Origin of the sequence: Desulfamplus magnetovallimortis, from assembly GCF_900170035.1 — a bacterium.
Taxonomy (GTDB): Bacteria; Desulfobacterota; Desulfobacteria; order Desulfobacterales; family Desulfobacteraceae; genus Desulfamplus; species Desulfamplus magnetovallimortis.
Genome location: NZ_LT828561.1, coordinates 26,286 through 83,956 on the forward strand (window position 1 = coordinate 26,286; position 57,671 = coordinate 83,956).

The following is a 57,671-nucleotide window of genomic DNA, read 5'->3' on the forward strand; positions in this document are numbered from 1 at the left end:
CTGTACGAACCATTGTGACTATAACGGAGGTTTTGAGAAGCTTTACCCAAGCAAAAAAATAAACTTGTCCCCGTTTCGGCATGTTTTATTTATCGGTTTACACCTCCATCGAAGGTGACATTATGAATTTTGAAATGGTATTTAAGCAGGTGATCCAACCTTTTGAAGAACAAGGAATCCAATATGGCCTCATTGGAGGGTTTGCACTTGGTGTCATGGGCATTCTTCGTTCGACCATCGATATTGACTTCTTGATCCTGGTCGATGATCTTGAAAAAGCCGAAAAGGTTCTCTCTTCTGCCATGTATTCATGTATTTATAAGACTGAAAATATTTCACAATATTCCTCCAGTATTAAAGCGTTGGGTAATATCGATATCATTCATGCATTCAGGCACCTTTCCAAAGAGATGCTTACCCGTGTACAAAAATTTACGGTCTTTGATCAATATTCGGTAAAAGTACTTTCGCCTGAAGATATTATCGGCCTCAAAGTCCAGGCGATTGCCAATGAGCCGTCACGCCATGCTGTCGATTTTCAGGATATGCGCTTGATTTTGAAGTATAAAAATATGAACCGACAAGATATCGACTGGGAACTTCTTAAAGACTATTTTGACCTTTTCAATAAACAGGACCTTCTGATCCAGCTAAGGGATGAATTTTTATGAAACTTTCAGAGCAGGCAAAGCGGGAACTTGCAGCGTTCTCCGGTTCGGTTGATTTCAGCAACATCCAAAAGATCGAAATAGCCCAAAATCCCGGAACACAAGAGGCTACCAACCAGTTTACAGATTTTGTCCAGGGGCTACACCGAATGGGTAATCACCCCACCAGGAAGCATAAGCTCATGGCGGGTTCTTTATTTCTATTATAGTGCAGATGAATCGGAATTGCCCGAAAGAACCCATGCCGAGCTGGATCTGATCCGGCAAAAAGAGGTGGAAGATCTGTTTGCCATGGAAAAACCGGAAATAGCTTTTTCACGCCTGGAAAAGGAATAAAAGATGGTCAACAAATCCCACGATCACAATTTTAAAAATTTGTTGCTGGATTTTCCTGTAGAATCCCTGGAATTCTTTTTCCCTGAGGCCCTGCAGGAATGGGGCAGCGTGCAGAAGATTGTTTTTGGTCGCCAGGAACCTAAAAAACATGAGAGCGTTTTGGAGCAGTAGTAATTATTTCAGATTGTTATCTGTATTTAACTGCCATGGGGGTTGCCAAAAGAAAAAGAAGTCATAGATTTAGAATTTGACATTTAAAAACATAAGAATAACTATGGCTTATATAAATACCGAGTCTCACAATAATCAATTTACTGTCAAGACTCCATACTTTAAATTACAGTTGGCGGATTCCAATGAGAATCGAAAAATCCTGATGGTCATTTTTCGAAGCCTTCAAGATCTTGAAACAGGAAAGCATTTATTTACATTTCAAATGATTGCTGACACATTTGGTTATGGGGACCGCCGTAATGTGAACAATTATTGGCGAGAATTTGAACAATGTGAAAAAAATATTCCGGATTACATTCAACGAAAACGCAAGGTTGACCAAGAGGTCGTTCAAGCAGTTCAAGCCGAATTAAAGGAAAATATCCAGGCGCCTTTGCCTGAGCTATGTGAAAAAACAAATGAACGACTTGGTCGATCGGATTTAACATCAGCCAACATCCAGGCTGCTCTTGAACAAATCCCTTGTACTGTCATTCGAAAGGTTATCCGGTCCAGGTGGGAAGCCGGCACATTTTATCCCAAAGAGGAAGTGATTTTGGAAGAGGCAATGTCGGCGTTGCAAAGTAACTCTCCACAAAAGAAAAAATGCATGCTGAAGATTATGTCGGATCTTCAAATAGAAGGCCGTCTTCCAGATGAAGAAAAAGAGACATCCATCGACGAAAGGAAAGCAGCAGAACAACTTTTGGATATCAATGCCTCACCGAATGACATTTCTGAACCCGTACGTTTCAAAGTAGCTGCCATGGGTTTGTACTTCTGGAATGTGCCGTTGTCTCGTATCGGTCTCTGGCTGGGCAAAGGGAAAAGTACCATATGGAGTTGGGTGACCCTATTTGGTGAAAAATAAAAAACCCATTACAATGAGAAATTGCAAGGGGTTATGAAACTTTATGGTACTTTCCGAAATAACTAAATGGTGGAGGCGGCGGGAATTGAACCCGCGTCCGAAAACAGTCAGCAGTGGCTTCTACATGCTTATCCTGAATTTTAAATTTTACTGATGATCTCTTTCAGGATAGATATGCAACAGTATAGCCTGAGAATTTTAACTTTACACATGACAGGCACCTGTGTAAAGCAGTCCCGCATAGTCGACGCCCTTTACCGGAATCTGCAGGAAAAATCCCGGCAGGACGGAAGCTGCTTTTAAGCAGCTACAGCGTAATCGTAATCGTCTGCGATTATCTTTAGGTTTCCGCTGATTTTACGAGTCAACAGAAAACTCGGCATGCTACCAAAACCTCGTAATCTCCGTCGAAGCCTTTTCGCCCCCAAATTGTAAAAGATCAAAACAAAAGTAAATGACAAAGCTTAAATAAGACAACTTTAAAATTTTAATGAGATTACATCAAGCCGTGATCATTTATTTCCACTAATTATATATATTGAGTTATATAAAGTCAACCTGAAGAAAAAATTTTGTAGAATTCTATTTTGGTGAATATACAAGTTCCGGCTCAAGATCATATGTCCATGGCGCTCCTGAGTTTATCCAGCCGTTAACAGTTCTTTTCCCGTTTTCATCCTTGTCGCCTTCAAATCCATCAATAATATTATATACGTTTGTAAATCCGGCAGATGCAATCTTGTTTATACAGGCAGCGCTTCTGGCACCTGATCGGCACATTACAAGAATTGTGTCATCTTTTTTAAATCTTTTTTCAATATCGGTAATGAAATTTTGATTGGGTGGCATTATGAGTTTTTTGGATTCATTAAGGCCAGGTTCAAGAAACATAAGAGGAATGTTCACAGCCATTGGAGCATGCCCTACAAAAACATATTCACAAAATGTTCTTACATCAAGAATCTTTGTGTTTTCAGGTGCATTCTGAAACATTTCATATGCCTCTTTTGCAGTAATGTACTTTCCAAGAACAGTCTGTTTTTTGGCAGGAATTGCTGTTTCTGAAGATAAAGCGGTTGTTGTGGCAAGCAGGCATAAAGCCAAGGATAGTAATGTTACCCTTAATAGATGTTTTTTCATGGTTCCTCCTTTTTTGTTTTTTGATTATGGATTGTACCTTGGATAAAAAAACTTAATTTCCGGATATCAGAATATACTCATAAATGTCAATTATATTATTTTACAAAAGAATTAAAAGTTTTTTTTAAGATAAGGAAGGTTCTCTCTGATTCATAACTCTCTTGACATTGGTTTAACAAACTTCTATTCAGAGTATTTACGTGTATTGCCATAGGGAATTCATAGCGAACAAGTTACCCACATCCAAAGAGAATTATTTTAAAAACAAACCAGCACAGGTAATATTGACAAAACAATCGGCAAGGAACCATATCAAGTGTCAGAAAAAATATTAAATCCTTCTCTTCAAATTAAAAAATTTCAGACAGGAAATGTTCTTCTCTTATCATTTTCCCATTTTATCCATGACATCTATACAAGTTTTCTTGCCCCTCTTCTGCCACTCATTATTGAAAATTTTTCAATTACACTTGGCCAGGCAGGATTGCTCTCCACAGTGATGCAGATACCATCTCTTTTTAATCCTGTTATAGGTATGCTTGTTGACAGAAAAGGTCTTGTAAAGTGGCTCATAATTTTATCTCCAACTTTAACAGCTATTCCCATGAGCCTTATAGGGCTTGCATCTTCCTATTGGATGTTGCTTTTTATGTTTTTTGCAGCAGGTATAAGTGTGGCAATGTATCATGTACCTGCACCGGTTCTGATTGCCCGTGTGGCAGGAGACAAAAAAGGACGTGGAATGAGTTTTTATATGACCGGAGGAGAGGCAGCAAGAACCCTTGGGCCTATTATTGCAGTTGGGGTGGTCTCTATGGGAGGATTGCAGGGTTTCTATCCCATGCTTCTTTGCGCTGTGTTTACCTCGGTTATACTATATACCCAGCTTGCAGATGTTGATATGCCTGCACCATCTCCTGTTAAGCTTTCCATTGGCTCAACCATGAAGGAGATAAGAGAAGTTATGGTTCCTCTTGCAGGAATTTTGACTGCAAGGTCATTCATGCATTCTGCAATGGCTGTTTTTCTTCCTGTATTTATTGAAAAGGAGACCGGAAACCTCTGGCTTGCAGGCAGCGGCCTTGCTCTCTATGAAGCACTTGGAGTTGCAGGGGTTTTAAGCGCAGGAAGCTTAAGCGATCTTATGGGAAGGAAAAAAATACTCACAGCAGCAGTGGTAGCAGCTCCTGTGGCACTTTTTATCTTTGCGACAACAGATGGATGGGTAAGGATTGCCATGATGCTTATCACAGGCTTTACCCTGCTTTCAACAACCCCTGTAATGCTTGCTGTAATACAGGAACATGCTGTGGAGAGTCCTTCGGCTGCAAATGGTCTTTTTATGATGGTCTCTTTTATTACCCGTGCTGTTGCAATGGTCATTGTGGGTGTGGTGGGAGATTATGCAGGTCTTGAGAATATGTACATTATATCATCTCTTCTCGGATTGATAGCAATTCCGTTTGTATTTAAACTTAAATGCAGCAACTAACTTGAGAGTCTTATACAGCAACTATCTCAAAAGTCTTAAAGATAGCAACAAACTCAAGAGTTGTTATTTAGTCAGGCGTTGTTTTACCGTGCAAGTATCACATAGTCTTTTGATACTATTATTCGTAATATGAGTGCATTTTAGGATCAAACGCCTCACGAATACCCTCTCCTGTGAAGGTTACTGCCATAAGTGTCACAACAAGGGCAGACACAACAGAGGCTGAAATCCACCATGCGCTCATGTTTGTCCAACCCTGTTGAAGGAGTTCGCCCCAGCTTGGTGTAGGTGCCGGCAGACCAAAGCCAAGGTAGTCAAGGGATGTCAGGGAAACAATGCCGCCTGATATGGCAAAGGGTGCATATGTAATAATAACTGAAATGGTATTAGGTATTATGTGTCTGAAGATTATTCTAAAACTGGATGCTCCAATTGATCTTGCAGCAAGTACATACTCCCTCTCTTTTTCCCTGTAGGTCATGGTTCTCATGACCCATGTCATGTTGATCCAGCCAAAAAAGGCCATAATAACAAGAAGAATCATGAAGCTTGGCACCACAATTGACGATACAATGATAACGACATACAGAAATGGAATGTTGCTCCATATTTCAAGTATTCTTTGGAAAAAGAGATCAAAACGTCCGCCAAAATAACCCATTGCACATCCAAGGGTGATTCCGATGGAGTAATTGAGCAAAAGAAGGATTGATGAAAATATCATGGCGGTTCTGAACCCATATACAAGTCTTGCCAGGATATCACGGCCAACGTTGTCTGTTCCCAGAAAGTGCCTGTCAGAAAATGAGGGGGGAAATGGCGGATATCTGTTCTCTTTCAGGTCATTTTCATAGGGGTTGAATGGCACAGGGGGCATCAGCACAAAGTTAAAGGTTCTTTTTTCTGTCCTGTCGAAACTTTTTTCTCTTGTCTGTGCATTTGTCCTGATTTTCTGTTTGAGTTCCCTGTAATTGGTCTCATAATCATAGCCCAATCCAAACTGGCTGCCGGGAATCATCTCGCCATAGGTTGGAAAATATATTTTTCCATTGTAATATACCAAAAGTGCCCGGCTGTTGATTAGAAGTTCTGCAAAAAGAGATATTGCAATCATTGCTGCAAGAAGTATAAAAGAGAAAAAGCCTCTTTTGATTGAGATAAAGCGTTTTAATTTTTTTCTGGTTACAGGATCTGTTTTCATTTATAAACCTTTATGGCCGAATTCAACGGCCAGCCATAGACCATGAAAATCTGGCATACTTCATATTCCCACAAAAGTACTTTACACTTTTTTGGGGGAAACACCCTGAAAACAAAGTTTTGTTTCAGAAAGTGTAAAGTGATTATGAAGCATGCCGAAAATCTTAACGTTTTTGAAAAACAAAGCATAATGGCAACAACTTACGCCGGATATTCAAAAAAAAGGTACAACCATAAGCAATCTCGTATCACTCTTCATGTCAGCTTTAACAAAGCTGTTGCATTTAAATCAAGCAATTTTATATTCTTTTGCTTCAAAACGGTTATAAAAATATGGAACTTGTAAAAAAACATATTGGCAATAGTTGTGATACTGTGAGCAGCAATAATGAGCTACCAGTACAGGCCGCACTTTACACAGCGTTTCTCTGCACTCTGTTTGGTGCCAATGCAGTAGCAATAAAGATAACTTTGTCCGGAATGGGTATTTTTACCAATGCCGGTATCAGGTTTGCCATTGCTGCAACAACTCTTTTTATATGGGCAAGATTAACCGGCCAGCCACTTTTACTTAATCGTGATCAGGCAGTAAAAATGTTTATTCTCTCAATGATATTTACAGTGCAGTTGTCATGCTTCTACAATGGATTGAGCAGGACAACAGCATCCCATGGAACCTTGATCGCAAATCTTCTGCCTTTTGTGGTGCTGATTCTTGCTCATTTTTTTATTCCAGGAGATCGAATAACACTTAAAAAAATCAGTGGGATTTTATTTGGGTTCACAGGAGTTGCCTTCCTTTTTATTGATGGTCAAGCCATTGCAGGGGATCTTCTTACAGGTGATATCATTATTTGCTGTGCAGTATTTTTGTGGGGATGCAATGCTGTTTATGTTAAAAGAGTTCTTGCAGGAATAAGTGCTGTTCAGATAACCTTGTATCCCATGATGTTTGGAGCCCCCCTTTTTCTGATTGCAGGTTTTTTATGGGACGGGGAGATGATAAGATTCATGAACCCATCCATAGTCAAGGCTCTTATCTACCAGAGTTTTATAACTGCCGCCTATGGATTTGTGGCATGGAACGGACTTCTGCACAGGTTCGGTGCCACAGCTTTGCACTCATTTATTTTTATAATGCCGGTGTCAGGGGTGATTTTCAGTGTAATGCTTCTTGGAGAGCCATTGACCATGAACATTATTATTTCCATTATTCTGATAATTGCCGGAACTTTTGTTGTTAACAGACCTGCTTCGTCTTAATCCGTGAGAAGAAGTGAAAAGAGATCAGTACGTTCATGAGACTTTAAAAAAATTGAGGTTGCCACATGAAAAGAAGAGAAATATCATTTTTCCTCAGAAATATTCCTGGGGAGTTTGGAAAAATTGCGGATCTGCTTAAAGATAGAAATATAAATATAGAATCAATATCCATACAGGATGCTTCTGCATATGTGCAGACTCTTTTTAATGCAAGGGGTAAATCCCTGAAACGTATTGCATCCAATGGAAGCTATGTTTCCATGCAAAAAGACTCCTATGAATTTGCACTTGTAAGGCTTCTTGTTGACAAGACAGATGCTGCAATTGACGTTATGAAAGAGTGCAACTATATTTTTGAAATTACACCTGTTGTTGCCATGTATCTGCCCAACAAGCCCGGAATTCTTGCGGATTTGACATCTGAGCTTGGCAGAAACTCTATTAACATCAATTATATTTATGGTTCAACTTCGGATAAAGGAAAAAATTGTCTTTTTGTAATCAGTCCGGAAGATATTGAGTTGGCAGAGGCAATTTTCGGGAATAGCTGAACAATTCAGAAATATTTGAGAAATTCCGCAATAGCTGAGCAATTCGTAAGCGGCTGAATGATTTGGAAAAACAAAGAGTGATGTGCAAATACTCTATCAATTCCGAAATAGCTGAACAATAAACAATTTCCGCAACAAGGGTGTATCCATGCGATTGAGAATGATAATACTTGTTCTGGCTCTTCTTGCGGTGCTTTCTGCCTCTTCGGGTGGTTTTCTTTACTACTATTCATTAAAACATGCAGCTTTTCAACAGGCCCAGAGCCATTCAGATACCCGGCTTGAACTATTGAGCCGGCAATTGAACTCCTATCTCTCGGAGCATGTCAAGCCGGTAAAGGTACTCTCATGTATGGAGGAGATGAATGCACTGCTTCTATCTGCTGAGAAACTGGACGTTAATCCGGCGGATCGCTCATACATTGAAAAGTCAAGCCATTTGCCCTCCGGAGATGTTAGTATTGGAAATTCCGGCACTGATTCTGCTGTTGATTTATCCCTTGAAAAGCCCATTGATCTTCCTGCCGGCGATGTTAACATTGGAAAGATAAACTATATTCTTGATAACTTTGCCCACTCCCTTACCCTTGAAGTGTGCTATATCATGAACAGGGATGGAGTCACCATTGCGTCAAGCAATCGAAACGATCATGACTCCTTTGTGGGAAAGGACTTTTCATTCAGACCATATTTTATGAATGCAATTTCAGGAATACCTTCCACCTATCTTGCCCTTGGAACCACCACACGTCAAAGAGGAGTTTATTACAGTCATCCTGTCTATTGTTATGCCGAAGACAACAATTTTTCAGGTGAAAGTGCCCGTAATAATATAAGTGCCCGTAATAAAATAAGTGCCCTGAATAAAATTTCCGTTGATTCCGGCAAAGTCCATTCGCCTGGAAATTTTGTCAGAAATATTTATTCATCAGAACTTGTTCGGGATTATGTTTCATCTGAATCTGCCAAAGTCGGGCAGGTTTGCGGTGTTGCCGTTATCAAGGCATCGGTTGAACGAATAGAGTCCCGGCTTTTTGTTGGATCTGAAGGTATTTTGCTTGTTACGGATCCCAATGGTGTCATATTTATTGCCAACAGACGGGAGATGCGATTCATGCTTCTATGGAAGCTTGATCGGGAACAGATAGAAAAAATAAATGAAACAAGACAGTTCGGAGACGGGCCGTGGCTCTGGACAGGCTTTTCATTTACAGGCGACAACAGTGTGACAGACAGAAACGGTAAAGAGTATATTTACTCTGATATGGCCCTTGAAGGATATGAAGGGTGGTGTATGGTTCACTTAAGAAGCCTTGATGAGATAAGCCGTCATCTTGCAGACCCCTTTATCAGGATAGTAGGGCCTGTTATTCTTGTAATTGCAGGCTTCATAGCTGTGTCGGTGTTTATTCTATACAGAAAGGCCCTTCAGGAGATTCTGCGCCGTAAAAAAGCTGAAAACGAATTGCGCCTCAGTGAAGCCCGATATCGTCATATTTATCATAAAACTCCTGTTATGCTTCACTCCATTGACAGGGATGGATGTATTATCAGAGTGAGTGACTACTGGCTGGAGAAAATGGGATATTCAAGGGATGAGGTCATAGGTAGAAAACTTACGGATTTTTATTCTGTTGCATCTAAAAAATATGCTGAGGAAGTTGTTTTTCCGGTTTTTTTCCAGACAGGTTTTTGCGAAGATGTTCCTTATACATATATTGCTAAAAATGGAAGACACATTGAGATTATGCTCTCCTGTTACGGAGTTCGGGATGATTCAGGACGTGTCATACGCTCGCTTGCCGTGAGTGTGGATGTTACGGAAAAAAATCAGGCACAGCACGATCTTGAAAAAGCACGTGAGAAACTCTCCTGTTATTCCATGGATCTTGAGCAGCAGGTGGAAAAAAGAACTGATGAGCTAAGAAAAGTGCAGGATCAGCTTCGTAAGCTTTCCGGCAGTATAATGGCTGCCCACGAGAATGAGCGTCGGGCAGTTGCAAGAGAACTTCATGATCATCTGGGGCAGATTCTAACAGCCCTTAAAATGGATGCTTCATGGATAAGCAGGCATCTTGAATCCCGGGATCAAGATGCTGCTGAGAGGGCTTCAAGAATATGTGGCCTTATTGATGATACAATAGCAGATGTAAGGGAGATGGCATTCAGGCTAAGACCTGGTGTTCTGGATGATCTTGGGCTTGTTGATGCCCTTGAATTTCTTGCAAGGGAGTTTGAGAAACGATCTGATGTCTCATGCCGCTTCAGGCAGGTTGGAGAGATGGTTCCCGACCTTGACGATACACTTGCCACAGCTCTCTATCGCATTGCCCAGGAAGCTCTCACAAACGCCTTGAAACACTCCTGTGCAACGGACATTCTGGTGACAATATCTTTTAAAGAGGTTTTTGATCATTCTCAAAATTTTTCGGAAATATCGGAAGGTAAGGGTATCGTTGATCTTTATGTGGAAGATAACGGCTCCGGCTTTATCCTTCATGAAAGCAGGGAGTATCATGGATTGGGTTTGACCGGAATGAAGGAACGTGCCAATCTTGTTGGCGGAAAACTTGATATTATCTCTACTCCGGGCCAGGGAACCAGGATTGTTTGTCGTGTAATGCTTAAAAATGAGACAAAAAAAAGGAGAGAGCATTAAAATGATTAAAGTGCTGCTTGCAGATGACCATAAAATAGTCAGGGAGGGACTCAGAAGGATTATTGAAGAGAGCGGTGAGATGACAGTTGTTGCAGAGGCTTCGGATGGTAATGAAACAATTCAGAAAACACTGAAATTTAAGCCGGATGTTGCTGTGGTTGATATTGCAATGCCTCCGGGAATGGATGGGCTTGAAGTTGTCTCAAGGCTTAAGTCCCATCTGCCTGACCTGCCGGTGCTAATTTTGACAATGCACGATGAGGATCAGTATGTTGTAAGAGCCATTGAAGCCGGTGCCATGGGATATGTCACAAAGCAGTCAGCGCCGGAACAGCTCGTGGATGCTGTCAGAAAACTATGGTCAGGAGGACGATATCTTACGGAAAAGGCAAGTGAAGCTCTGGCCTTGAGGGTGGTAAGGGGTGACAGCAACAAATCTGCTGCCGAGTCTCTATCCATGAGGGAACTTCAAGTTCTGCGCAAACTTGCACTGGGACAGACCAATCATGAGATTGCTGAAAGCTATAATATAAGTGTAAAAACTGTTGATACCTACCGTTCAAGAATTCTTAAAAAGCTGAACCTTAGAAATAATGCTGAACTTTCACGTTTTGCCATACAGAACAAGATTATTGATCTTTAGGCTTTGTTTTTCAAAAACGTGAGTTCTTATTTCTGATTTTCGTGTTATTCTGGCAAGAGAATCAGAAAGGCTCTTGGGTATGACTCCTAAATAACGTACATGGCGGATATCCGCCAAAATCGAAGGAATGAAAGTATTTATTGACAATCCCTGATTCTTTTGATCCATTCTTCAGGAACTATATCATAAAACATCTTTTCTGTTTCCTTTGCAGATTCCCTGAAGACCCTCTTCTCTTCCTGTGATAAATCAACAATTTCAAAAGAGCTATTTAATTCAGCATAATCCCTCAACATCAATTTGTATCTTTTTTCAAGGTCAATTGCCTTCTCCCTGACTTCTGCTGTAACATCTTTCAGGATTGCTGTCATCTGCTTGCGCATTGTCCAGGGAAGACTTTTCCAGAAATTCTGGTTAATAATAACAAGGTATCCCATGTAGCCATGATTGGAAAATGTGAGGTAACGTTGCACCTTGTTATAGTTGAAATTGTATATATTGCAGGCACTATCTTCCTGACCATCCATAATTCCCCTTTCAAGCATTTCATATACCTTTGAATATTCTGTCTGGTAGCCATATGCACCAAAAGCATTGATTTGTGCCTGAAGTATCTCAGAGTCCCCTATTATTAATTTAAGATCTTTAAAATCAAGGGGTGTTTGCAGCGCATTTGTATTGCAGGTGAACTGCTTGAACGAATTGTCCCAGAATCCAAGAAGGGTTATCCCCATTGCCCTTTGTTCAAAAAGTTCTTTTATCTTTCTGCCTATACCTGCGTCAATTGCTTTGTGAACAGAATTGATATCATTGAAAAGAAAAGGGATATCAAAAAGCTGCAAGCCTGGCACAAATCCCTTGAATTTATCACTTGAAGGGGCCGCCATTTCAAGAGCCCCCATTGCAACGGCCTCGATTGCCTGATTGTCATTGTAGAGTACTCCGTCTGAAAATACCTCTATTTCTATTTTCCCTTCCATTGCCCTGTTGATTCTTTTTGCAAACTCAAGTGCTCCCCAGCCCCTGGGGGTATTTGCTCCATCAACATGTGAAAACCTTATCTGTACAGGGGAAGGTTCTGATAAGACTCTGGAATATGGTGCAAAGCATAAAAAAAGGAGAGCAATTAAAAAGAGAGGCAATTTGGGCAATTTTCTCCCTCCAAAGATATTTGCTCCTTTATGCTCTATCTTTCTCCCTGAAAAGATATTTGCCCCTGTATGCTCTATCTTTCTCCCTCCATGGATGTTTGCCCCTGTATTCTCTATCTTTGTTCCTCCACGGATGTTTGCTCCTATATGCTTTATCAACCAGTATCTTGTTTTTGTTGTATGCTCAAATCCCATTTGTCTTCCCATATTTTATAGCCCGTCAAAAAAGAGTAAAGAAGTAGTTGAATAATATCAAGGATGCCTGATTTTACATTCGGTCTTGCATGGAGACAATGGGAAGAATTCTGATTGTTATGTAGTCTTTTTTCTTACAAGGAATTTTTTCTATGTGGTTTTATGAAAAAATCTAAAATTAATACAGGTAGTTATGGAAAATAAAAAATATCTGATATCCTTTTTGTAAGAAATATTCCTACAGAAGAATCAGAAATACATGGATTGTTTTTTTATCCTGATATTGGTAGTCCTCTATCAAGGTTATCTGACAGAAATTAGATGCTTTTGATTTATGTGGAAAGATAGCAGTTTTTTATTTACAACCATTTATTCAGGAGGTTTTATGAAAAAAGGGCGTTTTGGTATTAAATTGACGGTTGCGCTGTTCACTATTCTCTGCATGGTGTTCTCATCCCAGGCATTTGCAAAAACAAGAGTTATTTTTGGAGGTGGTCCTGCCGGCGGAACATTCCAGGTTGTTGCAAATGCAGTGCAGGTTTACAAACCTATAAAAGGAGCTGCTGATTTCAAGGTGCAGGCACAGTCATCAGCCGGTTCTGTTGAAAATTTAAGAAAAACAAATGCCGGTCGTCAACACATGAGTGTTGTCTATTCAGGTCATGTATGGCTGGGCTTAAATGGTAAAATGAAAAATGACCCTACTGTTTATGATAAAGTTATGGCAGTTGCCTATCTTTATGGTGCCCCTGCACAGCTTGTGACCCATGCCGGTTCCGGAATCAAGAGCGTCAAAGATCTTGAAGGCAAGAAGGTCGGTGTTGGAAATGCGGGATCTGGTGCTTTTGCCAATTGCGAGCTTTTTTTCACACACATGGGTGTATGGGATAAAATTGAGAGAAATGCAATGGGATATAATGATGCAGCCCAGGCATTTGGAAACAATCAGCTTGATGCCTTCTGGCTCTTTACTGCCTTTCCAAGCGGTGCTGTTATAATGGCGGCACAGACAAACGATATTGAAATGGTTAATCTTGGTGCAGATGCTGAAGCCACTGGTTTCTATCAGAAATTTCCATATTTTGCAAAATTGAAAATCCCTGCCGGAACATACAAGGGCGTTGATGCAGATACTCCCTCATTTCAGGATTCAGCCCTGTGGGTTGCAAATGCAGATCTTTCTGATGATGTAGTTTATCAGATTCTTTCCATTATCTATACTGATGAAGGTATTAAACATATGCATGACCAGAAAAAGACCTTCAAGGAGATGGCCATTGCAACCGGTATTAATGGTATTGTAACTCCAATGCATCCTGGTGCTGAAAAATTCTGGAAAGAGAAAGGTGTTCTAAAATAACAAAAATTTGAATAACGTGAATAAAGGGGACAGATTTAAAATATTGAATCTGTCTCCAAAGATCGAAAGCATTCAAATTAAGGGATTGGTTCTGAGTTTGGTCATTTGTCTGAATCAGGATATCCAGGATAACCAGGATGTTCAGGATAATTACTTAATCCTGCCTGTTAATTTCGGGTATCCTGATTCAGACATCCCTACCAACATTTAACATTTTGTAGAAATTAGAACCCAATCCAAAATTAAATATCCATTCCTAACATAGACAAGCAATAATCCAAGAGCTTTTCTGATTCTCTTGTCATAATAATACGAAAATCAGAAATAAGAATCTAAATGATGTTTCAACAATTCTAAACAAGGCAGGCAGACAGTGTACGAAAAATTAAACCGGTTTGAAAAAATAGTCTTTGATATTTGCTCGGTTGCGCTGGTGCTGTTTTATTCATACGCAGCAATTATTCAGCCGGCATCCACCCAGTATCACAGGGGCATCTATGTGATTCTGACTTATATACTTGTATTTCTTATGTATCAATCAAAAACCAAAATCATGAGAGTGGTAGATTACATATTGATTCTACTTTCAATATTCTCTGTTGGTTATTGGATTATCAATTTTGAAGCTATCAACTACCGCACCGGTGCAGAGACTCCTTTTGATATGACTGTTGCTGTGATAGGTGTTCTTATCGGTATCGAACTTGCCAGGCGGGTGGTTGGAAACGTTTTTGTAATTATTGGCGTAATTATGCTGACCTACGGAGTTTATGGATACCTTGCCCCGGATATAGTCTCCCATGCAGGAGCACCTTTTAAAGAGCTTTGTACAAGTATCTTTTATATGAGTGATGGTGTTTTTGGTATTATGGCCAATGTTCTTGCCACTTATGTTATTCTGTTTGTGCTTTTTGGTGCATTTCTTGAAAAATGCGGTGCCCAGAAATTTTTCATTGACTGGCCACTTGCAGCAGTTGGACATAAAATTGGCGGACCTGCAAAGGTTTCTGTTATTGCAAGCGGGCTTTTTGGCTCAATTTCAGGAAGTGCCATTGCAAATACAGTTTCCACAGGTGCTTTCACCATTCCCATGATGAAGAAAGCAGGCTTTAAACCCCATGTTGCAGGTGGTATTGAGCCGGCAGCTTCAATTGGCGGTATGTTCATGCCTCCTATTATGGGTGCCGGCGGATTTATCATGGCCGAGCTTACAGGGCTTCCATACTCAAGAATTATGCTTGTTGCCATTTTCCCAGCTCTCATGTACTTTTTCAGTGTTTTTGTCATGGTTCACTATGAGGCAAAAAGGTATAACATTGTTGGCGAAAAATCAAAACACAGCGCAATGGAGATACTTAAAAAAGAGTGGTTTTACATTCTTCCCCTGGCTGTTATAACCGTGTTCATGCTCACAGGGTTTTCTCCTGGCTATTCAGCCATTGTGGGGCTTATCAGTTGTATCATTATAAGCTGGTTCAGAAAAGATACACGTATTGGTTTAAAGGAGTTTGTTGAAGCATCCCGTGAAGGTACCCAGAACAGTCTAAAGATTGGTGCAACAGTCGGGGTTATTGGTATCATAATTGGAGTTTTGACCTTTTCTGGTCTTGTGTTGACCTTTGCCGACATAATGATTGAGCTTGCAGGCGGTTCTCTTTTACTTACCATTTTTATGGTTGCTCTTGCCTCCCTTGTACTTGGAATGGGTGTACCTGTTACAGCAGCATATCTTATTACCGCTGTTGTGGCTGTTCCTGCCCTTACGCATCTTGGTGTTAACGAGCTTGCAGCACACATGATCGTTTACTGGCTGTCACAGGATTCCAACATTACGCCACCTGTCTGTATTGCAGCATTTGCAGGAGCTACCATTGCCAAGGCCAACATGTGGAAAACAGCTTTTACATCATTTAAATTTGCAAAATTCCTCTACCTTGGTCCTCTTCTTTTTGCCTATGTTCCAGGTTTCTCACTTGATGGCTCCACCATGGATATTGTCAAGGCATTTATTTACATAATGATTGGTACATATGCCTATGCATGGTTTTTAAGTTTTATCTGGGTTGATTCAATTAAGAACGTTTTCAGAAGCAAGGCTGTCAGTTGATGAATTTTTAGATGTGGCAGATAGCTCTGCCACATTCGTTATTTTATACTATTCTTTGGGGATAAACTTGGCGCAACAATAAAAAAATGAGGTTTTTTAATGATCTTACCTGAAGTGAATGTAAAAAATATTCTCTATCCCACTGATTTGTCAGACAATGCAAGGTATGCCTTTGCCTATGCTGTGAGTCTTGCCAATCTTTATGGTGCAAAAATTACAATTCTCCATGTGATGCCCGAGGATCAGAGCATATTTGAGTCCCATGTTGCAGGTTACATCAAATCTGAAAAATGGGAAGAGATCAAGGCTGCCCACTATAACCAGGCACGGGAGTCATTAATTGGCAAACAGCGGGATCATGTTATGATCCGTGAGGTTCTCGACCAGTTTTCTGAAGAGAGCAAGGGGCAGATGGGTAGAACCATTGGTGTTCCTGCTGATGAAATTCTAATTGAGCGTGGAAACCCTGTGGAGCAGATCCTGAAACAGTGCAGGGAGAAAGCGTGTGATATGATTGTAATGGGAAGCCGTGGACACAGCACCCTTGCAGATGTTGTCATGGGTACCATAACCAAACGTGTTTTGAGACGCTCTGAAAAACCGGTACTGGTTGTCCGTCTGCCGGATGAGGATTGATAACGCAAGATTGATAGCTGTTAGTCTGCCATCTATGACTGTTTATCTGTTATATTACGATTTGGAACAACAACATGAATTTGAAGCCTTGACAAAATAACGATTATTTACTAATACCGGATTTAATATAAAAGGGTCTCGACAGTTTGACGAGACCCTTTTTTTTGGCATAAGGGCAAAACTGTTACTGATGGCATTGACGGGAAATCATCAAAAAAATATGGATAAAATAGAGATATACGGGGGTACCCCCTTAAAAGGAACTGTACATATCAGCGGTGCAAAAAATGCAGCTCTTCCTCTGCTGGCATCTTCAATTCTTGTAAATGATAGTGTAATGTTTACAAATATTCCTGATCTTGTGGATATAAAAAGTATCTGCATGCTTCTTCAGGATCTTGGAGCAAAAGTAAAACGTTTTAAAAACAGTGCTACTGATTCCAATGCGGAAAATTCCGGAGTAGAAGTTGACGCATCAAGCTTGAACAAAATTGAGGCAGAATATGATCTTGTAAGAAAAATGAGAGCTTCAATTCTTGTACTTGGTCCCCTTGTTGCCCGTTTTGGCCATGCAAGGGTCTCTCTTCCAGGTGGATGTGCCATAGGAGCAAGACCTGTTGACATGCATCTTAAGGGACTTGAGGCGCTTGGAGCAGCTATCTCCATTGAACATGGTTACATTGAGGCAAAAGCAGGAAAGCTTAAGGGAAACGAGATATATTTTGATCTTCCAACAGTGACAGGAACCGAAAATCTTATGATGGCGGCAACACTTGCAGAGGGAACAACAACCCTTAGAAATTGCGCAAGGGAGCCTGAAATTGTTGCCCTTGCCGATGCTTTAAAAGCAATGGGTGCAGATATTACTGGTGCTGGAACTGCCGTTATCCGTATAAACGGTGTTAATGAGCTTCACCAGGCTGAGATAAAGGTGATTCCCGATCGTATTGAAGCTGGAACATTTATGGTTGCAGCAGCAGCCACAAAAGGAGATGTTGTGGTTCAAAACTGCGACCCTGAGCATATGGGGGGGATCATCAATAAACTTCGGCAGAGTGGTGTTGTTGTAGAAAACTTTGAAAATGCAGTAAGAGTGAAATGCCCAGGAACAATGAGGGGCACTGATATAAAAACCCTTCCATATCCGGGATTTCCAACAGATATGCAGGCTCAGTTTATGGTACTTATGGCCATAGCTGAAGGAAACAGCGTTATACATGAGACAATCTTTGAAAACCGCTTCATGCATGTCAACGAGCTGCAGAGAATGGGAGCTGATATATCCATCTCCGGTGGTAACTATGCAATGGTCAGGGGAGGACGGATTCTATCGGGGGCACCTGTTATGGCATCTGATCTTCGTGCCAGTGCGTCTCTTGTTATTGCAGGTCTTGTAGCAGAAGGGATGACAACCATAAACCGTGTCTATCACATTGACAGGGGGTATGAAGCCATTGAGAAAAAATTTTCGGAACTTGGGGCACAGATCCGGAGATGCTGAAAAGCCTGGGACTTCACGGCCAAATTCTCCAAAAAAAACTGGAACTTCACGGTCAAGCTATTCAATCCCTCCTTTGATTCCATTTTTTATAATCCTTTGTGCCGGAATAATTACATCTGAACACCTTCCAGGGTTTCAGATGCCGGCACTGTGTCTTGCAATCTTTTTTGTGATTAGCCTCTCTTTTATTTACTTCATTCCTGATAATCTCCCCCGAATCATTTCTTTTACTTTTTCAAAAAAAGTCTCTCTACTTGCCATTTTTTTTCTTGTTGGATACTACCTTGCCCACACTGTTTTCCATCCTTTTTTGCCTGAAAATCATGTTGTCAACTTTGCAGACAAAGGAGATTATGAAATTACAGGCACCATTGCATCAGAGCCGGAAGAGTTATGGAAAAGGGTCAAGTTCAGTATGGATATCCATTCAGTATCAAAAGAAATGGTCAATCATGATTTGATTAAAAAAAATGAGTTGCCTGAAAAAAACGGTAAATTACCCGAAGGAAAAAGCAAATTACCCGAAACAAAAGGTGAGTTACCTGAAAGAAAAGGCAAATTACCCGAAAGAAAAGGCAAATTACCCGAAAGAAAAGGCAAATTACCCGAAAGAAAAGGCAAATTACCCGAAAGAAAAGGCAAATTACCTGAAAGAAAAGGTAAATTACCTGAAAGAAATGATAAAGTACCTGAAAGAAGTGAAGCCATGGGGAAAGTACAGGTAAATATTTATACTCCCCTTGAAACCTACAGAAAAGGAGACTTGCTGAAGTTCAGAACAGATATTCGCTCATTGAGAAATTTCAATAATCCTGGTGGGTTCGACTATGTCAGATACATGAGAATGAAGGATATATGGGGGCGTATAAATATAAACGGCAAGAAAGTTGAAGTTATCAAAAGGGGGCTCGGCTCCGGTAACAGCTTCAGAAAAGATTTTATCAGGTTTATAGAGGAGCGTATTAAGGATAAAAATGCAGCAGCAATTCTGGTGGCATTGACAACCGGTTACAAGGATTTGATTCCGGATAGCCTGCGCCACGATTTTTCAGTTACAGGGGCAAGCCATATTCTCGCAATTTCAGGATTACATTTATCAATGATAGCAACTATCTTTTATTTTTGTTTTAATTTTTTATTATCCATGCTTACACCGTTGCTTATAAGAGGTTGGAGTCGTAAGCTTGCAGCGCTTCTGACACTCGTTCCGCTCTTTTGGTATGCTGTTATGTCAGGTTGGTCACCGGCAACAAGGCGTGCAATGATAATGATAATGATGTTCATGGCAGCATGGGTTACAGAGAGGGAAAGCGATGGTTTCAACTCCCTTTCAGCCGCAGGAATACTCATACTTCTGCTTGAGCCGGAAGCCATTTTCTCAATATCATTTCAGCTCTCTTTTTCGGCTGTTCTGTTCATTCTTGCAGGTATTTATCTTGTCAGGTTAAATCACAATTATCTTATTAGAGAACATAATTGCCTTAATGTCGAAAAAGGCTCTAATCTTACTGTTATCTACCAATACATCAAAAAAATTCCTTTCATGAAACAGGTAATAAATCTGATCTGGATATCTTTTTTTGCAACCCTGGGAACCCAGATACTAGTGATGCATTATTTTAATGTTTTTTCATTTTCAGGCATATTTACAAATCTCATTGTTATTCCTCTTATAGGGTTCATATCCCTTCCCCTTGGTTTGGTTTCACTCGGCACATATTCATTTTTTCCAGACCTTGCAAGTGCGCTTGTATCAGTTGCCGGTTATATCCTTTCCTCATGTATCTATTATATAAGGTTTCTTGGAGCGCTATCATTTACCTCCATTGAGACATTCACTCCAGATGGCCTGGAGATATTTTTTTACTATTTTTTTATGCTTTTGCTTTTTATGCGCATAGCAGAGAGTATCAAAAAAAGAGATAAAACAGAAATATCCGTATTTATGTTAAAAGGAAAATCTGTCAGGGTTATTATGCTTGTTCTAATCATCTTCTCTTCGTTTTTGTATGAGTTATGGTGGATAAAAAAAAGATTTTTCAATCATGAGATGGTTGTCACAATATTGAGTGTGGGGCAGGGCAGTTCCGCACTTCTTGAAATGCCTTACGGGAAAACCGTTCTGGTTGACGGTGGAGGATTTTCATATTTTTCAAGGTTTGACACAGGAGAGCATATTATTGCGCCCTTTTTACGGCAAAAAAAAATTCTTACCCTGGATGCTGTTGTCCTGACCCACCCTGAATCTGATCATATCAATGGGCTTGTATATATTATGGAGCATTTCAATGTAGGGGAGCTTGTCAAAAATCCCGATAAAAGAACGACCTCTGCATATAAAGATTTAATGACGGTTGTGGCTGAAAAAAAGATTCCTCTTTGTAATATAGTAGGCGCTGACAATATATTTGAGCCTATTCTGATAAAAAAGCTGGGTAAGGCTGAAATGCATTTTCTGCATCCTGTCAAAAACTTTCTTGAGGTATCTGGTGGAAATGACGACGTGAAGGTATCAGGTAAAAGGGGCAAAATTGAAAATATAAAAAAAGGTAAAACAAAAAACACAGTTGATTACAACAACCACTCCGTGGCATTCAGATTGATTTTTGGCAACAACACTATTTTTTTTCCAGGGGATATTATGTCATATGCAGAAGTAAATTTATCGCAACGTTATGGAAATAAATTAAAATCCGATATCCTTGTTTCGCCCCATCATGGAAGCTCTACTTCAAGCACTGATTTTTTCCTTGATAATGTTGCTCCTGAAAGTGTAATCATATCTTGTGGATGGGATAATCGTTTTGGTTTTCCCCATGAGCCTGTGATAAAAAGGTACATGAAAAGAAATATTGCCATATACAGGACTGACCTGAATGGTGCTGTCACTCTCTCTTCGGACGGGGTGCGATGGAAAATTTCACCGTCAGTAAAGTCCCTTGTTACATTACAAAATTAAATGGTATTACAGGTTCTACAGAGCCTTGAATCCCTAAAGGAGATACAGCTTGTTTTTTATCTATTTTCCCTGTGCTTTGATTGTCGCAATTGTTGTCTATTTTGATTCTATTAAATATAAAATGCCTGTTTGGTGGGCTCCTCTTGTGTTTTTTGCTCCTGCTGCCACTCCGATTTACCTTATCAAGACACGACGTAAAAAAAGCGTTATTCCAATAGCAGTTTGTCTTCTCATATCAGTTGTTGTGTTAGCAGGGGAGGGTTTTCTCTTTTCAAAGGCAAAGGATAAGGCTGAACTTGCAAGCCACTCTCCTGCTGCAAGAGAGATTATAAAATTTACAGACAGGATTAAGGATGTAGTAAATACTCTCAATTATTATACTATCAAACTTGAAGAGGTCAGCGGAGTTGGTGCAAGTACTGCCAATATCAACGAGACCCTTGACTTTGTAACGGATATGAAAGCCCTGCTGCGTGAGCATGAGAATCTGATAAATGGTTTTACCATGACAGTTAATGACTACAGAAATCTTCTAATTGCTGAAAAATTGGGATGGCTTCTTAACATTGAGGGATATTATACTGAAACAGTTGTTGTTAAATATCTTAAAAGCTTTGATGCTTATCTGGAATCTTTTGAATCTTTGCTGAAATATACAGGAGAGTATTTTGATGAGATTCAGATGAAAAGTTTAAAACACCGGAAGAATTATGACGGTTATTACATGAATTATGCCAGAGCTTTGGACAGGCACAGCAGAATTGATGTGGGCAGAATGAAGTATCAGTATAATTTTTTAAAGCACTACCCTGATCTGGAACCATATTTGCCAAAGGTGTTGGACAGTCGTTTTTTCAAGATATGGGTTAAAAAATGATATGACCGTAGTGCACTGTCAATACTTAATCAATACTTAATTTTAGGGTTATCTACAACGTAGAGACAAGGCATAACTTGTCTCTATTGTCACCCCCAAATATAAAAATGATAGTCATTTTGGCATCCTTCATATCATACAGAAAGTACGAACAGTATCCCCTAAAAACGGGCATTCTGTTCGGGAAAGTGTAAACTGGGAAATGAAGGATGCCGTCATTTTCACTGTAAAGGGTTTAAGGATTAACATGATGAAAAATCAGGCTAATCCCTTAATCATGCAAATCATGTTTTTAAAAAATGTTAACTGATAAATGAAACTTGCCTGCACTCATATGATTTTCTGCTTCAGAAGGCTACTTCTTGTCTCCCTTCCATACTGAAGAAATGGAATAATTACCCTGTTCTTATTTCCTCCAAGTGCATCGTAGGTTACACTTACCACAGGAACTCCGGTCATCTTTTCGATTTTTGCAGACATGGCTTCGGTTACAAGAGCAGGACAGCAAAATGACGGGCTTGCCTGTACAAAAAGGGCAAGATCAGGATTTTCCTTTATGGTGTAATGAATTTTAAGAAGGTTATCCATGGATTCTCCCGTATGTTCCGGCAGAAGTCCATATTGTGCAAGCACCTCTTCAAAAGAGTCATTGTATATGTGGTCAGGTTCATTAAAAAGCGGCTCAAAATGCCTGTAGTAGCGCTTTTCCATCTGGGTCATGGCAGTTAGAATCGCCTTGTATGACAGAAGGCTTGCATATTTTCCCTCCTTAAACCATTTCTTGAAATATGAACCTGCAATCATTTTTGCAAATCTGTAATAGGGAGTTGTTACAACTTCTCCGCCATGTTCCTCAATAAAATGGATCAGGTTTTGATTCATGATATCGTTGTCCCTGGCATAGAGGTCACCGAAAATACCAACTTTGGGCCTGTTATCCCTTGGTATTGTCCTGATTTTTTCAAACATGCCCAGAGCAATTTTCAATGTCTCTTCCCTGTCGCTTTTACCTTCAAAGGCCATTGTCAAGATATCTACAGCTTGTTTTATGGCTCTGTCTGTCTCACCTTTGACCTTTTCATAGGGGCGAAGTCTGCATCCAAGTGCTCTTAAAAGCCCGCCAAACATATGTGAAAAATAGGCATTGATGGCTGCGCTCATGGATATTTCACTTAAAGAGAGCTCCCCTTTATAAACTTCAGCTTTTTCAAACAAATCTGAATCTACATGAGAAAAGGAGCCCAGGATTGTTTTTATGTGATGGGGATAGAGCTTTATATTGCAGGCAATTTCCGATTTGCTGATCCAGAGGACGCACTTTTGGGGATCAAGATCATGATTGATCATTGTCTGAATATACCCGCTTGCAATGGCATTGAGAGGAAGGCATTGGCCGGTGTTGGTTTTCAGGCTCTGCTTTATGGTTTCAGGGGTCTCTTCCATGAGTATTGCATTATAACCTTCTCCTCTTAGTGTTGCAGCCAGAAAGTGACAGGTGATGGAATCCCAGTTGGGCACAATAATGGTCTTATGGTTAAGTGATGTTGCAAATTGGGGATTTATGTGGGAAAGCTCAACCTTATGGCGAATATTACCGTGGGTGTTGAAGTTCCTGAATGCCCTTACCGCCGCTTCAATGCGGGTCTCATAGCCGACACTTGAGTCATGTTCATCAAGCTCCAGCACAAGGTAGGGTTTGTCATGGGCCTCCATGATCTTTTTAAAATAATCCACGCCAAATGAGTCAGGCGTACACTTAAATGACGTCACATATACAGGAAAAAGGTTGGGGGTTCTTGCAACAACAAGAGCTGTTTTAAGAATAGTTGCTGCGTGTTGCCAGTGGATTTCCCGAAGAAGCGGTTCTATTTCCGAAAAATCGTGGGAATCAAGATCCAGCATATCCTGGAAAAATGCCTTTACATCAAGGGATGAAAAAATATCAGGGATTCTGCTGTTAAGGGAGTCTGACAAAATTGTGTATGGTCGCCCCAGAAGTACAACTTTAATGTCATCAGAAACTTTATTATCAATGTTCAGTTCTGGTTTTTCCTGTTTTTGCATGGCTTTATCAGGTTGATGATCAGAATTGTTTTCCCATTCTTGGCTACCTTCTCCATTAATGCCTCTGTTAATAGGAGTATCCATGCAGATGTTCATGTTGGCATTGAACAGGTCTTTGAGTTCCTCGTCAGCACCTCTTTTCCACTCAACTGCCTTGTCATAGGCAGCGGTTATTTCAAAAAAGCTGATATCTGCCCGGTCAATTTTTTTTAACGCCCTGTAAATCTCTATTTTAGTATAAAAATTTGTATAGAGATCTTTCACAACTGGTGAAATAAGTCGCTTTTGCTCCATTGAAGGTACAGATGCAAGTACAGAAGGCAGATACTGGGTGTAGTAACAGTATTGCCGCCTTATTTTTTTATCTCTGTTCTTGTTTTCAAAGTAATAGGGCAAAAAGACATAGTCTGCCTTTTCCATGAGATGGTCAACATGACCATAAACAGATGTGGCAGGGGTACAAAACTCTGCACTGGCAAGTGCTCTGCCACGGCTTACCGGATTTTTCATCTTTCCACTGGTGATGATTTTAATACCAAGATAGTTGAAAAAAATCTTCCAGAAATCAAGGTCTTCAACCATATGAAGCGCTGCCGGAATTCCCATGCTAAATGAGTGTTTTGCAGGTGATGGATGGGGAAGTGTCACAGCTTTTTTGCGTGCCTTAATAAGATGAAAAATTTTATCTTTTGGCACATAATGATCTGTCTGGTAATCTCTTCCGCACAAAAAACCAAATGCCACAGTCTCCTGAGGCATTTCAACAATTGTCAGTTTGCAGTGGTTGGTACACAGCCTGCATGTCTCCTGGCGGACAGGAATGTTCTGTTTCCATAGATCAACACCCCTGAAACTGCTTGATTCTGCTCTTGGGTTGTCATTTTCGTTGAGTTGCTCATGGGGCAGAAGATTGTTTTTTGTCTGTATATCTTTTAAGGTAAGTGCAACTCCAAGGGCTCCTGTCAGATGGCAATATTTTGATACATGGAGAGGTTTTTTAAGTCTCTGTTCAAATGCAGCCACAAGTGCCCGGTTTTTTGCAGTTGCTCCCTGGAAAAGAATTGTGTTGCCGATTTTGGCTTCTGTTGCAACCTTGGTCATGTAGTTGTCCCTTACAGAGTGCAGGGCAGATGCCAGAACCTCATCTACGCTGTATCCTTCAGAGAGGAAATGGTTCATGTCCCTCTCCATGAATACAGTGCATCTGTCACTTGATGTTGGGGACTTTACAGATTCAGTTCGTGCTGAATATTCAGAAAGAGGGCAGCCAAGTTTTGATGCCTGCTCCTCAATGAAGCTGCCGGTACCTGCGGCGCATACTGTATTCATGAAGGAGGAGGTTACAACTCCGTTTTTCATGGTTGTGAACTTTGCATCCTGCCCACCAATTTCAATTATGGTATCAACATTTTCATTGAGTTCATATGCTGCCCTTGAGTGTGCCGTGATTTCATCAAGAACAAGATCTGCTCCTATGATACCGGCAGAGAGTTTTCTTCCTGACCCTGTTGTTCCGCATCCCTTTACAATTAGATTCAGATCATGCTCTTCTGTAAAATTGTGTAGCGCCTTGAAAAGTGCCTGCACTGCCTGGACAGGTCTTGATGCTGTTCTTGTGTAAAATCCGGCAACAACTTCTCCTTTTTCTGTAATGACAACTCCCTTGGTACTTGTTGAGCCTACGTCAAGGCCAAGGTAGCAGGGCAGGGTGGTTGTGGAAGATGACTTTTCGATATTTTTAATTGAAACGTTATTTTTAATTGAAACGTTATTTTTAATTGAAATGCTATTTTTGATTGATGATGGATCCATGTAGATATCTGTTTCAACATTTTCATATATATACTGACTGAAGCTTGTGAAATCAGGATAGCTTGACAGGACAAGATCAAGTTCAGGGTAAAAGAACTTGTTCTGTTTTTCACGTTTTTCAATGAGTGAACTTGCTGATTCAATGGTAAAAGAGAGAATTTTTCCATCATCATTACTGTTGTCATCTGATTTCAGCCAGCCATTAAGGTTCTCTGATTTAAGATCGCATGAAGAGAGTGATTGCGGGCAGCTTATAGATGTTTCATTCAGATTCCTGATTTCGTCTGCAAGGCAGAGGGCGGCTCCAATGGCTCCGTAAAGATGTGAATATCCGTCATCACGCAACAATGGTGTGCCTGTGAGTGCTTCAATATGGTTTTTAACAGAGTCATTTCTTGAAACACCGCCACTGAAAATAACAGGGGTTCTTATGGTCTCATTGCTGAAAAGAGTGTTATATATATTTTTTGCAAGACCCTTGCAAAGCCCATCACATATTTGTGGAACAGAGAAGCCTTCCTGCTGGGCATGGATAAGATCTGTTTTTGCAAATACCGCGCACCGAGTTGCAATGTCAGGGATGTCAAGGGTATTTTCAAATGCTGCCTGACTCAATGCCTGGGGGGATAGAAGACCAAGTCTTGTTGATTGCTGGTCAAGGAAACTGCCGGTTCCGGCAGCACATGATGTATTGTTTCTGGCCCCGCAATAGTTTTGCATCTCATCAAAAAGACTGAGACTGAATCTTTCCCCTCCAACATGGAGAATTGAACCTATATCACTGTGAAAAAATTGAGCTGCCTTTATGATGGAAACCTGATCATCATAGGTCATGCTTCTTTTTACTGTTAAAGGGGTGGAGGCGGTGGCTGCAACATGGGTAAATTGATTGAGATCAATATCAGAGAGAGCTTTTTCAATACCTTGTTCAACATTACCGTGGTGAAATGCAGAGTTGCGGCATATAATTTCCCTGTCCATTGTAATGCCGGCAATTGATACAGATACTGAACCAATATCTATTCCCAGAATAACATCAACTTTTTTCATCTTCAGATTTTCTCCTTTACTTCATTCCAGAACTCTTTGACTCCCTTCCGCCAGCCATCAAGGAAGAGTTTGCCATATTTATTAATGGTATCAGAGGATATATCAATAAAATGGTCAGATTCTGCAAGCTCACTGAAATAGCTTCCAAGCATTTTATCTGATGCCATCTGGGAGTGCCCCTTTAATTCAAGAGCATACATAAGATCCTCATAATGGGCGCTTTTTGCCCATTTGAATCCGTGCATTTTTCCGTTTTCAGAATAGTTGCCCTCTGATTGTCTTTTTTCATTTTTCAGACGTTCAATTATCTGGGACATGTCATGGTCTTCTTTTATACGCCTTTGAAATTCCTCTTTTTTATGGATAGCTTCTGTAAGAGCATCCTGAAACATTTTTGATAGATTGAATGATTTTCTCCAATCTTCCATCTTTTCGTACAGCATATCAGGAATGCTCAGTGTTATTTTACGTGTCATAATGTGGTTATCCTGTTTTTCAGGTTTTAGTGGTGCTGGAAATATTCTGGGTCTGTTGGTGCCGGAAATATTTTGCATTTCAATACGTACTGTATTTTTGAGGTGGTGTCAATCTAATGGTTATGTAATGTCTCAAGATCGACATCTTATTGCTTTTTGCTATTTGCTGAGTGTTCTTTCAAGGTTTGATTGTCGGGTAGAAAATGCCTTGAACCTTTGAAAAGCCTTAAAAGTAAGCCGACAGTTTAAACTTGAAGAAGCACTGAGTTTGTCTGAATCAGGATAACCAGGATAAACAAGATGTTCAGGATAGATAATCCTGCCTTATCCTGTTAATCTAATGTCAGTCATTATTGTGCACGGCATCAGATTTGCATACACATTCAAAGGTTTTCATAAATAGAGATTGCCGTGAATTACTACAGTTGGGGATTAAAGATGCCTGGAAATGATGTTATATAAAAAGTTTACTTTTTATATTCTTTATTATATTAAGGAGTTGATTTTTAATAACTTGCCCATTCACCTCATCCCCCAGCCACCTCTTACAGACTTGCGAGGGGGAGCTTGGGAAAGTTATTTCAGACTCATTCCTAAGGGAATTCATTGAACACGTTTTTTTGAACAAAAACTTTGGGCTTAATAAAAATAGATGATTACAGAATCCATCCGGAAAGTTGGCTCCGGCACAATTGACATGATAGAAGGTACGGGAAGATTTTTTGTTTTTCTGTTTTCAGGTATTTTCAATATCTTTACTTTTCCGTTTCAGCTATGGAAGATTATTGAACATACCTGGTTTATGGGAGCCAGATCCATGGGTGTTATCCTGCTTACAGGAACGTTTACCGGAATGGTTCTTGGGTTGCAGGGATATTATACACTGACAAAATTCGGCTCAGAGGGGATGCTTGGCTCTGCTGTTGCCTTGACTCTTATAAGGGAACTTGGTCCTGTGCTTACAGCAATAATGATAACAGCAAGGGCAGGTTCAGCCATAGCCGCAGAAATTGGAGTTATGAGAATTTCAGAGCAGATTGATGCCCTTGAGACAATGGATATTAATCCTGTCAGGTTTGTCTTTTCTCCACGCCTTGTGGCAGCACTGATAAGTTTTCCTCTTTTGACCGCTCTTTTTGATGCCATAGGAATTTTTGGGGGTTTTATCACAGGCTCGTGGCTACTTGGTATTAATGCAGGTATTTATATTTACAGGGTTGCAGACAGCGTTGTAATGGCAGATATTACTGGTGGTTTTGTAAAATCATTTGCTTTTGCAATAACTGTTACAACTATTTGCTGTTACAGGGGCTTTTTTACCCATCTTCAGACAAGTGGCGGATTCGGGGCAAAGGGTGTCAGCTCTTCAACCACAAGGGCTGTGGTAAACTCCTGTGTTCTTATCCTGATTTTGGATTATATAATTACATATTTATTGCTTTAAAGGCTTTGTTGTTATGACATCCCCGTTGATTGAGCTTAAAAACATTCATAAAAAATTCGGCACAAACCATGTAATGCAGGGAGTTGATCTCTCAATTAATGAAGGGGAGATTACAACTATTATCGGCAAGAGCGGTACCGGCAAGAGCGTTCTTCTCAAACACATTATAGGGCTTATGCATCAGGATTCCGGAAAAATAACTTTTTCAGGCAAAGATACAGGCACCATGACCCACAAGGAGCGCAGGGCATTCAAACAGAGGTTCAGCTACATGTTTCAGGAGAACGCTCTTTTTGATTCCATGACAATCTATGATAATATTGCTTTGCCACTTTCGGAAAAAGCTGTTTTTCCACGGGATATTATAAGAGCAAAAGTTAAGACCAGAATGGAGCAGCTTGATATTGGAGAGACTGCATCAAAATATCCGGCACAGCTTTCAGGGGGAATGAAAAAAAGGGTAGCCCTTGCAAGAGCACTTGTCACAGAACCTGATATTGTGCTTTTTGATGAGCCTACAACAGGGCTTGATCCCCTCCGTAAGAACGGAGTCCATAAAATGATCCACTCCTATCAGAAGATGTTTGGCTTTACAGCAGTGGTTGTGAGTCATGAGATACCCGATATATTCACAATTTCCCAGAAAGTTGCCATGCTTGACAAAGGCAGAATCATTTTTCAAGGCACTCCGGAGGAAATTATGAATTGTGAAGTTGAAAACATCTATTCGTTCATTCATGGCAAGGGGGATGTTGAGTTTGAATAGTTGAATGCTCTCTCCATTTGTAGTAGTGTTATCCCTTTGTCAGAAATTAAAGCCATATTTGCTTCAGGAAAATTAGTATGAAAAAAGAGAAGATGGAATTTTATGTTGGTATTTTGATGATCATTGGTCTTTCTTGTTGTGCCTATCTTATAATTGTGCTGGGTGGTGCCAATGTAATCAATAAAAATGATTACAGGGTCTTTGCATATTTCAGCTCTGTTGCAGGGCTTAAGGCTGGTGCAAATGTGGAGATGGCAGGTGTCGAGATCGGAAATGTCATATCCATATCACTTGATATGGAACGTCTGCTTGCAAAGGTTGAACTTGGAATCAGGGAGAATATAAAACTTGCTGAGGATGTCCTTGCGTCTGTTAAGACATCCGGTGTAATAGGAGATAAATATATAAATTTATCACCTGGGGGGTCGGAAATCTTTCTGGAGTCCGGAGACACCATTTTTAATACAGAATCTGCCATTGACATTGAAGCTCTTGTGAGCAAGTACATTTTTGGAAAAAAGGAGGAAGAGTAGATGGAGAACTGGTGTAAAAAAATATTAAATGGATTTGTCCCAATAGCAAAATTTTCACAGTTTTCATCAACTATCCTGCACCATGAGAATAATGAGTGCTTTTTTCATACTGAATCTTTGTGCCCGAACTCAACGCTTACCCTCGACCATGAAATGACTAAAGGAAATTCTCATGGTAAAAGAGTTATCACATTAGCCTTCTGTTTACTGTTTTCTCTTTTGTTTTTTTCTCAAGCTCTTGAGGCACAGACTAAATCTGCTGATGTTGAGTCCCATGAGGTATTGAAAAAAGGCATTGATGATATTATATCCATTATTAACAGTCCTTTGTATTCCGAGGAGAGCCAGAAAAAGGCAAGAGGAGATCTTCTCTTTGCAAAAGCCGAAGAGCTGTTTGATTTCAGGGCTTTTTCCATGGGAGCTTTAAGCAGGAACTGGCGTCGTTTTTCAGATGCTGAACGTTCTGAATTTACAAAATATTTTGCAAAACTTATTGCAAATACATATTTGTCAAAAATTGATGACAGCAGCTTTAAAAACCTTGACATCAGATATACCAAGACAGAAATGCTTGAAGCCACAAAATCAGGCATTGAACGGGTGGATATCTTTACAGAAGTGCATCACAATGATGTGGTAACACCTGTTGACTACAGAATGATGAAAGAGCCTCAAGGTAAATGGCAAATTTATGATGTAAAGATTGAAGGAGTAAGTCTTGTTGGTAACTACAGGGAGCAGTACAGAACCCGTTTTAATGACAAGCCGGAAGACTTGATTCTTGAAATAAAGGAGAAAATCAAGCAATGAGATTGTTTATTACTTCAGAGGGTTTATTAGAAAGTCTCCGTAACATACTGATATACAACTACTATAATGTTTTCGTTGTGATGCGTCAGAAAATATGGGGGGGGATAAGAAAATTCCCCTATTTTAAGGTTCTTCTGGATTTTTATACTTCTTTGTGGCAGATGGTGCTGCCATGGCTGTTTATAATAAAATTCCTGTCTTTTGAGGCTGTTACGGGCTTTTATACTTTGTTGTGCCTACCTAAGCATGGGGGTGGAGGTGAAAATCTTGGTAAAGGGATCTCTTTAATTGGTAAAGGGAGCTTTTTAAAAAAACTTTTAGTCTGTTTTTTTATTGTTTCAATATTACCTGTAAATTTTATTTTATCATCAGAGAACAGTTGGAAAATTGAGATCAAGCATGCTGTTGCTATGGCTGTTGAAGATTCAACCAATGTAAATGAGGATATAGAGAGCAGTAAAGACTCTAAAGCCATTGAGTATGAAGATATGGGCGTAATGGATGAACTTTTTGAATATGATGAGCCTGAAACTTCTGAAAAGGATGATTTTGTAGCTGATCCCCTTCATACTGTAAATCGCGCCTTGTTCTATTTTAATGATAAATTTTACTTCTATCTTTTAAAGCCCGTTGCTTTGGGATATCAGAAGGTAACCCCTCTTTTCCTCAGAAAAGGCGTTGCTAATTTTTTTAACAATACTCTTTTTCCTTTAAGGTTTGTCAATAATATCCTCCAGGCAAAATTCACAAGGGCAATGACAGAAGGTAAAATATTTTTCATCAATACAGTTGCAGGTGGATTGGGCTTTGCAACTCCTGCCCAGGACTATTTTGAATTGAAAAACTACCCTGAAGATCTTGGGCAGACCCTTGGAAGCTATTCAATTGGAGAAGGATTTTATGTTGTTCTTCCTCTTCTTGGACCTTCAACTCTAAGGGATCTTGTAGGAACAGCAGGAGATTACTTTTTAAAGCCCGTCACTTATGTTGAGCCGGCAGAGCTTGCCATCGGGGTTAGCACACTAAATACCGTTAATGCAACCACTTTCAGGATAGGTGATTATGAAGCTCTTAAAAAAGCAGCTCTTGATCCATATGTGGCATTAAAAGATGCCTATATTCAGATGCGCAGGAAAAAGGTGGAAGAGTAGGAGGGTATAGTGTTCATAAGTCAGCTTTTTTTATTTCCGAGCGAATTATATGTAATAATATTCCCATGATGGTACCAATTTGTTCTATATAATACTCTTTGATATCAATATATAACCTGTCGTCAAGTTTTAGAAATCTCCAGTTGCTTCCAGTTGTTACGACACCATATATGTTTTTTATTTTACACTTTTTTTGTTCATTAAAAATTTTTGAGGCTACCATTTCTGCCGCACATTGTGCCAATCCGGATTTTATATTATCATTTTTTGCTTCTACAATTAAAACAACAGGAGAGCTTACATAAAGCTGTTCCTCAGAGAGTGAAATAATATAGTCACAAATTCCGTTGAGCCCCTTTTCTTTATCAACATTGAATTCAACACCTGAGAAGAGACTTATTCGATGTTCCAGAATTTTTCTAAGTTCAATGAGAATTGGTGTCACTATCATTTCGGAACGGGCTTTTTCTGTATGTATTGCAAGAGCAAGAGGAATGTTTTCTTCGAGAATTTCGTTTAACGAATCGCTGATTTTCTCCTTTTCAATATTGGGAAAAATATTTGTCTTTTGCTCTATTTTTATATTAAATTTATCTTTTATATCACTTATTGTATAATCACTGTATGACATATTCAATACCTCCTGCTTCTGATACATCTGGTATCGTATGAAAGATGCCTACTATTTAACCTTGAAATTTGCGCTTATTTTAAAAAGATCCGTTGCAGGAAGATTTAGAATATCGGTAACGCCTGTTCTTTCAGATATTTCAGCCAGATTCTGTTCAATAATTGACATTGATTCAGCTATGAATGTAAACCAGATGTTATATTTGTGATTTCTCATGTAGTTATGTGTAACTCCAGGATATCCATTGACCACATCTGTAAACTTGCTGACTTTATCTTCTGGTACATGTGCTGCGCACAATGTACTGAAGAAGCCCAGTTTGTAAGGCCCGAAATTTCCTCCGATCCTCCTTATAATTCCATCCCTTTTCAGATTTTGTACCCTTTGGATAACCTCGTCTTCTGTCAGACCGAGTTCTTCTGCAATTACAGCATAGGGTCTTGGGTCAATGGGAAAAAATGTCTGTATCCGGTTAATGATTTTTTTGTCAGTTTCATCAATTTTGGCCATATTGTTATTTCCGTCAGTTGCTTGTTTTGATATACTCGTCTCATCTTTGTTTTAAAAAAAATGATGTTATCGTAAAAAGTCCAAAACGCCAAAGTCGCTATTAATATGGGTTACGGCTAAAAAAATCCCAAAATCGGACTTTTTACAGGTTCATCAAATTTAAAAATAAAAAAGACTCTGCAAATTGATCTTGATGAAGATCCATGCAGAGCCTTTTTATAAAGCTATATCATATGGCTTAAAGGATTATACGCAGCCGGTTGGTTTTGGAAGGCCGGCCATTTTACATGCTCCCTTTCCAGGTCCTGACGGAAACAGCTCATAGATGTGTTTCAGTTTGTATTTTGTCAATTTGGAAAGTACACGTACCATTGGCGCAATACCATTTTTCTCATAGTAGTCCTGAAGAACGTTAACAACTTTCCAATGCTCGTCATTCAGCTCATCGATACCTTCCTGCTGTCTTACATATTCAACCCAGTCATTTGTAAAAGTTTTGTAGTCAAGCAGAAATCCATCTTCATCGATCTCAAAAGTTGTTCCATTCATTTCTACGGTTGCCATTAAACTACCTCCTGGTTAAAAAAAATAATTGATGTTCTATAAAGTAAGCTTGCCGTCTTATCTCTTAGAATTGATAATTCTTTACATTATCCCACACGGATACTCTTGTCAATATGTAGATTTAAAGGTTTTAAAAAAAATCTCTGAAAGTGGTGTATAGCTGCTTTATCCCTTACATTCAATCTTTGTTTTGAAATTTGTAAAATTTTATTTTTTTTAGGGTTGACAAGCCTTAAAAACTCATTTAATGGTAAATCATACTAAATTAGTAGGGATATATCCAACCTATTTGGTCGGGTATAAGATGAAAAACACATTTTTGATTCAAAACGAGGAATTAACCATGTCCAAACTAAAATTATCTCTGAGGTTGATGTTTGCGTATTTCGCAGCTTTCCTTGCTTTCTCCTTTCTGGAGCAGCCTCATCTTTATGGTGAGGATGAGTCTCTCCATAAAGGCAGAAGCGACGGGATTGTTATTGACCTCCCGACATCCCCTGGTGGAGAGCAGATGCCAGGGGTAACATTTTATCATGATCTTCATACTAAGCAGCTCAATGATAAAGAGAAGGATTGCAGCGTATGCCACATGAAGGAGCCAAATGAAGATCGTTTTGTTTTTAAGTACAAGCGTTTAAAAGATAGTGAAACTGAAACTGACATGGCTGTTTATCATGATAACTGTATTGCCTGTCATGAGGATGTAAAGAGTAAGAGTAAAAAGAGCGGCCCCCTTGAAGCCCAGTGCAGGGAGTGTCACAACACAAAAGATGGTGATATCTCCTCATGGCAACCCATTGTTTTTGATAAATCTCTGCACAATCGCCATGAAACAGCTAAAGCTATTGTAAGCCCCATGGGCAAAGATGAGCCCAATTGCAGCGCCTGTCATCACGGTTATGATGAAAAACTTGACAAGCTTTTTTATGACAGAGGGCAGGAGGGCTCATGCCGTTACTGCCATAAAGATTCAGGTTCTGCCCCTTTTGAAACACCCTCAAAAATTATTTCTTCCTCAAATTCTGCTCAAAAATCCATAACATTGCAAAAAGCTTCTTCCATGAGGGATGCATCTCACAATTCATGTGTAAACTGCCATATTGTTGAGATGAAAAAATTTGCAGGTCCTGTTAACTGTAGTGGTTGCCATGATCTTGAAGAGCAGAAGAAAATTGATAAACTTCAGGTGGTGCCTCGTCTTAAAAGGGAACAGCCGGATGTTGCAATGATAACAGGATGGGAACCTGCTGCTTCCATGGAGAGCAATCAATCCCAGGAAGAGATAGAAAAAATTGTTGAGAACATTAATCAGTATATGAAACCGGTTGTTTTTGACCATAAGAATCATGAGAACAATACAAAGGATTGTAGAACCTGCCACCATGACACACTGAAAAATTGCAAAGAGTGCCATACCCTTAAAGGGAGTGACAAAGGCGGATTTGTCAACCTTGAAAGCGCCATGCACGATATCAAGAGCGACAGAAGCTGTATGGGATGTCACGAAATGTATAAGGCAGCGTCTGATTGTGCTGGCTGTCATGCCCAGATGCCTGAAAAATCCTTTGCTCAGACTGATAGTAGTTGTGCTGTATGTCACGTTGTAGATGCTGTTGAATCCGGACTTCAGAAAATGGATAAAACTGCAATGAATGCTGCGGCAGAAGCTCTTTTAAAGGCAAAAACAGATGAATATCAAAAAGTTGCCAATGATAAAATTCCTGAAAAAGTTACCATTGGCTATATTGCTGATAAGTATGAACCATCTGAATTTCCCCATGGCAAAATTGTGAAAGCCATAGAAAAACGCATTGAGAAAAGCAAAATTGCCAATGCATTTCATAAAGATGGCACGACTCTTTGTGCCGGATGTCACCACAACAGCCTTCCAACTGAAAAACCCCAAAAATGCATATCCTGCCATGGAAAAGGCGATATGCTAAAAAATGACGGGCGTCCAGGCCTTATGGGAGCTTATCATGGCCAATGCATTACATGTCATCAGAAGATGAATGTTGAAACTGTTGCTGCAACGGATTGCAATAAGTGTCATAAGGAAAAGAAGTAAAATAGTCGAGATGTCAGGATAAATTTTTAGGTAACATAGTGCTTCTTCAGGTTTAAACTGTCAGGTGAATTTTCAAAAAATTCAAAGCTTCAAGATATTTTCTACCTGACAATCAAACTTTGAAAGAACAATAGATAGAGGAAATATTATGGCAATTACCCGAAGGAAATTTTTGGGCTGGGTAGGCAGCGCAGCAGCAGGATCGGCCATGCTGGCCGGAACATCTGCCCATGGTGCCTCCAACAGGGAATTTAAAGGTTATCCCGAAAGCTTTGGCGTTCTTCATGATACAACAAAATGCATAGGATGCCGAAAGTGTGAACAGGCATGTAACGAAGTCAACCACATGCCTGCCCCGCAGGAGACTTTTGATGATTTAAAAGTTTTGGAGGTGGAGAGACGGACAACTGCTGTTACCCATACAGTGGTCAATAAATTTGGCAAAAATCGTGGCACTGCACTTTCTCATGGGACAGATGCTCTTTCTAAAGGCCTTCACGCTGATAAGGAAAATGGAGTTCCTGTTCCAGTAGGATTGGAAGCCAACAGGGAAATATTTGTAAAAAAACAGTGTAATCACTGCCTTGAGCCAGCCTGTGCATCGGCCTGCTTTGTAAAGGCGTTTAATAAGGATAAAAGCGGAGCTGTCACATATGACGCTTCTCTTTGTGTTGGTTGCCGATACTGCATGATTGCATGTCCATTTAATATTCCAACCTACGAATATGATGAACCTCTTACCCCGAGGGTCATGAAGTGTACCATGTGTCTTCCGCGTATAAATGAGGGAAAACTTCCAGGTTGCGTGGAAATCTGCCCAAGAGAGGCTCTTCTCTTTGGAGAGCGTGATGAGTTGATAAGGCAGGCCAGGATGAGAATTCAGAAATATCCTGACCAGTATGTGGATCATATCTATGGTGAACATGAGATGGGCGGAACAAGCTGGCTCTATCTCTCTTCTGTTCCATTCAGTGAGATTGGCATGAGAGAGGATCTGGGAACTCACTCAGCTCCGGAGCTTACATCTGGTGCCCTTTCGGCAGTACCAATGGTTGTTGGTCTGTGGCCGGTACTTCTCACCGGTGTTTATGCCATCTCTAAACGCAAGGATAAAATTGCTGAAGAGGAGAAAGTCGAAGCAGTTGCAATGACAAAGTCGGATGCAGAAAAACAGAAGAGTGAAGAGCTTTCAAAACTCAAGGAGAAGATGACAAAGGAGAAGGATACGGCTGTTAAAAATGCTGTAAAAAAAGCGCTGGATGATGCTGCAAAGGCTGCCGAAGAGGCAAAAAAGGCTGCTGCAGAAGCAGAAAACGCTGATGAACCGGCATCCGGGGAGGACAAATAATGGCTTTCAGGAAACCACTTGTGAATACAAAAATTGAAGCCACACCAGTGAATATAGTGACAGGTATTATTCTGGTTGTGGGTCTGATACTGACTGCGGCACGTTTTTTTGGCGGCCTTGGTACAGTCACAAACCTTGATAACAACAACCCCTGGGGGATATGGATAGGCTTTGACCTGCTTTGCGGTGTTGCCCTTGCTGCCGGCGGTTATGTCACCTCTGCCGCCTGCTACATTTTTGGGCTGAAGAGATTTCATTCAGCGGTACGTCCCGCTATCCTTACGGCATTTCTTGGATATGCCCTTGTTGTCTTTGCGCTCAACTACGATGTCGGACGCCCCTGGAGACTTCCATATCCCATATTCTTCTCTCCTGGCACATCATCGCTTCTTTTTGAAGTGGGCCTGTGCGTCTTTTTGTACCTCAACGTACTTTTTATTGAGTTTACCCCTGCTGCACTGGAGTGGCTGGGACTTGGTAAAATCAGAAATTTTGTGGTGAAGCTGACCCTTGTTCTGACAATATTTGGTGTTGTCCTTTCCACCCTTCATCAATCTTCCCTTGGTGCTCTTTTTCTGATTGCACCTTCAAAACTTCACCCCCTCTGGTATTCCGGATACCTTCCTGTTTACTTTTTTGTATCAAGTATTTTTGCAGGCATGTCAATGGTGATATTTGAAGGTTCCCTTGCCCATCGTTATCTCCATGATAAAATGGATGATACTCATCTAAGTGAAAGTGACGGTGTTGTCATTGGATTTTCAAAAGCCGCTTCCTTTGTAATGATGGCATACCTTGGCATCAAGCTTGTGGGGCTTGCCATTGATAACAACTGGCACTACCTCTTTACAGGTTGGGGTATGTGGTTTCTTCTGGAGCTTGTGGGTTTTGTGGCACTGCCGGGTTTTATGTATGCTGTAGCTGCCCGTGATAAAAATGTCAAACTTGCAAGGATAGCCTCTGTTTTTGCGGTGCTTGGTGTTGCCTTAAACCGCCTGAACATATCTCTGATTGCCTTTAACTGGCATCTTCCATCTGCCCAGCGCTATTTTCCAAGTTGGATGGAGATTGCAACATCCATTTTTATTGTGACCCTTGGTATTACGGTTTATAGATTTATCACAAATCATATGCCGATTTTGTTTGAGTATCCTGAATACAAACAGGAGCATTGATTTTAAAAGAGAGCTATACTAAAGAGAGCTATACTGTTCCAGATAATTAAATTGGCAAGCAGTGTAGGGGCAATCCCTTGTGGTTGCCCTTCAGAATTGAGAATGCCAAAATATTTTTCTGGAAATCTATAAAATATCAACAGGAGATATTGTCGTGGAACATATTTTTTATACATTGCAGGATTTTATGGTTTACACCAAAGGCATTACCTACCTCATTATGGGTGGGCTTCTGGTTTTTTTTCCTCTCTTTTGGCTTTTTCTGACCGGAAGAGATGAAAAGAACAAAACTTTTTAAATTGTCAGTAAATCTCCATTTTACGATCTGGAATAGCCGGGGTTCGGGGACTATTAAGTTTTAATCAGGAAAAGCTCACCATCTTCCCCTCTCAAAGAGTTGCGAGGGGAGAATAGTCCAAAAAAGGTACACTCAAATCAATCCAATATGCCTTATTATCTTATCCTGGTTTCTTACAGATCGTTAAAAAATTGGTAGTGTCATAAAAGTGTTGATATCTTTTTGTGAAAGCCCTGCTGAATCAAGGTTTGTGAAGAGCTCATCAACATATTTGGGACACCACCAAAAAATTAAATAAATATAAAATAAGTACAAGGAGGCATTGATGTACGAATTTATAACCGGTTTTATGTTCTGGCTCTCCCTTGGAGTCTGCCTTGCTGGGATGCTCATCCGTACCGTTCTCTATTTCAGGGGGCTTGCATGGAATCTTGACCGGGTTGCATACAAGGCATATCCAAAGGATGGTTTTAATGGTGCTATGCGTTCCATTTATAAATGGCTTCTTCCTTTTGGAACACATGGCTGGAGAAAACAGCCCTTTATGACAGTAATTTTTTTCTGTTTTCACATTGGTGCGGTGATAGTTCCTCTTTTTCTTGTGGCACACAATCTTTTCCTTGAGAAGAAAACCGGACTGAGCCTTTTTACAATCAATAACAGTGTTGCAGATTTTTTGACCTGGCTTGTGGTGGCAAGCGCTATACTTATTGTTCTTCGTCGTATTGCCCTGCCGGAAGTCCGTATTATGACCACATGGTATGATTACCTTATAATTCTTATCTCTGTACTTCCTTTTATTACAGGTCTCATGGCCAGGTACGAGGTGGGTAATTATAACTTCTGGCTTCTTGCTCATATATTAAGTGGCGAAATTCTGTTGCTCGCTATACCCTTTACCAAGTTATCACATGTATTTCTCTTTTTTGCCTCCCGAGCCCAGCTTGGAATGGATTACGGCATTAAACGGGGTGGTTTAAAAGGGACAAAAATGGCCTGGTAATAATTAGAACCAAAATATTTTGATTTTCATGATGCGGTGTGGTCACTTTCAGGCCATGACCGTCAGGGAGAATTAGATTTATGCCAGAAGGTATATTTTGCAATAAAAAACCCGTTGAGACTGAAGAGGAGTTGACAGCTCTTCTGGGGGATACAAGCGGGACCCAGTACTATAAAGAGATGAAGGAGCTTGATGTTGACTCAAAGCTTCTCTGGACAACCATACAAAACACCTGCAAGTCCAGAATCAGAACCTGGCTTGAGATCTGTGCCCATTGCGGAATGTGTGCAGACAGTTGTTTTCTCTATCTTGTCAATGACAGGGATCCAAAACAGGTTCCTGCATACAAAATTCAGTCAACCCTTGGTGAGATCGTAAAGCGTAAAGGTAAGGTTGATAACGAGTTTATGAGAATGGCAATGGAGACGGCCTGGGCAAAATGTACATGCTGCAACCGCTGCGGAATGTACTGTCCACACGGAATTGACATGGGCATCATGTTCGGCTATCTGCGGGGACTTCTCTATCAACAGGGTTTTGTACCCTGGGAGATGAAGATAGGTGCCGGTATGCACAGGGTTTACAGGGCTCAGATGGATGTCTCGGAAGAGGAGTTTGTTGAGACCTTTCAGTGGATGGTGGAAGAGTATGAAGATGATTATGTTGGTCTCACTGTACCTGTTGATGTTGAAAATGCCGATATCATGTACACCGTAAATGCAAGGGAGGTTAAACACTATCCTGAGGATCTTGCAGAAGCCGCCATTCTGTTTCATGCAGCAGGTGAAAACTGGACAATTCCGAGCAAGGGATGGGAATTGACAAGCCTTGCAATGTTTGCAGGAGACTGGGCTGCCTGTAAAATGCAGGTGGAGTCTGTCTATGAGGCAATGGAGCGCCTGAAACCTAAAAGAATGATTGGAACAGAGTGCGGGCATGCCCATCGTGCAACAGTTGTTGAAGGCCCTTACTGGGCAGGGCGTAAGGATGGCAGGCCTCCGGTGGAGTCTATCCATTATATTGAATGGCTTGCAGAGGCCCTGCGAGAAGGAAAACTTAAAATTGACCCTTCCAAACGCATTAAACAGCCAGTTACCCTTCAGGACTCCTGCAACTATGTCAGGAATCACGGCCTCAGGGAGACTGCAAGAGAGATCGTAAGTTACATTGTGGAACCTGGCTATTTTAGGGATATGTCCCCCAGAAAAGAGCATAATTTCTGCTGCGGAGGCGGGGGTGGATTCAATGGTATCGGTCTTTTCAGGCCCCAGCGTAACAAGGGGCTTATTACCAAAAGGGATCAGATTATAGCAACAGGTGCAGAACTTGTTCTTGCTCCCTGCCATAACTGTTGGGATGCCATCCGTGACCTGGAAGAAGAGTATGAAATTGGTATTAAATGGTCTTTTCTCAAGCCTCTTGTGATCAGTATGCTTGAGCTGCCTGACCATATGAAGCCAGAAGAGTAATCTCCCATGAAACCGGAAAATCTTTTTATATGAAAGTCTCGGTAACAGCCTGTTTTTAAAACGACTTTCATCTCTTCGATTGTGGCGGTAATCCGCCATGTACGTTATATGAAAGTCTCCGCAAGTGGCTGTTTTTAAAACGACTTTCATTTCTTCGATTGTGGTGAAGAACTGCCATGGTCGTTATTAAGGAGGGTGATATGTTTAAAAAAATTCTATTTGCCACGTCTGCAACCGAAGCAAGCGACCATGCTGCCCGGGTTGCCTTTAACATGGCAACGACTCTCAAGGCCCATATAAACCTGTTTCATGTTCTTGGAGTACCAACAAGGGGATTCAGCCAGGTTGTGCTTGATGTTAAAACAAAGGAAAAGGTTGAAATTGATGACGAATACATCAAATGGGTTGAGGATGAAGTAAAGACCTATTATGCAAACCAGTTGACCGACGGCATTGACGCTTCGATAAAGGTTGCTGTTGGTTTTCCACACAGGGAGATATTGCGGCAGGCAAGGGAAATAGAGCCGGATCTCATTGTAATGGGTGGCAGCACCGGCGATGAGAGCGATTCTGTTTACAAGGCAACCACAGGTTCTACTTTGCAGAGAGTTGCCAAGGCTGCCCAGTGTCCGATTATGGTTGTAAACCGGCCTGCAGCATCTTTCTGGGGCGGTATGTCAAGTATTGTTTTTGGTACTGATTTCTCAAAGGCATCTGACAAGGCATTTGATTTTGCCTTGAAAGCTGCCGGTGAACTTGGCTGTGAGATGAACATTTTCCATGCCCTTGATATCAGCTCCAGTCACATGGGTTTCACTCTCTCCCAGGATGAAATTGAAGAGCGTATCCGAAAGGCATATCGTGTGATTCGTTCAAGATATGTATCAAAAATGGAAAAAAAGAGTAATTTTTCCATGGATGTGTGGGAGGGGATTCCCTATGTGGAAATTGTTAAATATGCAAGGGAAAAGCATGCCGATCTGATTATCATGGCCCATAACTCCAGAAAACTTGATGGTGATGCTCCCAAGATAGGCAGTAATATGGAGCAGGTTATTGTACGTGCAGGGTGTCCGGTTATCAGTATTAACCGTTAATGAAATAGGCTGCCCACTGAAGATGGACATTTTTTTAGCTTTGTTGAGGAATGAGTACGAAGTAACTTTCCCATTTTGATTGACACTAAGAGGACGGGTATGCCCACGATCCTGGATATAAATGGGCACGTTATTTAAAACCAACTCCTTAAGCTTAATTTAAAACCTCTCCCGGTTATGGATTATAAATATTGTCCCGCTTCAGAGAGGTAGCCATGAAATATATGTTAAGAGGTGATTATGAAAAAGATACTTATTGTTGATGACGATCCCAATATCAGGGACTACCTGGTCTCTTTACTTGAAGATAATGGATATGCAACCTGTACTGCCAATGACGTCCGTGACGGTTTGAAGATTGCAAAGGCAGAGCAACCTGATCTGATCACCTTAGATCTTGAGATGCCCGGAGAGTGGGGACCAAGGTTTTATCGTCAGATTTCCCAGGATAAGGATCTGAAAAATGTGCCGGTCATTGTAATAAGTGGCTTGTCAGGCAATGATTATGCCATAAGCAAAGCTGTTGCAACCCTTAGTAAACCCTTTGATCGTGAAGAGCTTCTCTCTCTTATAAAAGAGAATATTCTATAAACCAACAGAGCCTCCTTATAGCTTATTTACCAAATAGGAGGACGGGGATAAAGTTCAGTAACGCTTATTTGGTGGTATCCCGAAACTGTGAATAACTCTTCGGAAATGCCTTGGGGGATTTTCGTTTTTTTATTCTGATGAATGGGTTTGGGATACCACCCTGGTAAAATTACATATTTTTATTTATTTCTAACCTGGAAAAAAACGTCATGGCAGAAAAAATTCTTTTAATAGATAACAGTGAAAGTCATGCAAGAGCATTGAAACTCTATCTTGAACGAAGTCGGTTGAGTGTTCTTATTGCCTCTTCTTCAGGTGAAATGGAGAAGCAGTTTGAAAAAAGAGATTTTGATATTCTGTTGGTCGATCCCTTTTTCCAAGGGGGGGACATATCTGCGGTAATAGAAAAGTTTAAAGCTGTCAATCCGATGGTGCAGGTGATCGTTTTCTGCGAAAAAAAGCATATTGACAAGGCAATGGATAATCTCGGTTCTGTTGCAATAAATTTTCTGGAACGCCCTGTAAACAGCAAAGCCCTTGATCTGGCAGTTGTTCATGCCAAGCGCTGTATCTCCAATGAAAGGCGCCTTGCAAACTATTCCCAGAGATTAAGTGACCTGCAAAATGCACAGGCCCTTTACCATCAGCTTTTTAATGAATCCCCATGTTATATATCAGTACAGAACAGGGATTTAAGGATAACTGCCGCAAATACTTTGTTCCAAAGGGACTTTGGAAAACAGATTGGAGGGCACTGCTATGAGATCTATAAACATCGTGAATCTCCCTGTCCTGACTGTCCGGTAGTGCAGACATTTGAAGACGGGAAGTCACGGAATACCGAAGAGATCGTAACATCAATTTCAGGCAAGCAGTACAATGTCCTGACCCAGACAGCTCCAATAATTGATGATAACGGAGAGATAACCCAGGTGATGGAGATGTCCACCAATATTACACAGATAAGGCAGCTCCAGGATCATCTATCTTCCCTTGGCCTTATGCTGGGTTCCATGTCCCATGGTGTTAAGGGAATGTTAACAGCCCTTGACGGCGGAATTTATCAGATGGAATCTGGTATGAAAAAAAATGATCCCGAAAGAACCGAAAAAGCATTTGAGCTTATCAAACAGATGGCAGACAGGATTAAAAAGATGGTTCTTGAGATTTTATATTATGCCAAATCAAGGGAGCTTCAGTATGAAAGTGTTGGTTCAGTTGAGATGTTTAATACGGTAATCTCCACCATCACAAACCTTGCTGCAAATAATAATGTCGCAATTAAAACTCAAATTCCCCAAAACCTTGGAGAAATAGAGATTGATCCCAACTGGGTGCAGTCTGCACTTGTCAATCTTGCGGAAAATGCCGTGGATGCTTGCAGATATGATAATGATAAGGATAAAGACTCCCATCAGGTTGAGTTCTCAATGTGGGAAGAGAAAGATGCTGCTGGTGAAAAAATATGTATTTCCATATGTGACAACGGCATGGGGATGGATCAGGAGACCAGAGAAAAGATGTTTACACTGTTTTTTACTTCCAAAGGATCCCAGGGTACAGGCCTTGGTCTTTTTATTGCCAACAGGGTTATAAAGCAGCATGGTGGAAGTATAAGTGTTAAATCATCCCCTGGCAAGGGCACCTGTTTTGAGTTGTGGCTGCCCAGAAAAAGGAGTGATGTTTCCATGGTGGAAAAGAGTATTGAGTCATTGCATAAAACAAAAAATTGTAGTACAGAAGGAGTTATGATAAAAGAGACTATTATGGATTCTGGATTAAATGATGCGTCTTACCACTAAAAGCAGATATGGAACACGCTTGATACTTGACCTTGCAGTTTATGGTAAGGATGGGCCGGTGCCCTTAAGTGATGTTGCAAAACGTCAAAATATATCCCTGAAATACCTTGAACAGCTTATAAGTAAACTTAAGAAAGACGGTTTCATTAACAGCCAAAGAGGCCCGTTTGGCGGCCATATGCTGGCAAAAACGCCGAATGAAATCAATGTTGGAGATATTGTCCGTTCCCTTGAAGGCAGTGCAGCCATTACCGAATGTGCAGAAGAGGATGAAAAACTGTGCGGCATCTGCAACAAGGCAGGTGACTGTCTATCCCGATGGGTTTGGATGGAGGCAAGCAGAGCAATGTTTCAGCGCCTGGATGCTATCTCCATATCTGACCTCATGAAAAAAAATAAGCATCTATTACAAGCTTTTCCTAACCCTCCTGACATGGGAAATCCATAGCCAACAAGGCTTTCCATCTCTTTTGTCCAAAAAGTATTCAACTCAAAAAAATTTGCAACTTAACCTTCATGGCCAAATTCAACGGCCACCCCCTGCCATTAACATCATTTGGGGGACTTTCACGGTAAATTCCCTTTTATTCATGAAAAAAATAATAATAATATGTGGCCCCACCGCTGTGGGTAAAACCAGCTTTGCCATCCATCTTGCTGAAAAGTGCAATGGTGAGATTATTGGTGCCGATTCCATGCAGATATATAAATATATGGATATTGGAACCGCAAAACCAGATATGGATGAGAGGCAGATGGTTCCCCATCATCTAATTGATTTTCTTGATCCTGATAAGGATTTTGACGCAGGTCAATATGTTGCCCATGCAGATTCTGTGATAGAAGAACTTTACAGCCGATCTAAAGTTCCTGTGGTTGTCGGTGGAACCGGATTTTACATCAAGGCACTTATGCATGGACTTTTCAGGGAGCGCACAGCAGATAAAAGTGTGCTTGACCGTCTTGAAAAGGAAAAAGAGGAGAGGGGAAACCTTGCTCTTTATGAAAAGCTTGCCATGCTGGATCCGGAATCTGCTCTACGCATTCATCCAAACGATTCTTTCAGGGTAATAAGGGCTCTTGAAGTCCTTGAAGTGACAGGCAAAACAATATCATCATACCAGAATCAGCATGGATTTACCCCTCAGCGCTACACTGCCCTTAAAATTTGCCTTAACATGGAACGATCCTTGCTTTATCATCGTATCGAAAAAAGGGTTGACCAGATGATGTCCCAGGATTTAGTTAATGAAGTAAGAGCGCTTCTTCGCATGGGTTACTCCTGTGACCTTAAGGCTATGCAATCAATAGGATACAGGCATGTCTGTGAATATCTTAATCAAGGTGTATCTTTTGATGAAACAGTTCGTCTTCTGAAAAGGGACACCAGAAGATATGCCAAACGTCAATTGACATGGTTCAGAAATGACAGAGATATCATCTGGATGGAGCCTTGGGAGACAAAAAGAGCTATTGAAGCAATATCAGGGTTTCTTTTATCGGTAGTGTCCTAAACGTGTTGATCTCTTACTGTGAGAGCCTTGCTGAATAAGGATTTGTGGAAAGGTCATCAACATATTTGGGACACTAGCCTTTTATCGTCTCCATGAGAGTACTCAAGAGTTATAATATTTCGGTTTTAATATTGTATTACGTAACATCGAAAGCCTGAAATAACAACTTATGGTGGTGCGACAGAAGAGTTTATAACTCAAGAGAAAACAGCAGATGTTGTTTGAAAAAAACAGCATCCATATGATTTTGCAGGAGGTTTTTTTGATGGCACATCCCGGGCGATATTATTTATTGATTATTTTTATTTTTTCCATTTCTTTTTTTGCGTCATGCGGTGTCAAAGAGCAGCCTGTGCCAGATATTGCAACATCTCCGCCGAATGTTGAAACTGAACCGCTTGAACCAGCTTTGCCACCTTCTGAAATTCCTGAGTTAACTCCCCTTGAAAAGCGTGAAAAAGAGGCAGATGCAAATGTCCTGTCTGGTAATTACAGAGCTGCTGTAAATATTTACAACTATCTGCTTGGAACCTACCCTTTGGAAAAAAGGCAACCTGTATTAGAAAAGATAGAGTCTCTTCTTTCTCAAATGGAGAGCAATGATATAGAGATGATCATGAACTCTAAGATAAACAGGATTCTGGAATCCATGCTTCTATACAGGCTGGGTTTAAGTTATGCATCAAAAGAGCAATATTCCCGATCCCGTGATATATTAACCTTGTTTGTTACAAAATACCCTGGGCATCCTGATGCAAAGGATGCAATGGATATTCTTGGGCTTCTTAGGGATAAATCATTTGAAAATAACAAAGTGGGGTGCATTCTTCCTCTTTCAGGAAAGTTTGCACTTTTTGGCACTAAAGCCCTCAAGGGAGTTCAGATGGCTTTAAGGGATTTAACACCCCTTTATAAGGACAAAATCACTCTGATTATAAAAGATTCCGAGTCAAATGATGAGCGTGCGGTTGCTTGTGTAAGAGAGTTGGCAAAAGAGAATGTTGCAGCCATTGCAGGCCCCATGGTAACTGCAATGGCTGCTGCATCTGAAGCACAGATACAAAGTATCCCCATGATATGCATGACCCAGAAGAGTGAGGTGACAGAGATTGGGGATTATATCTTTTCCAATTTTCTTACACCGGAGATGCAGGTCAATGCTCTTTTAAATTATTCAGGCAATAATCTTGGTGTAAAACGGTTTGCACTCCTCTATCCTGATGATAAATATGGAACAACCTATATGGAGCTTTTCACAAAAATGGCGGAAGAGGGGGGCTGGCAAATTGTAGGAAGTGAATTTTACAGTCAGGATAAAATAGACTTTGGAGATAGTGTCCTTAAACTGAAACGATTTTTGGGCAGTAGCTCATCTTCTGCTTCCGGTATTGAAAAGGCGGTATTTATTCCTGATTCAATCCCCAAGCTTGCAATGATTCTTCCCCAGTTTGCCTACCATAATGTTAATGATATCTATCTTTTGGGTACAAATATATGGCACAATCAGAATCTGCTCAGGGATGCAGCAGGGTATGTTTCCAATGCGGTTATTACAGAAGGCTTTTTCCCGGAAAGCCGCAAAGAGGTAACTTCAAAATTTGCAGAGTCCTTCAGATTGATTTATGGAGAATCCCCAGGATTTATTGAAGCCATTGCCTATGATACAGTCTCAATACTCATTAAAACTGCCATGGACAAGGAGGTTGCTTCAAGGGCATCCCTTAAAAATATCCTTGCTGGAAACCGCATGTATGAAGGCGTAACCGGAAATACCATGTTTGGGGTAAGTGGAAAACCACACAAGGAACTATTTTTATTGACAATAGAAAATAATCAATTTGTGGAGATAAGTCATTAATTTGTATTACAATCGTTAACAAGGCATCCCTGACCAGTTGCTTCCAGAACTGATTGCCAAAGTTTTCCCTGGGGATCGACATTTTTTCTTTTTCCTGCCGACGCTTCCATTGGAATATGCACATAGTTGTTGTTCCAGTGGCTGACTAAAAGCTTTGTTTTGCCTGCCATACCTGCATGTACTGCATCTCTTCCCAAAAAACCACAAAACACGCTATCATTTGCATTGGCAGGAAGACTTCTGATCATATAGCTTGGGTCAATATATTTTAGGCTTACTGGAATATTTTTTTCTTTAAACCATGCAATGATCTCGTTTTTAAGGAATACTCCAATATCTTTAAGCTTTATGTTTCCGGATGGATCATACTCTGTTTTTTGGTCAGAAAAGAATTTTTGCCCTGCGCCTTCTGCAACCACAATCACAGCATGCTTTCTTTCAATCAGTCTCTTTTCAAGGGAGCATAGAAATCCTGATTCTCCGTGGAGATCCATCTCAATTTCCGGTATGAGTACAAAGTTTGCATCCTGCTGTGCAAGAGCTGCTGTTGCTGCAAGAAAGCCTGCATGACGCCCCATAAGTTTTATAAGGCCAATGCCGTATGGGTATCCGGCAGCTTCGTTGTGAGCGCCTTTAATGGCATTGGTGGCAATGTCAACCGCTGTATCAAAGCCAAATGTTTTTGAAACAAGATATATATCGTTGTCAATTGTTTTTGGGATTACAATAACGCTGATTTTAAGATTTCGGCTGTTGATCTCATCTGCTATCTTGTTTGCAGCCATGAGGGTTCCATCCCCTCCCACCATAAAGAGAATCCCTGTGTTCATGCGCTCAAGGCAGTCAACAACACCGCCTATATCCTGTGTTCCCCTTGAAGAACCAAGTATGGTTCCGCCCATATCAAGTATATTGGAGACAGTTCCGGGCGTAAGGTCAACGACATCATGCCCATACTCCGGCATGAAGCCTTGAAGGCCGTATTTTATGCCGTAAATATTTCTGACACCGTAACAGTGGTGGAGCTCAAGTACAACTGATCGGATAATGTCATTCAGGCCTGGACATAGCCCTCCACAGGTGACAATTGCACATTTTAGTTTGCTTGGATCAAAATATATCTTTTCCCTTGGGCCTGCTTTTTCAAAGCTTGGAATTTCAAGGTTGTTGTCAAGATAATGCTGAATATCCTTTTTCTCAACAGCACAGATAATTCTTTCATCTTCACTGACAAAACGGTTGGTGTATCCGCCTTTAATTTTGCCGCTTAAAGGAGAAGGAATTCTTGGTTCTCCAAGTATCTGTATTTTGGTCTCTTTGGAATCAATTATCATTTTGTTGTTTCCTCACCATATTGAAGTGATATTTGTTTAAGTTGGCAAATCAAGGAATTTATGATTTATGATCTGTAAATTTCAGTGTTCCTTTTCCAAGGATATCATGGAGATGTAAAATCCCAAGAAGATGTTTTTCAGAGTCAGTTACAGGGAGAATTGTAATCTGATGCTTTTCCATTATATTAAGGGCATCGTAAAGGGGAAGATCAGGAAGAATGACATGGGGATCAAAGGTCATTACATGCTCGACAGTAAAAGAATCGAAATCACATCCTGTAAATGGTGTTTTTTCTGCAATCAGGTGACGGATATCTCCATCAGTAATAATACCTTTTAATGTGTTGTTTTTATCCAGTATAAGCACTGCTCCAAGTCGGAATTTCTCCATCTCTTTTACAGCCGTGGTCATTGAACTTCCTGACTCCACACGGGGGATGGCACTCCCGCTGTACATAAGTTCTCCTACCATACAAGAGAGTCTCTGTCCAAGGGAACCGCCGGGATGTGAGCGTTTGAAATCGCTTGTTTTAAAGCCCTTTTTGTTGATCAGAACAACTGCAAGGGCATCCCCCATGGCAAGCTGTGCTGTTGTACTGCATGTGGGGGCAAGTCCAAGAGGACATGCCTCTTTTTCAACGCCTGTATCAATTACAAGATCGCACTTTTTTGCCATGGTAGATGTAAGATTGCCTGTGAATGCAATCATGCTGCATCCAAGGGCACGTATGGAGGGAAGCAGTATATTAAGCTCCGGAGTTTCTCCGCTGTTGGAGATGGCAATAAAAATATCATCTTTTGTGACCATGCCAAGATCCCCGTGCATTGCTTCCACAGGATGCAGAAACATTGCATTTGTGCCTGTGCTGGAAAGTGTAGCTACAATCTTTCTGCCAATCAGGCCGGATTTGCCTATACCCGATATTATGACTCTTCCTGTAGAATTACAGATCAGGTTAACCATCTCCTCAAAATCATGACCGATTTTTTCAGTCAGGTTGAGGATACTTTCTGCTTCCTGTTTAAGTACATTTACAGCTTCTTCAATGATCATCTTTGTGTTCTCGTTTTTGTCAGGTCTTTTTTATTAGAAAGTTTACCTCACCCCCTCTCACAGACTTTGGAGGGGGAGTTATTAAGGACTTTCATACTCAAAGTCGAAACCTATGATTTTGTAAGCCTTGTCAACAGTGTCTGAATCAGGATTCCCAAGATTAACAAAGATAAGGCAAGATTATTTATCCTGATTCAGACAAATGCAATAACTTCTGAAAATGGCATCTTTCATTTATCGGTTTACACTTTTTGAGGCTTATTCTTTTGTCTGAATCACGGATTAAACGGATTAAAAGATTACACTGATTGAAAAAATCTGTGTAATCAGCGTAATCTGTGGCAATCCGTGATTCAGACAATTAAAGAAAAGTGTAAACTACTTTTAAGCTGATATGAAGGATACCCTGAAAATGCAATAAAATGTCGATTTTGAGTATATAATAGTTCCAAAAGGGTACGCCCTTATTATTTCTTATTTACCTTTGCCCAGGTATCCCGCAATGTAACAGTTCTGTTAAAGACCGGGTGCTCTGGGGTTGACTCCTTTGAATCTGCACAAAAATATCCCAACCGTTCAAACTGATATACTTTCTCAGGTTCTGCATTGGCAAGGCTTTTTTCCACCCTGCACCCTTTAAGTGTCACCAGGGAATCAGGATTGAGGTTTTCTGTAAAATCGTCTCTGTCTGCTTCAGGATCCTCATTTAGAAACAGCCTGTCATACAATCGTACAGTTGCCGGAATGGAGCCTTCTTCCGATACCCAGTGAAGGGTGCCTTTTACCTTTCTGCCGTCCGGAGAATCTCCGCCACGGGTGGCAGGGTCATAGGTACAGATAAGTTCAATTACTTCACCGTTCTCATCCTTTATAACCTCTTTGCATGTGATGAAATAGGCATACCTGAGCCTGACTTCTCTTCCCGGAGCAAGCCTGAAAAACTTTTTTGGGGCATTTTCCATAAAATCCTCTTTTTCAATGTAAATATGCTTTGAAAAGAGTATCTGCCTGGTGCCCATTTCAGGCTTCTGGGGATGATTTAATGCTTCAAGGGATTCAATTTTTAACGTGCTTCCACAGGAGGTCTCCTGCTGACTTTTGTCATCGTTTTTTTGTTCTGAATTACAGTTCTCCTGGTTCCAATTTGCAATGGTAACTTTTAACGGATTTATAACAGCCATAACCCTTGGAGCTTTTTCATTGAGATCATCACGAAGGCAGTTTTCCAGAAGCCCTACATCAATGCGGTTTTCCCTTTTTCCCACACCAATGGCATTGCAGAAATTTCTTATTGCAGCCGGTGTGTAGCCACGGCGCCGGATACCTGCAATTGTGGGGAGCCTTGGGTCATCCCATCCATCCACAAACTTTTGTTCAACAAGCTTCTGAAGCTTTCTTTTGCTCATGACCGTATAGTTGAGATTCATCCTTGCAAATTCAATCTGCTGGGGATGGCAAGGTGCGCTCACTTCATCAAGAAGCCAGTCATAAAGTGGCCTGTGATCCTGAAATTCCAGTGTGCATAATGAGTGGGTGACCCCTTCAAGGGCATCGGAAAGACCGTGTGTAAAATCATACATTGGATAGATGCACCATTTATCTTTGGTTCTTGGATGTGACATCTTTTTTATTCGATATATTACAGGGTCACGCATGTTTATATTGGGGGATGCCATGTCAATTTTTGCTCTAAGTACATAAGCACCATCTTCAAACTCGCCGTTTTTCATTCGTTTGAAAAGATCCAGGTTCTCGGCAATCGGGCGGTTTCTGTCCGGGCTCTCTTTGCCTGGTTCTGTGAGGGTTCCCCTGTATTCCCTCATCTGATCGGCATTTAGCGTACACACATAAGCCTTGCCTTTTTCAATCAGCTCCACGGCATAATCATAGAGATTTTCAAAATAGTCCGATGCATAGTGAATCTTATCTCCCCAGTCAAAGCCGAGCCATTTGACATCGGAAATGATAGAGTCAATATATTTTTGATCTTCCTTTGCAGGGTTTGTGTCGTCAAACCTAAGATTGCAGCGGCCGTTGAACTCATCGGCAACTCCAAAATTGAGGCAAATTGATTTTGCATGGCCGATGTGAAGGTAACCATTGGGCTCAGGTGGGAAACGTGTAATGACCCTTCCGTCATTTTTTCCCCTTTCAAGGTCTTCGGTGATTATTGTTTTTATAAAATTTCCTTTTATTTTTTTTTCTTCCATGGATACCTCTTCATCCTTTTTATCTGTAGTTTTTGTGTTTATTGTTGTTGAATTTGGAATTGGAACGCAGTGGATTATCATACATTTTTTGCAGAGTTTTGATTTAGTATATTAACATGCACAAGAATTCCAGCTCTCATACTTATAAATCAGTCAATAAAAGCAAAGCATACCGGAACCTTCATCCCTGCATCCTGCAAGAGACTACCAGCAGTGGTAATTAAGCATGCCTATTTTTTTGATTTAACATGAAGCCATTGGTACTCTATCTTTTCAAGCATTGCTTTCAGTTCTTTAACAGTCAGCTCTTTCAACTCATCACGTGAAGGAACCGAAAGCCCCAATATCTCATGAAAAAGCTGTATTTTACCTATAATTTCACCTTCTTCTCTGCCTTCTTCCCTGCCTTCTTCTCTGCCTTCTTCCCTGCCTTCTTCCCTGCCTTCTTCTCTGCCTTCTTCCCTTCCTTCTTCTCTGGCAGATTCAATTCCTGAATAATAATCCCTTTTCCACTTCATATGGGCTTCATAGGCATCAACGAGTTTTTCATCACGGGTGAAGGCCTCATATTTTTCATGGGCCTTACTTATCTGGGGATTCTCTTTGAGCAATATTTTCATGGCTTCATCCTCTTCTGTTTTACCTTCATTTTTCAAATAATAGAGCCATTGCTCCAACTGCTTTTCCTTATTATAATTTGCAAGTTCCGGAAGTTCAAGAAAATGCATTACAAGGTGATCTGTCAGATAAAGTTCAGGGTTGTTACATTCCCTCAACATAAAACCAAGATGATATCTGCCTGTCTCTTTGAAAAGCTCAAAATCAAGTATATTGATACAGATGACCGGACAAAGTTTTTTGTACACCACACCTTCTTCAAGCTGGGATGAGTATAGTTTTGACCAATAGTACAAACTTCTATTTCTGAATACATTATTCCCTGATGTCTGTACCTCTATATTATATATCTCTTTGGTTTCAGATATTGCTTTAATGTCAAGAATTGATTCCTTATCAAATACAAGCTCCTTGATATTAAAGGGATTTTTTAGCTCTACTTTCTCTATCAAGGGAAAATTCATATTACCTTGAACTGCATTTATGAAATCAAGCAAAAGGCTTTTATGCTCTTCTTTTCCAAATAGATATTTTATGAAGATGTCTGATGTTGGCTTTACATATATCATTTTTTCAACCTTGATGTGTCATTTTAGTCTAATTTGTCTGAACCTTGATTTTCCTGATTAAGGGATTCCCATGATTTGCACCAGACAAGCATAAATGCAGGAATAAAATCATGGTCATCCCTTAATCCTTTTAATCATGGTTAAGACACCATTCCGTTCCGTTCCGATGCGGATTCCTGCCGGTTCCTCACTTACATGAAACCTCCGGCTTGTTTACTGCTGACCTGGGGAGAGGACAAGCCGGAAGCCTACGTAGTTGTATCTGTAGTCCAGAAAGCCGCGGTTCCGGTACGCCGACCGGCAGCGCCAGGCATCGTAGTTCCAACTGCCTCCTCGAACCACACGGAGGGAGCCTGTCGACGGCCCTTCGGGGTCTATCAGCGAATCAGTCGTATAATTCCCATACCAATCCTGGCACCACTCATAGACATTGCCGTGCATATCATACAAACCCCAGTCATTGGCTTCTTTTTGTGCCACTGAACGTGTTGTATTACCAGAATTTCCACAATACCAACCCATGAGATCCAGGTTGGGGTCATAAGCACAAAGTGTTTCGGTTATATCTCCATTGGCAAAGGCAGTTGTTGAACCTGCACGGGCACTGTACTCCCATTCGGCTTCAGTAGGCAAAAGGTAGGTACCATCTCCAAGTGCATTCAGGGCTGTAATAAAATTCTGAATATCATTCCAGGAAACATACTCTACAGGACAGTCAGCACCGCACTCATCATGATATGACGGGTTGCTGCCCATCACAGCTTCCCACTGCCCTTGGGTCACTTCCGTGGTCTGCATGTAGAAGGAGTTGGTCAAGGTTACTTGGTGCTGGGTTTCATTTGAAACTCGGCCAGGTTCATCAGATGGTGAACCCATCATAAAAGTACCGGCAGGTATAAGGTTGAAGGTCATGCCAAGGGAGTTGGTTATTGTTTCCCCTTGATATCCTGATGGATCTATACCGTCACAGTTCTGGTCAATGCCGTCTCCGGCTATCTCTGTGGCTCCGGGATGGATAGTGGCATCTGTGTCATCGCAGTCGGTGTGGTCAAGGACATAGCCTGCTGGCTGGGAGGTGGCTTCGTAAGGGTGGTCTTCGTCTCCGTAGCCGTCTCTGTCTGTGTCGGGGTAGTAGGTTGTTGTATCCAGGGGTGGGTCTATACCACATACGCATCAAGCTAAGGTTTTCAAAGCCTTATCAGACGGGTTTTTCTAATTTTTGTTGTTAAGATGTTTGATTTTATATTTATAATAAAAACAAAGTCTTATATTCTTAGCTTGATGCGTATGGTCTATACCATCACAGTTCTGGTCAATGCCGTCTCCGGCTATTTCTGTGGCTCCGGGGTGTATACTGGCATCAGTATCATCGCAGTCGGTGTGATCAAGGACATAGCCTGCTGGCTGGGAGGTGGCTTCGTAAGGGTGGTCTTCATCTCCGTAGCCGTCTCTGTCTATGTCGGGGTAGTATGTTGTAGTTTCCAAAGGTGGATCACAATTCTGGTGTACGCTTGCATCTGTGTCATCGCAATCATCATCATTGGAAACATATCCATCTGGTTTTAATACAGCCGTTATTGTGTGCTTTTCATCACCATAACCGTCATTATCATTATCGCGATACCAGATCGAGGGTGAAGAAAACATTTTAATATATTTATCAAGATCCGTCAATCGTTCGTTAAATGCCTTGAGAGTATATATACCTACGCTCTTTTTTGTACCATCAGATGTAGAAAGTGTTATATGTGTCCAAATATCTTTATTATTCTCTAATTCTGGTATCACCACAGTCGAATAGGATGCACTAACAAGGCTACCGTATAACACTGCAAGACCATCCACCAGCAATCCTAATTCATTTGCAGCTTGGCCAGCCAATACCGCACCAGAGGGCATCAACGCTGCAATTTCCATTTGCATCCTAGCACTCTCAAAAGCATGGGCTGCCAGTGCCACAGCCTCAGCCATGACATAGGTTTCCAATATAGATAACTCTTCTTTACTATCAATAAAACGAGGAACACTAAGCAGCCAATTGGCACGAGTTTCTTTTAACATCTCAAGAATATCGTTTTTGGATTTACCCTGATCCATATCTTTTTGAATTTTTGAAGAAATATTGTCAAAATCGCTATAGAAAGACTCAAGAAGATGATATGAAAGGGCTGCGTAGTAACAATACCAGCCAGTGCGGTCTGCAGCTATTGACTGAACTTTCCCCATATTCAGATCAGATGCCCAATAGGCACCTCCATTAAGGAATTCAAATATTGGTGGATCTCCGTTTGTGTAGATGGTACTAAATTTTGAAATACCGGCTTTATTATTGATCTTTACTAATGCCATGTTAAGTTTTGTAACTAATTCATTATAAACTTTTGCCGCATTCTTTTTGAAACAAAAGAATCCATAGGTGTGGTTCTTCAGTTCTTCTGCGATGTTACCTGTCCTAACAAGTTCAAGAAAAGAGTATAAGGCTTCACTCACCAATATTGCTGCATACTCTCCCCCTTCATCATCGGAATTAAGTTCTTTGATATTATCGTCATCCCCAAGGGCTTCAATTAAATGCTCAATAAAATCAAATGATTCTTTAGAGTCATCTATTAGTTTATCAAGAGTAAAAGTGGTGCCTAAATTATATTTTTTACTTTTTTCTAAAAAACCATACGGAGAAAAACTGACAACGGAAAAAGTAAGTTTTCTTGTGTTTGCATCATAGCTGTCTGGATAAATATTTTCAGTTTTTCCGGTTGCTGATATAACATGCACCAAAAAAATATTTTCAGGGTCCTGATCTTCGCCAACAGTATAATTAAATGTTACAGGGCCATCAAGCTGGCTTTCTGCCTGGAGATCAAATGCAGCAAGCGGTGTGCCGGCAACCATGGAACTTATCTCATCTGTCGATATTTTATAGGCGATTACCTTGGTTGGTTCATTAAAGGTCAACTCCCCTGCTTGCACTTCCAGCTCGTCCAGCTCAAGAAACGTACCTCCACTTGAAGAGAGAGTGGCTTCTGCACTGTTCAATGGCTGCATCACATAAAATGAGAGAATTAAAACAGTCTGAGCCTGGCCATCTCCGGCAATTTCGATCGTTACTTCACCGTTACCATCTCCGGTAGGCGCACCTATCGTAACAGAAATGCCATTTTCAGTCTTAACCACACTATCTTCTGTTGTAACATGACTGACAGCTATATCCAGTCCATTGTCCAGAAGATTGCCGGGCAGACCGATGTTTGTTACTGAATTTGCGATAAAAAAGAATGGCCAGAGAACCTCAATGGTTTTTGATAAAAGCTCCACTCGATATTGATTCAAATCAGTGGCATCAGGATTTTCATAATATGATGATATCCATTCAGCAAGGGTATTAATCTCTTCATTTGATGTTGAAACAGGTTCTCCCCATGCAGATATTTCAATAATGTTTGCAAGGTATTGAGCCGGCGAGGTTATATTTCTGGCATCTGCAATTTGCCAGGCAGCCTCTGTATAATGGCTTATAATTGTCGCGTCCGAGCTGAATCTACCGTTTTCTGGAATATCAGCGCTGTTAATTATGCTGTGAATTTCAAGCCCGTTTTGGGGATTGACTGCTGTCAGTAAAAGAAGGTCATGTGAAGCGGCAGCTTCAGGACTTAAAGATATGAACCATTCACCGTTATTATCCGCAACAGCGCTGCCCAGAGAGTCTGAATGACCTAAACCAGAGACTGTTACAACGGCCTGCGGCACAATATCGTCATAAACCTTCCCTGACAGGATTATACCGGCTCCCTCAATTCCTGCAGGAACTGCATTGACGCTATTGCTTCCCAGCATCACCTGACCCGATTCGATCTTCAGAATCAGGGAACCATTATCGAAGGTGATAATCTGGGATGAGGTTGTTGCCGGCAGCTTGACCAATGTACCGCCTGTACCTTCAAGAATAACCACGGCACCTGTTCGGGACACTGTAAAACTGTCTGAATTTGAAGCAATGGTTATGGTGTTGCTGCCAGGAAAGTTTACGATC

45 protein-coding genes, 1 other RNA gene and 1 pseudogene (1 of these 47 only partly in view) are annotated in these 57,671 nt (G+C 40.7%); 31 read left to right on the forward strand and 16 right to left on the reverse strand.

Annotated elements, in window-relative coordinates:
• Positions 1 to 122: 122 nt before the first annotated feature.
• The 3 genes from MTBBW1_RS23995 (at position 123) to MTBBW1_RS24005 (ending at position 2,088) form a co-directional block, all read left to right on the forward strand.
• On the forward strand, positions 123 to 671 hold the full coding sequence (locus tag MTBBW1_RS23995; protein ID WP_080808472.1) for a nucleotidyl transferase AbiEii/AbiGii toxin family protein: 549 nt from the start codon (positions 123 to 125) through the stop codon (positions 669 to 671).
• Complete coding sequence (locus MTBBW1_RS24000) at positions 668 to 877, forward strand: hypothetical protein (protein ID WP_080808475.1); 210 nt, start codon at positions 668 to 670, stop codon at positions 875 to 877. The genes MTBBW1_RS23995 and MTBBW1_RS24000 overlap by 4 nt, the downstream gene beginning before the upstream one ends.
• 401 nt (positions 878 to 1,278) lie before the next feature.
• Entirely contained in the window at positions 1,279 to 2,088 is an 810-nt protein-coding gene (locus MTBBW1_RS24005) for a hypothetical protein (RefSeq protein WP_080808478.1), read from the forward strand.
• Positions 2,089 to 2,155: 67 nt separating this feature from the next.
• Here MTBBW1_RS24005 and ssrA read toward each other — a convergent pair.
• Positions 2,156 to 2,514: a transfer-messenger RNA gene (gene ssrA, locus MTBBW1_RS24010) on the reverse strand.
• A gap of 156 nt (positions 2,515 to 2,670) precedes the next feature.
• The gene (locus tag MTBBW1_RS24015; protein WP_080808481.1) at positions 2,671 to 3,228 is read right to left on the reverse strand and encodes a rhodanese-like domain-containing protein; all 558 of its coding nucleotides are present in this window, start codon (positions 3,226 to 3,228) and stop codon (positions 2,671 to 2,673) included.
• Between the two features lie 316 nt (positions 3,229 to 3,544).
• Between MTBBW1_RS24015 and MTBBW1_RS24020 the strand changes: the two genes are divergently transcribed.
• Positions 3,545 to 4,720, forward strand: coding sequence for an MFS transporter (locus tag MTBBW1_RS24020; RefSeq protein ID WP_245809545.1), 1,176 nt, complete (start codon positions 3,545 to 3,547; stop codon positions 4,718 to 4,720).
• 118 nt (positions 4,721 to 4,838) lie between these two features.
• Here MTBBW1_RS24020 and MTBBW1_RS24025 read toward each other — a convergent pair whose 3' ends face one another.
• Entirely contained in the window at positions 4,839 to 5,921 is a 1,083-nt protein-coding gene (locus MTBBW1_RS24025) for an ABC transporter permease (protein ID WP_080808484.1), read from the reverse strand.
• 332 nt (positions 5,922 to 6,253) lie between these two features.
• On the opposite strand from MTBBW1_RS24025, the gene MTBBW1_RS24035 reads away from it, so the two are divergent.
• The 4 genes from MTBBW1_RS24035 (at position 6,254) to MTBBW1_RS24050 (ending at position 11,036) form a co-directional block, all read left to right on the forward strand.
• Positions 6,254 to 7,183: a DMT family transporter gene (locus tag MTBBW1_RS24035; RefSeq protein ID WP_080808489.1), complete on the forward strand. Its 930-nt coding sequence runs from the start codon at positions 6,254 to 6,256 to the stop codon at positions 7,181 to 7,183.
• Between the two features lie 65 nt (positions 7,184 to 7,248).
• Positions 7,249 to 7,734, forward strand: a complete 486-nt coding sequence (locus tag MTBBW1_RS24040; RefSeq protein WP_080808492.1) for an ACT domain-containing protein — start codon at positions 7,249 to 7,251, stop codon at positions 7,732 to 7,734.
• A 148-nt stretch (positions 7,735 to 7,882) separates the two neighbouring features.
• Positions 7,883 to 10,393, forward strand: a complete 2,511-nt coding sequence (locus MTBBW1_RS24045) for a PAS domain-containing protein (protein ID WP_245809546.1) — start codon at positions 7,883 to 7,885, stop codon at positions 10,391 to 10,393.
• 1 nt (position 10,394) lies between these two features.
• Positions 10,395 to 11,036 carry a response regulator gene (locus tag MTBBW1_RS24050; RefSeq protein ID WP_080808494.1) on the forward strand — a complete coding sequence of 214 codons (642 nt, stop codon included), beginning with the start codon at positions 10,395 to 10,397 and terminating at the stop codon, positions 11,034 to 11,036.
• Between the two features lie 137 nt (positions 11,037 to 11,173).
• Here MTBBW1_RS24050 and MTBBW1_RS24055 read toward each other — a convergent pair whose 3' ends face one another.
• Positions 11,174 to 12,382, reverse strand: coding sequence for a DctP family TRAP transporter solute-binding subunit (locus tag MTBBW1_RS24055; protein ID WP_186441684.1), 1,209 nt, complete (start codon positions 12,380 to 12,382; stop codon positions 11,174 to 11,176).
• Between the two features lie 385 nt (positions 12,383 to 12,767).
• Between MTBBW1_RS24055 and MTBBW1_RS24060 the strand changes: the two genes are divergently transcribed.
• From MTBBW1_RS24060 to MTBBW1_RS24090, 6 genes are all read left to right on the forward strand, one after another.
• Positions 12,768 to 13,742: a TAXI family TRAP transporter solute-binding subunit gene (locus tag MTBBW1_RS24060; protein ID WP_080808501.1), complete on the forward strand. Its 975-nt coding sequence runs from the start codon at positions 12,768 to 12,770 to the stop codon at positions 13,740 to 13,742.
• A 373-nt stretch (positions 13,743 to 14,115) separates the two neighbouring features.
• A complete protein-coding gene (locus MTBBW1_RS24070) occupies positions 14,116 to 15,849 on the forward strand; it encodes a TRAP transporter permease (RefSeq protein ID WP_080808507.1) in 1,734 nt (577 codons plus the stop codon).
• 99 nt (positions 15,850 to 15,948) lie between these two features.
• Complete coding sequence (locus tag MTBBW1_RS24075; protein WP_080808511.1) at positions 15,949 to 16,485, forward strand: universal stress protein; 537 nt, start codon at positions 15,949 to 15,951, stop codon at positions 16,483 to 16,485.
• A 220-nt stretch (positions 16,486 to 16,705) separates the two neighbouring features.
• Positions 16,706 to 17,986, forward strand: a complete 1,281-nt coding sequence (gene murA / locus MTBBW1_RS24080; protein ID WP_080808626.1) for a UDP-N-acetylglucosamine 1-carboxyvinyltransferase — start codon at positions 16,706 to 16,708, stop codon at positions 17,984 to 17,986.
• On the forward strand, positions 17,940 to 20,945 hold the full coding sequence (locus tag MTBBW1_RS24085; protein ID WP_186441685.1) for a DNA internalization-related competence protein ComEC/Rec2: 3,006 nt from the start codon (positions 17,940 to 17,942) through the stop codon (positions 20,943 to 20,945). Before murA ends, MTBBW1_RS24085 begins: the two co-directional genes overlap by 47 nt.
• Before the next feature lie 49 nt (positions 20,946 to 20,994).
• Positions 20,995 to 21,822, forward strand: coding sequence for a hypothetical protein (locus MTBBW1_RS24090; RefSeq protein ID WP_080808519.1), 828 nt, complete (start codon positions 20,995 to 20,997; stop codon positions 21,820 to 21,822).
• A 330-nt stretch (positions 21,823 to 22,152) separates the two neighbouring features.
• Here MTBBW1_RS24090 and MTBBW1_RS24095 read toward each other — a convergent pair whose 3' ends face one another.
• Both MTBBW1_RS24095 and MTBBW1_RS24100 read right to left on the reverse strand, forming a co-directional pair.
• Positions 22,153 to 26,748, reverse strand: a complete 4,596-nt coding sequence (locus MTBBW1_RS24095) for an acyl-CoA dehydratase activase (RefSeq protein ID WP_080808523.1) — start codon at positions 26,746 to 26,748, stop codon at positions 22,153 to 22,155.
• A gap of 2 nt (positions 26,749 to 26,750) precedes the next feature.
• Positions 26,751 to 27,224 carry a hypothetical protein gene (locus tag MTBBW1_RS24100; RefSeq protein WP_139786887.1) on the reverse strand — a complete coding sequence of 158 codons (474 nt, stop codon included), beginning with the start codon at positions 27,222 to 27,224 and terminating at the stop codon, positions 26,751 to 26,753.
• A gap of 652 nt (positions 27,225 to 27,876) precedes the next feature.
• Between MTBBW1_RS24100 and MTBBW1_RS24105 the strand changes: the two genes are divergently transcribed.
• The 5 genes from MTBBW1_RS24105 (at position 27,877) to MTBBW1_RS24125 (ending at position 31,928) form a co-directional block, all read left to right on the forward strand.
• Positions 27,877 to 28,668: an MlaE family ABC transporter permease gene (locus MTBBW1_RS24105; RefSeq protein ID WP_080808533.1), complete on the forward strand. Its 792-nt coding sequence runs from the start codon at positions 27,877 to 27,879 to the stop codon at positions 28,666 to 28,668.
• Between the two features lie 13 nt (positions 28,669 to 28,681).
• On the forward strand, positions 28,682 to 29,434 hold the full coding sequence (locus MTBBW1_RS24110) for an ABC transporter ATP-binding protein (protein WP_080808535.1): 753 nt from the start codon (positions 28,682 to 28,684) through the stop codon (positions 29,432 to 29,434).
• Positions 29,435 to 29,511: 77 nt separating this feature from the next.
• Complete coding sequence (mlaD, locus tag MTBBW1_RS24115; RefSeq protein ID WP_080808537.1) at positions 29,512 to 29,967, forward strand: outer membrane lipid asymmetry maintenance protein MlaD; 456 nt, start codon at positions 29,512 to 29,514, stop codon at positions 29,965 to 29,967.
• The gene (locus MTBBW1_RS24120) at positions 29,968 to 30,777 is read left to right on the forward strand and encodes an MlaC/ttg2D family ABC transporter substrate-binding protein (protein WP_080808539.1); all 810 of its coding nucleotides are present in this window, start codon (positions 29,968 to 29,970) and stop codon (positions 30,775 to 30,777) included. It begins immediately after the preceding gene.
• A complete protein-coding gene (locus MTBBW1_RS24125; RefSeq protein ID WP_080808542.1) occupies positions 30,774 to 31,928 on the forward strand; it encodes an MlaA family lipoprotein in 1,155 nt (384 codons plus the stop codon). The genes MTBBW1_RS24120 and MTBBW1_RS24125 overlap by 4 nt, the downstream gene beginning before the upstream one ends.
• Before the next feature lie 13 nt (positions 31,929 to 31,941).
• On the opposite strand, the gene MTBBW1_RS24130 is transcribed toward MTBBW1_RS24125, so the two are convergent.
• The 3 genes from MTBBW1_RS24130 to MTBBW1_RS24140 all read right to left on the reverse strand — a co-directional run bounded on the left by MTBBW1_RS24130 (position 31,942) and on the right by MTBBW1_RS24140 (position 33,633).
• Positions 31,942 to 32,559, reverse strand: a complete 618-nt coding sequence (locus tag MTBBW1_RS24130) for a hypothetical protein (RefSeq protein WP_080808546.1) — start codon at positions 32,557 to 32,559, stop codon at positions 31,942 to 31,944.
• A 51-nt stretch (positions 32,560 to 32,610) separates the two neighbouring features.
• The gene (ahbA, locus tag MTBBW1_RS24135; protein ID WP_080808549.1) at positions 32,611 to 33,069 is read right to left on the reverse strand and encodes a siroheme decarboxylase subunit alpha; all 459 of its coding nucleotides are present in this window, start codon (positions 33,067 to 33,069) and stop codon (positions 32,611 to 32,613) included.
• Between the two features lie 246 nt (positions 33,070 to 33,315).
• Positions 33,316 to 33,633, reverse strand: coding sequence for a TusE/DsrC/DsvC family sulfur relay protein (locus MTBBW1_RS24140; protein ID WP_080808552.1), 318 nt, complete (start codon positions 33,631 to 33,633; stop codon positions 33,316 to 33,318).
• 343 nt (positions 33,634 to 33,976) lie between these two features.
• On the opposite strand from MTBBW1_RS24140, the gene hmcA reads away from it, so the two are divergent.
• The 12 genes from hmcA to MTBBW1_RS24195 all read left to right on the forward strand — a co-directional run bounded on the left by hmcA (position 33,977) and on the right by MTBBW1_RS24195 (position 47,856).
• Positions 33,977 to 35,701: a sulfate respiration complex hexadecaheme cytochrome HmcA gene (gene hmcA, locus MTBBW1_RS24145; RefSeq protein ID WP_186441686.1), complete on the forward strand. Its 1,725-nt coding sequence runs from the start codon at positions 33,977 to 33,979 to the stop codon at positions 35,699 to 35,701.
• A 148-nt stretch (positions 35,702 to 35,849) separates the two neighbouring features.
• Complete coding sequence (locus MTBBW1_RS24150) at positions 35,850 to 37,049, forward strand: 4Fe-4S dicluster domain-containing protein (protein ID WP_087881843.1); 1,200 nt, start codon at positions 35,850 to 35,852, stop codon at positions 37,047 to 37,049.
• A gap of 20 nt (positions 37,050 to 37,069) precedes the next feature.
• Positions 37,070 to 38,224: a sulfate respiration complex protein HmcC gene (gene hmcC / locus MTBBW1_RS24155; protein ID WP_245809547.1), complete on the forward strand. Its 1,155-nt coding sequence runs from the start codon at positions 37,070 to 37,072 to the stop codon at positions 38,222 to 38,224.
• A 154-nt stretch (positions 38,225 to 38,378) separates the two neighbouring features.
• Positions 38,379 to 38,522, forward strand: coding sequence for a sulfate respiration complex protein HmcD (gene hmcD, locus MTBBW1_RS28710; protein WP_186441687.1), 144 nt, complete (start codon positions 38,379 to 38,381; stop codon positions 38,520 to 38,522).
• A gap of 325 nt (positions 38,523 to 38,847) precedes the next feature.
• Positions 38,848 to 39,525 carry a sulfate respiration complex protein HmcE gene (gene hmcE, locus MTBBW1_RS24160; protein ID WP_080808560.1) on the forward strand — a complete coding sequence of 226 codons (678 nt, stop codon included), beginning with the start codon at positions 38,848 to 38,850 and terminating at the stop codon, positions 39,523 to 39,525.
• A gap of 80 nt (positions 39,526 to 39,605) precedes the next feature.
• Positions 39,606 to 40,994: a sulfate respiration complex iron-sulfur protein HmcF gene (gene hmcF / locus MTBBW1_RS24165; RefSeq protein WP_080808563.1), complete on the forward strand. Its 1,389-nt coding sequence runs from the start codon at positions 39,606 to 39,608 to the stop codon at positions 40,992 to 40,994.
• Between the two features lie 200 nt (positions 40,995 to 41,194).
• Positions 41,195 to 42,091: a universal stress protein gene (locus tag MTBBW1_RS24170; RefSeq protein WP_080808566.1), complete on the forward strand. Its 897-nt coding sequence runs from the start codon at positions 41,195 to 41,197 to the stop codon at positions 42,089 to 42,091.
• Positions 42,092 to 42,331: 240 nt separating this feature from the next.
• Complete coding sequence (gene divK, locus MTBBW1_RS24175; RefSeq protein WP_342743963.1) at positions 42,332 to 42,682, forward strand: DVU0259 family response regulator domain-containing protein; 351 nt, start codon at positions 42,332 to 42,334, stop codon at positions 42,680 to 42,682.
• A gap of 209 nt (positions 42,683 to 42,891) precedes the next feature.
• Positions 42,892 to 44,484: a hybrid sensor histidine kinase/response regulator gene (locus MTBBW1_RS24180; protein ID WP_080808569.1), complete on the forward strand. Its 1,593-nt coding sequence runs from the start codon at positions 42,892 to 42,894 to the stop codon at positions 44,482 to 44,484.
• A complete protein-coding gene (locus MTBBW1_RS24185) occupies positions 44,465 to 44,932 on the forward strand; it encodes an RrF2 family transcriptional regulator (RefSeq protein ID WP_245809548.1) in 468 nt (155 codons plus the stop codon). The genes MTBBW1_RS24180 and MTBBW1_RS24185 overlap by 20 nt, the downstream gene beginning before the upstream one ends.
• Positions 44,933 to 45,074: 142 nt before the next feature.
• The gene (gene miaA / locus MTBBW1_RS24190; protein WP_080808638.1) at positions 45,075 to 45,998 is read left to right on the forward strand and encodes a tRNA (adenosine(37)-N6)-dimethylallyltransferase MiaA; all 924 of its coding nucleotides are present in this window, start codon (positions 45,075 to 45,077) and stop codon (positions 45,996 to 45,998) included.
• 265 nt (positions 45,999 to 46,263) lie between these two features.
• Positions 46,264 to 47,856, forward strand: coding sequence for a penicillin-binding protein activator (locus tag MTBBW1_RS24195; RefSeq protein WP_186441688.1), 1,593 nt, complete (start codon positions 46,264 to 46,266; stop codon positions 47,854 to 47,856).
• Here MTBBW1_RS24195 and MTBBW1_RS24200 read toward each other — a convergent pair.
• The 7 genes and pseudogenes from MTBBW1_RS24200 to MTBBW1_RS24230 all read right to left on the reverse strand — a co-directional run.
• The gene (locus MTBBW1_RS24200; protein WP_080808574.1) at positions 47,853 to 49,190 is read right to left on the reverse strand and encodes an ATP-dependent 6-phosphofructokinase; all 1,338 of its coding nucleotides are present in this window, start codon (positions 49,188 to 49,190) and stop codon (positions 47,853 to 47,855) included. The genes MTBBW1_RS24195 and MTBBW1_RS24200 overlap by 4 nt on opposite strands.
• 58 nt (positions 49,191 to 49,248) lie before the next feature.
• Positions 49,249 to 50,244: a KpsF/GutQ family sugar-phosphate isomerase gene (locus MTBBW1_RS24205; RefSeq protein ID WP_080808577.1), complete on the reverse strand. Its 996-nt coding sequence runs from the start codon at positions 50,242 to 50,244 to the stop codon at positions 49,249 to 49,251.
• A 467-nt stretch (positions 50,245 to 50,711) separates the two neighbouring features.
• Positions 50,712 to 52,454, reverse strand: a complete 1,743-nt coding sequence (locus MTBBW1_RS24210; protein ID WP_087881845.1) for a glutamine--tRNA ligase/YqeY domain fusion protein — start codon at positions 52,452 to 52,454, stop codon at positions 50,712 to 50,714.
• A 230-nt stretch (positions 52,455 to 52,684) separates the two neighbouring features.
• A complete protein-coding gene (locus tag MTBBW1_RS24215) occupies positions 52,685 to 53,641 on the reverse strand; it encodes an Rpn family recombination-promoting nuclease/putative transposase (RefSeq protein ID WP_080808580.1) in 957 nt (318 codons plus the stop codon).
• A 213-nt stretch (positions 53,642 to 53,854) separates the two neighbouring features.
• Positions 53,855 to 54,637, reverse strand: coding sequence for a formylglycine-generating enzyme family protein (locus tag MTBBW1_RS24220; RefSeq protein ID WP_425430027.1), 783 nt, complete (start codon positions 54,635 to 54,637; stop codon positions 53,855 to 53,857).
• Positions 54,611 to 54,802, reverse strand: a pseudogene (locus MTBBW1_RS30475) (MopE-related protein); the annotation flags it as partial. The pseudogene MTBBW1_RS30475 and the gene MTBBW1_RS24220, both read right to left, overlap by 27 nt.
• Positions 54,803 to 54,853: 51 nt before the next feature.
• Positions 54,854 to 57,671, reverse strand: partial view of a putative metal-binding motif-containing protein gene (locus MTBBW1_RS24230; protein ID WP_080808586.1) — the 3' portion only. 200 nt of this gene lie beyond the right edge of the window; only the last 2,818 of its 3,018 coding nucleotides appear in the window; its start codon lies beyond the right edge, outside the window; the stop codon is at positions 54,854 to 54,856.

Excerpts from the sequence above, each read along its gene's own strand:
- MTBBW1_RS23995 (WP_080808472.1), top strand. The coding sequence starts at position 123 with ATGAATTTTGAAATGGTATTTAAGCAGGTGATCCAACCTTTTGAAGAA.
- MTBBW1_RS24000 (WP_080808475.1), top strand. The coding sequence starts at position 668 with ATGAAACTTTCAGAGCAGGCAAAGCGGGAACTTGCAGCGTTCTCCGGT.
- MTBBW1_RS24005 (WP_080808478.1), top strand. The coding sequence starts at position 1,279 with ATGGCTTATATAAATACCGAGTCTCACAATAATCAATTTACTGTCAAG.
- MTBBW1_RS24015 (WP_080808481.1), bottom strand. The coding sequence starts at position 3,228 with ATGAAAAAACATCTATTAAGGGTAACATTACTATCCTTGGCTTTATGC.
- MTBBW1_RS24025 (WP_080808484.1), bottom strand. The coding sequence starts at position 5,921 with ATGAAAACAGATCCTGTAACCAGAAAAAAATTAAAACGCTTTATCTCA.
- MTBBW1_RS24035 (WP_080808489.1), top strand. The coding sequence starts at position 6,254 with ATGGAACTTGTAAAAAAACATATTGGCAATAGTTGTGATACTGTGAGC.
- MTBBW1_RS24040 (WP_080808492.1), top strand. The coding sequence starts at position 7,249 with ATGAAAAGAAGAGAAATATCATTTTTCCTCAGAAATATTCCTGGGGAG.
- MTBBW1_RS24045 (WP_245809546.1), top strand. The coding sequence starts at position 7,883 with ATGCGATTGAGAATGATAATACTTGTTCTGGCTCTTCTTGCGGTGCTT.
- MTBBW1_RS24050 (WP_080808494.1), top strand. The coding sequence starts at position 10,395 with ATGATTAAAGTGCTGCTTGCAGATGACCATAAAATAGTCAGGGAGGGA.
- MTBBW1_RS24055 (WP_186441684.1), bottom strand. The coding sequence starts at position 12,382 with ATGGGATTTGAGCATACAACAAAAACAAGATACTGGTTGATAAAGCAT.
- MTBBW1_RS24060 (WP_080808501.1), top strand. The coding sequence starts at position 12,768 with ATGAAAAAAGGGCGTTTTGGTATTAAATTGACGGTTGCGCTGTTCACT.
- MTBBW1_RS24075 (WP_080808511.1), top strand. The coding sequence starts at position 15,949 with ATGATCTTACCTGAAGTGAATGTAAAAAATATTCTCTATCCCACTGAT.
- murA (WP_080808626.1), top strand. The coding sequence starts at position 16,706 with ATGGATAAAATAGAGATATACGGGGGTACCCCCTTAAAAGGAACTGTA.
- MTBBW1_RS24095 (WP_080808523.1), bottom strand. The coding sequence starts at position 26,748 with ATGAAAAAAGTTGATGTTATTCTGGGAATAGATATTGGTTCAGTATCT.
- MTBBW1_RS24100 (WP_139786887.1), bottom strand. The coding sequence starts at position 27,224 with ATGACACGTAAAATAACACTGAGCATTCCTGATATGCTGTACGAAAAG.
- MTBBW1_RS24105 (WP_080808533.1), top strand. The coding sequence starts at position 27,877 with ATGATTACAGAATCCATCCGGAAAGTTGGCTCCGGCACAATTGACATG.
- MTBBW1_RS24110 (WP_080808535.1), top strand. The coding sequence starts at position 28,682 with ATGACATCCCCGTTGATTGAGCTTAAAAACATTCATAAAAAATTCGGC.
- mlaD (WP_080808537.1), top strand. The coding sequence starts at position 29,512 with ATGAAAAAAGAGAAGATGGAATTTTATGTTGGTATTTTGATGATCATT.
- MTBBW1_RS24120 (WP_080808539.1), top strand. The coding sequence starts at position 29,968 with ATGGAGAACTGGTGTAAAAAAATATTAAATGGATTTGTCCCAATAGCA.
- MTBBW1_RS24125 (WP_080808542.1), top strand. The coding sequence starts at position 30,774 with ATGAGATTGTTTATTACTTCAGAGGGTTTATTAGAAAGTCTCCGTAAC.
- MTBBW1_RS24130 (WP_080808546.1), bottom strand. The coding sequence starts at position 32,559 with ATGTCATACAGTGATTATACAATAAGTGATATAAAAGATAAATTTAAT.
- ahbA (WP_080808549.1), bottom strand. The coding sequence starts at position 33,069 with ATGGCCAAAATTGATGAAACTGACAAAAAAATCATTAACCGGATACAG.
- MTBBW1_RS24140 (WP_080808552.1), bottom strand. The coding sequence starts at position 33,633 with ATGGCAACCGTAGAAATGAATGGAACAACTTTTGAGATCGATGAAGAT.
- hmcA (WP_186441686.1), top strand. The coding sequence starts at position 33,977 with ATGTCCAAACTAAAATTATCTCTGAGGTTGATGTTTGCGTATTTCGCA.
- MTBBW1_RS24150 (WP_087881843.1), top strand. The coding sequence starts at position 35,850 with ATGGCAATTACCCGAAGGAAATTTTTGGGCTGGGTAGGCAGCGCAGCA.
- hmcE (WP_080808560.1), top strand. The coding sequence starts at position 38,848 with ATGTACGAATTTATAACCGGTTTTATGTTCTGGCTCTCCCTTGGAGTC.
- hmcF (WP_080808563.1), top strand. The coding sequence starts at position 39,606 with ATGCCAGAAGGTATATTTTGCAATAAAAAACCCGTTGAGACTGAAGAG.
- MTBBW1_RS24170 (WP_080808566.1), top strand. The coding sequence starts at position 41,195 with ATGTTTAAAAAAATTCTATTTGCCACGTCTGCAACCGAAGCAAGCGAC.
- divK (WP_342743963.1), top strand. The coding sequence starts at position 42,332 with ATGAAAAAGATACTTATTGTTGATGACGATCCCAATATCAGGGACTAC.
- MTBBW1_RS24180 (WP_080808569.1), top strand. The coding sequence starts at position 42,892 with ATGGCAGAAAAAATTCTTTTAATAGATAACAGTGAAAGTCATGCAAGA.
- MTBBW1_RS24185 (WP_245809548.1), top strand. The coding sequence starts at position 44,465 with ATGATGCGTCTTACCACTAAAAGCAGATATGGAACACGCTTGATACTT.
- miaA (WP_080808638.1), top strand. The coding sequence starts at position 45,075 with ATGAAAAAAATAATAATAATATGTGGCCCCACCGCTGTGGGTAAAACC.
- MTBBW1_RS24195 (WP_186441688.1), top strand. The coding sequence starts at position 46,264 with ATGGCACATCCCGGGCGATATTATTTATTGATTATTTTTATTTTTTCC.
- MTBBW1_RS24200 (WP_080808574.1), bottom strand. The coding sequence starts at position 49,190 with ATGATAATTGATTCCAAAGAGACCAAAATACAGATACTTGGAGAACCA.
- MTBBW1_RS24205 (WP_080808577.1), bottom strand. The coding sequence starts at position 50,244 with ATGATCATTGAAGAAGCTGTAAATGTACTTAAACAGGAAGCAGAAAGT.
- MTBBW1_RS24210 (WP_087881845.1), bottom strand. The coding sequence starts at position 52,454 with ATGGAAGAAAAAAAAATAAAAGGAAATTTTATAAAAACAATAATCACC.
- MTBBW1_RS24215 (WP_080808580.1), bottom strand. The coding sequence starts at position 53,641 with ATGATATATGTAAAGCCAACATCAGACATCTTCATAAAATATCTATTT.